Raw genomic sequence first — 55,690 nt, forward strand, 5'->3', positions numbered from 1 at the left:
CTTTCCCCGCGCCATCGGCATCGTCACCTCCCCTACCGGCGCCGTCATCCAGGATATACGCCATGTGCTGGAACGCCGCGCCCCGTGGGTGAAAGCCTACCTGCTGCCCGTGCGCGTCCAGGGGGCGGGAGCGGAGCATGAAATAGCCGCTGCCGTGCGCGCCTGGTCCGCAGCCCCTCTCAACGGCCTGCCGCCCGTGGACGTGCTCATTGTGGGCCGCGGGGGCGGCTCCATAGAAGACCTGTGGAACTTCAATGAGGAAACGGTAGCGCGCGCGATTTACGAATGCACCGTTCCCGTGATTTCCGCAGTAGGCCACGATACGGACTTCACCATTGCGGACTTTGTGGCGGACCTGCGCGCCCCCACCCCGACCGCGGCCGCGGAGCTGGCTACGCCGGACGGTCCGGAATGGCTCCGCAAGCTGGCTAGAATGGAACAGGCCCTGCACGCCTCCGCACGGCATTCCCTGTTGCGTTCCAAGCTGAGACTGGATGTTTACCTGCGGGGAAAACTGCTGGATGCGGATTCCCTGCTCTCCCCTTACGCCCAGCGCCTGGACGACATGGAAGAAACCCTGCTGAACGCCGCGGCCACGCGCATTTTTCAAAACACGCTCCATATCAACAAACTGGAACATCAGTTACAAATGCGCCATCCCACCCACCGCAACAGGGAGCGCGCGCAGCTTCTGGCCTCCCTCCAGGCCGGACTGGCCCATGCGGCCGCCGTGCGCATGGCGGATTTCTCTTCACAACTGGCTCTTATTCAAGCCCGGCTGGAAGCTCACAGCCCGGAGCAAACGCTGCGCCGCGGATACGCCCTGGTGGAAAACCAGAATAAGCAGCTCATACGGCAAACGAACCAGGTACATGCAGGAGAAAAATTGAAAGTCCGTGTCTCCGACGGCTGTTTTTATGTCAGGGATGACACACCGCAATAGGCTGTCCACAAGAGCCTAGCATTGCATTTTTTGCACTCAATCTAACAAATTGTGTTTTTTCTGGATTTTACAGGAAGTGGAACCTATCCTAATAGAAGCCTGTCACTGCTCCTATTACCCGGTCCCATAACTTCTGTACATATGCCTTGTAAAAACATCACCCGCTACACTTACGAAACGACAGCCTTTCAAGGCTATCGGTTGGCGATCTGTAAGAACAAGCGCTTATTCACTCGTTATTTCTCCGATTCTCAATACGGGGGCGCTGATGCGGCGCTTCAGGAAGCGATGAGAGTGAGAGATAACATTTTCACACTTTTTGAACAGGGGAACCTTACGGTTAGCCAAATTTTCGCAAAATATACCGTGCGTTCCCGCCGTCAGTCCGCCGCTGACCGCCGTGAAAAAATGATCCACGGAAAAAGGGCTCTCGGCCACGTGCGGCAGAAAGCCAAAGTCCGCAGCTGAGGAATCTGCGGAAGCTGTTTTTTCAGCTTCCCCGGAGCCTTGAATCATACCGGAAACGTTGCATCCGGTACAGGTGGCGTATACTCCTATCACATCAAAAAGCCGTTCTCCGTCCGGAAAGCGGGAATACCGCAGCATGCGCGGCGGAGAAAGCGGCAATCTGTACCAAAACGCCCCCTTTCCGCCATCCGCGCCCGGGAAAGCCAAGAGCGGCCCGGCAAAGCAATTCCGGCACTAATGCGGCTGTGCCGGATAAGCCGATCAAAGGCCTGCGGCACGCTGCCAAGGCATTCTTCCGCCGTCTGTCGCCCGCGGCGCTTCCCGCGGAGGGGCGCGCGGGTCAGCCTGCTGAAAAGGGCTTCAATTATCTGCGGCGGCGGCGCGAAGCAGGCTTTTCCGGTTCTTCCGCCGGGGCTTCCCCTATCTTCGCCAGCACCCGCCGGGCCTCTGTGGTCCGGTTCTGCTTGAGACACACGTCAGCCCAGCTCCGGTGAATTTTGTTGTAAAGGTCTCCGGACTGGATGGAGGCCAGATTATTCTGGAGCTTCGCCTTGTCTTCCGGACTCAGCGCATCCCATTCTTCAACCAGCTTTCCATACTGGGCTTCCGACAGGGGCCACTGTTCTCTGCCCGCGCTTATCTCAGCCTGAAGATTCAGAATGACCGGCTGGAGGGCCTGGACAAACGTGGTGTTCTCACGGGCCACCTTCATCGCCTGGTCCAGATATTTCATCGCCTGGTCATAATCCCGCGCTTTCAGGAAGGCGGCGGCGATGTTCACGTCCTCATAAGCCCGTTTCACCAGAGCCTCCGCCTGGCCGTACTTCTCAAGCTGGGAACGCAGAGCCTCAATGTCCTGGCTCAGGCTGGAACCGCTCAGAATGCGCGGGGCATCCACGCCCAGGGTCATCGCTGTCCCTTCCGCACGGGACAGCAGGCGGGAAGCCTCCTTCAAATCCCCCATCTGCATCCTTACCCGCGCCAGGGCAAGCATCGTTTCCGGCGTGCAGTCCATCTCCGTTTCCGCGGCGCGAAAGCAGATCAGGGCGGCTTCCAACTGGTCAGCCATGGCTTTCAGCTCCGCCTGGGAATACTTACGGCGCGCATTGAGCGGCATATTCAGCTCGTTCAGGATGATTCGGCCCATATCCGGACTGGCGGTCAGGCGGAATTTGGTGAGCAGTTCCCGGGCAATGGCGCTTCCTGTGCCGCCGGGCTGCCCCGTAGTCTTGTCCGGCAGAGTATCCTGAAGCAGCAGAATCTTCACCATGCTCTTCACGTCCTCCGGCTTTTTCAGCATGCTCCTCATGACAGGGGAGGCGGCCTGCTTGCACAACGCGGAAAAACGCTCAAACCTGGCCTGGTCATACGCATAGTGGGCCAGCGGTTCCAGGCATGCCAGACGGATGGATACCTGCTCCTCCGGCGTATTTTTCAAAATCACTTCATAAAGCTTCTCCGCCGTGGCGTCATGCTTGCGGCCTGCAAACTCCCGCGCCCAGTTCAGGCTGACGCCCAGCAGGCGGTTCCTGTCCTCCGCCGGCATGGAGGCGGAATCGGCCAGCTTCTTTTCCAGCAGGGCCGCCAGCATCGGTTCGGATTCCTTCAGCATGCCGCGCCTGTCCATTTCCACCGCCAGCAGCCACGCAAAGGAATCCCGCGCTTCCGGGGAATTCATCCATTCCACCTGCTTGTCCACGGAGGAAGCCATCTGCGCCAGCTCCGCGTCGGAACCGTTCCAGGAGGCCAGCATGCCCTGCAAATGGCCCATGGCCTGCGTCTGGCTGTGCACCTCGTGAATGGTCGGCTTGAACCACCCTTCAATCGTGGGCCAGTACTGAATGTAGCCGAACCAGAGCCCCCCCAGCAGCACCAGAAAGAGAACCGGCTTCCAATAAGACTTCTTCTTGCGTGAGGGGCGGTAGGGTTTGTTGGAAAAATGGCGCTCGGAACTCATGCAGGCATTGAGCCAAAAAGGCGGCACAAATCAAGCAAAATAAACACCTCGCAACGTCTTACGAGGACCGCCCGAAGCCTACCGCCGGGAGGATCTGGCGTTCCCGGACGGCCTGCGCCCGGGAGAGGCCATGCGCACGCGGGGAAAACCGGATTCCTTCCAGCAGGCATCCGCCTTTTCCTTCATTCCCAGTTCATCGTAACAGCGGCCAAGCTGTTTGTAATTCTCCGACCGCTGTTCCCCCTCCAGCATGGGGAGCACCGCTTCAAAAGTTTCCACGGCCTCCTTCCACTGCTCTCCGTCGCACAGGGCGTATGCCTTGCACAAATAGGACTGCACCAGCAGACTTCTGCGCTCCGGCCCCTCCCCGCATTTCAGCAGGGAATCCACTGCTCCGGCATAGGCGTGCAGGGCGCTTTCCCGGTCCCCCGCCATATCGCTGGCGAGCCCCAGGGAATAATAAACCCGGCCCAGGGACAGGACGTCCGAGGCAAAGTGGGATTCCCGCAGTTGAAGGGCTTTTTGCAGGTTTTCCCTGGCCTTGTCCCCCTCCCCGGCATCCAGCCACGCTTTGCCCAGCCCTTCCAGGGACTGGGCGGAAATGACGGGGGAAGCCGCGCTGTTGGCAATCGCCTTCAGGAAATCCGCGCGGGCTTCCGGAGCGGCCTTGCGCATGATGTTCACCCACCCCCTCTGATCGTACAGCCCGGCCCAGAATGCATGGTCCGCCGGCAGCACGCCGCGGGCGGCGCCCTCCGCCTGGTAAAGATAAGCCAGGGCTTCCTCATAATTCCCCTGCTCCGTGGAAATGCGCGCCAGCCCGCGCAGGGCGTTAAGGCAGTCATTCAACAAGTAGGAGGCGTTCTCCGAACCGGTAAGGCCCTTTAAAAACAATTCCCGCGCCTCATCCTTCCTGCCGGCCTCCAGCATGGCTTCTCCCATGCTGATGCTCGCCAGGGCCAGGTCACCGGTCGTCTTGTCCGGCTGGGGGCACAGGGCCAGGGCCTTCTTGAAATAGGCGCGCGATTCCGGAATGCGCCCCGTGGCGCGCGCCAGCCGGCCCTGGGCGGCCATAAGCCTGGACCTGACCGGGAGGGCGTCCGTCCCCAGATGGGCGGCGGCGTCCACCGCGCGCTGGAGCAGCACGTTCGCCTCCTCATTCCTGTTCAGCATCTGGTCAATGGAACTCATGGTCTGGAGGGCCCGCACCAGCGGCTCGGCCATTCCCTCCTTCTCATACCCCTCCACGGCGGTTTTCAAATAACCGTAGGCCGGGGAATACTGGTGCTCCGCCAGAAGGGCCTTGGCCACGGCGTCCGCGCGGGGGGCCCACACCCGGTAGCGCCCGGAGGCATATCCGGCGTCAATCAATTCCCTGGCCGCAGGAAGGGCGCGGTCCACGCCGTCCCGGCTGATCAGCTCACGGGTGAGGCCCCAGGCCGTCTCCGTCCGCAACTCCGGATCCCTGATCCATGCCAGGCGTTCCTCCCGGTTGTCCAGAATGCCGGCCAAGCTCTCGCGTGAAGCGAAAACATCCGCCATGAAGCGGGATAAATTCTGCATGGCCTTTTCATCGCTCTTCTGCACCACCACCGGCGGTGTGGTCAGCATCCCTTCATCATAACCGATGCGGTACGCCATATGGTACGTCAGGAACTCCAGCAGCATCACGAGCGCGCACAAGCACAGGGCAATCAGCCACTTGGTGCGCGGAGACAGGGGTTTCAAAGGAGAAGGGGCCTGCATAACAAGTGCATAACGTTACCCGGCGCTCCCTGAATTTCAAGCTTTTTGCATGGGGAGGAAATCTCCGCTGCACCTGAAGGCGAACAAACCAGCCGACGACAACCGTTTCCCCGCCAGTCCCCGGGACCGGCCCGGGAAAGCTTTTTCCTGCCTTTTTCCCACTTTCCGGCCCTTCTCTCCGCCTTCCGCCGGGCGCTTTTCTCCGGGCCATGCGCGGCAATTTACGTCAGCCGTTCCTGCGCTTCCGTTCGGACGCCCGGTACAACTGCCAGGCATTCCATAAATTATGCCACAGCACGTAAAACGTAGGCCCCAGCGCGGCGATGGGGCTGGCATACGTCAGCGCCAGGTAAATGGACAGCGTGGTATTCTTCTGCCCCAGGGCCTGGCTGCACTCCGCGGCACGGGTACGCCCCCCCAGCAAATGCCCCAGTCCAAAATTGATCCCGCACACCAGCAGGGAAACTGCGCCGATCTGTTCCAGCACGCGCTCCGAAATGCCGTCACGGGAGGAAATATCATAAGAGGCGTTCGCCGCGATCAAAACCAGAATCACCACCCAGATGCCGAAGGTGACGTCCTTCAGCTTCCGCGGCCACGCAATGGCCCGCGGATAAAAACGCCGCGCCGCCAGGGCCAGAACCAGCGGCAGCAGCATCACCAGGGAAATATTCTGGGCCACGTTCAGGTAAATCTCAAAGCCGCCCTGCCCCACGACCGCCGGCAGAATGAAAGGCAGCAGGGCGCAAATAATGCCGTTAAGCAGCAGGAGGGCCGTCAGCATGAACTCCACGCTGCCGCCCAGCAGCCCCATCACCACGGGAGCCGCCGTGGCCGTGGGCATGATGCCCACGAAGAAAGCGGCCTCCGCCAGGTACCCGTCTCCGAAAACGAGGCGGCACGCGCCCCACGCGGCCAGGGCGATCAGCAGGTTGGCCCCTACCAGGAGCCAGTGCGCGCGCTCCGGCTTCATCCGTTTGAAGCGGATGCCCAGGAACGTCACAAACAGCATCACGATCAGCATCCACTTGAACGTCCAGCTATACACATGCAGGCCGGGCATCATGTACCCCGCAATAAAGGCCGCCACAATGGCAAACGTGCGGATGAGGGACTTGAACATGTGGAATGCGGACGGCAGTGAAAAGGTTATGCTGGTTTTTCACACAAATGGATCAGGCCGTCCACCTGGCGGACAATCAGCTCAAACAAATCCTGCACGCTGCCCTTGGGAACCCGGTTGTTCTCCATCAGCTCCATAATCATCCGCAAACGGGTCAGCAGGCCGATCATGATGCTTTCAATAGCCAGCACCGTCCAGAAAACCTGGTACGTGGAAGCGCCCGGAAACATGGTGCGGATGCAGTCATGCAGCCGCCGGCGTATGGGGGAATACACCTCCTTGATATACTCCACCGCTATCTCCGGCGTCTGCACGTGGCAAATGGCCAGCAGGCGCAGGTAATGGGGGAAATTGCCCAGTTCTTCCAGCTTCACATGCAGGAGGCCGTGGAAGGAAGGGTAAACATAGGCGTGGGCCAGCGCCCGCACCGTGCCTTTCTCCATGGCCTCATTCATCATGGAAATCCGGAAATCCCGCGCCTGCGGCGCATACTTCATCATGACCGCCTTCCAAAGCCCTTCCTTGCCGCCAAAATAATAATTGGCGGAGGCGATGTTGACGGATGCCTGCTGGGAAATCATGCGCATGGAAGTGCCTGTATAGCCGTGCTCGGCAAACAGGCACTCCGCCGCGTCCAGCAATCGTTCCTTGGTTCCTTGCTGTCGTTTCATGGGGGGTGGGGGAAGTTTGGAATTATCGGTCAACGCGGGCGGCGCGGACCTGGATGGAATGGTTGTGGGCGTCCAGCCCCTCCACTCTGGCGAACTCCGCCACGTACGGAGCGGACTTGAGCACGGCCTCCCGGTTCATCCGCACCACGCTGGTGCGCCGCTGGAACTGGTCCGCCCGCAGGCCGGAAAACGACTTGCCGGCCCCGCCGGTCGGCAGGGTGTGGCTGGGGCCTGCCAGGAAATCCCCGCAGGCCACCGTGGAAAAAGCGCCGGCATAAATGGCGCCCGCCGTCCGGATGCCGTCCAGCACGGCGTCTTCATCCCGCGTGACGAGCACCAGATGCTCCGGAGCGAAGGCGTTCACCAGGTCCACCCCCTCCTGGATGGAGGAAACCAGAAAACCGTAAGCGTGCTTGTCCAGCACCTCCCGGATGATGGAACCGCGGCTCAGCAGGGCGGCCTGGCGTTCCACCTCCGCTTCCACTTGTTCCAATAACGCCTCCGACGTGGTAACGAACACCACCACGCTGTCCGGACCGTGTTCCCCCTGCGCCAGCAGGTCGGCGGCCAGGAACTCCGCGTCTGCGGTCTCATCCGCCAGCACCATCACCTCACTGGGTCCGGGGAGCAGGTCGATGGCGACGGCTCCCACCAGCTGGCGCTTGGCCTCCACCACAAAACGGTTGCCGGGGCCGAAAATCTTCTCAACCGGCTTCACGCTCTCCGTTCCCACCGCAAGGGCGGCAATCGCCTGCGCTCCGCCTATCTTGACAATCTCCGTAGCGCCGGAAGCCTTCAATGCATATAAAAGAGCGGGATTCACCCGCCCGTCCGGCCCGCAGGGCGTAGCGGCCACAATCTCCCGCACGCCGGCGGCCTGGGCAAAACCGCCCGTCATGATGGACGTGGACACCAGGGGAGCCTTCCCGCCTGGAATATAAATGCCCACGCGGTCATACGGAAGGAAGCGTTCCGCCACCTCCACACCCTGGGCGTTCACGCCGGACCAGTCCTGCCTGCGGCTGCGGTCTGAAAAATAATGGATGTTGGCCAGGGAGGCGGCAATGGCCTCTTTCACGGAATCCTCCACGGCGGCTTCCGCCCCCGCCAGCTCCGCCTCCGTCACGAACAGGGAGGAAGGATCCAGATGCACCCTGTCAAACCTGGCGGCATAATCAAAAAGGGCCTCGTCCCCGCGCGCGGAAACGTCCTGGATAATAGCGTTAACGGTATCCCTTACGGAATCCTCCGGGAGAGCGCGGCGGTTCATCCGGCTCTTCATTTCGTCAAAGCAGGTGTCGGAAGGACGGTAAATTTTCATAAAAGATATAATACGGAAAAATGAGAAGGAAGTTTCACAATCTTTAAGCATGCAGTCAAGCCTTCTGTCCTCTTTGATTTCCAAAGGCACTCCATGAATCTCCCGGACAAAAAATCAAAAGACCAAACCATTCTCCCTTGACCGGCACAAAAAACAGGCATAGCCTTTCTTTCGCAAACATTTGGCCGAACGGCCCACTGTCATGAACATTCACGAATATCAAGCAAAACAACTCTTTGAGCGCTTTGGCGTGGCTACCCCCAGGGGCATTGCCGCCGCCACTGCTCAGGAAGCAGCACAAATAGCCCGGAACATGGGCGTTTCCCAATACGTAGTTAAGGCACAGGTACACGCTGGCGGCCGTGGCAAAGGCACCTTCAAAAACGGCTTCAAGGGCGGCGTGCACGTCGTTGACTCCGTGGAGGAAGTGGAAGACGTAGCCGGCAAGATGCTCAACCAGGTTCTGGTCACCAAGCAAACCGGGGAAACCGGCAAGCTGGTCAGCAAGATCATGGTGGCGGAAGCCGTGGACCTGAAGAAGGAATGCTACTTCGCCATTCTCCAGGACCGCGCCCGTGAATGCCCCGTCATCGTAGCCAGCACGGAAGGCGGCATGGACATTGAAGAAGTGGCCGCCACCCGTCCGGAAGCCATCATCCGCGAACACATTGATCCGGCCCTGGGCATCCTGCCCTTCCAGGCCCTCAAGATCGCCGTGGCCCTGGGCCTGACCGGCCCCCTGCTCCGCCAGGCCACCAAGCTCATCACCAACGTTTACAAGCTCTTCACCGCCCTGGACTGCTCCCTGGTGGAAATCAACCCCCTCGTGGTCACCACGGACGACCGCGTGTGCGCCCTGGACGCCAAATTCAACTTTGACGACAACGCCCTGTACCGCCACCCGGAAATCATGGAAATGCGGGATGAAACGGAAGAAGACCCCCGTGAAGTGGAAGCCGGCAAATATGACCTGAACTACATCGGCCTGGACGGCAACATCGGCTGCATGGTAAACGGCGCCGGGCTGGCCATGGCCACGATGGACATCATCAAATACTACGGCGGCGAACCCGCCAACTTCCTGGACGTGGGCGGCTCCGCCACAGAGGAAATGGTAACCAACGCGTTCCGCATCCTCACCAGCGACAAGAATGTGAAGGCACTTCTGGTCAACATCTTCGGCGGCATCATGCGCTGCGACGTCATCGCCCAGGGCATTGTGGCCGCGGCGAAAAACATTGACATGAAAATCCCGCTCGTCGTCCGCCTGGAAGGCACCAACGTGGAAATCGGCAAGAAAATCCTCGCAGACAGCGGCATCGCCATCATCCCTGCCGACAACCTGGACGAAGCCGCCCAGAAGGCGGTTGCAGCAGTCAAATAACCCTCACTATTTATTACGACAATGACATCTCTCATTGACAAAAACACCCGTCTGGTTGTGCAAGGCATCACCGGCAGCGCCGGCGCGTTCCACGCCAAAAACTGCATGGACTTCGGCACCAACGTGGTCGCCGGCGTGACCCCCGGCAAGGGCGGCCAGCTCTTTGAAGGCAAGGTCCCCGTCTTCGACACCGTGGCGGAAGCCAAAAAAGCCACGGACTGCAACGCCTCCATGATCTTTGTGCCGCCGCCCTTCGCCGCGGACGCCATCATGGAAGCCGCAGACGCGGGCGTGAAGCTCATCGTCTGCATCACGGAAGGCATCCCGGTGCAGGACATGCAGAAGGTGAAAGCCTTCCTGAAGGACAAGGACGTGACCCTCATCGGCCCGAACTGCCCCGGCATCGTCAACCCCGCCGCCAACTGCAAGATCGGCATCATGCCGGCCTACATCTTCAAGCCCGGCAGAATCGGTATCGTCTCCCGTTCCGGCACGCTCACCTATGAAGCCGTCTGGCAGGTCACCAACATGGGCCTGGGCCAGAGCATGTGCATCGGTATCGGCGGCGACCCCGTCCACGGCATGACCCAGCAGCAGGCCGTTCAATTCTTCACGGAAGACCCCAATACGGACGCCTTCATCATGATCGGTGAAATCGGCGGTTCGGAAGAGGAAGAAGCCGCTGAATGGATCAGGAACAACTGCAAGAAGCCCGTCGCCGCCTTCATCGCAGGAGCCACGGCTCCCAAGGGCCGCCGCATGGGCCACGCAGGCGCCATCGTGGCCGGAGGCAAAGGCACCGCCGCCGCCAAGCAGGAAGCCCTGAAGGAAGCCGGCATCGTGGTCGCCAAGACGCCCGCCCAGATGGGCGCCGCTCTGGCGGAAGCCATGAAAAACAAGGGAATGTAAGCCCCCTTCTTCATCAATTCACTTTCAGGCGCCTTCCCCCACCGGAAGGCGCTTTTTTATGGAACCATTCCGCGTTGATACCGAAACGCCGGTTTGACTTGGCCTCCGTCCGGAGCTACTCTTCCCGCCAAGGCCTATACTATTCAAAGGAGCAGTCATTCAAGCAGCCGTTATGAACATATCCGTTATCGTGGGACATCCCTACAAGCACAGTTTTAATGCGGCGATTGCCGCAGCAGCGGCAGAAGCCTTAAACGAACGGGGGCATCACGTCCTGTTTCACGACCTTTACCGCGAACAATTCAATCCCGTTCTGTCAGACACGGAACTGGTCAGCGACGTTCCGGAAGATACGCTGACAGCCCTCCACCAGCAGGAAATCAGGGAAGCGGACGGAATCGTCATCATCCACCCCAACTGGTGGGGCCAGCCTCCGGCCATCATGAAAGGCTGGATTGACCGCGTACTCCGGGAGGAAGTGGCCTATACCTTCCCCAAAGGCGACAATGGAGGGGGCGTTCCCATCGGCCTGTTAAAAGCAAAGGCGGCACTTGTTTTCAATACCTCCAATACTCCGGGGGAAAGAGAGAGGGACATCTTCGGTGATCCGCTGGAGCACATCTGGAAAGACTGCGTCTTCGGTTTTTGCGGCGTCCACGTCTTTGAAAGAAAAATGTTCCGCATCATTGCCGACAGCACTCCGGAACTGCGCCGCAAATGGCTGGAAGAAGTAAAGGAAACCGTGGCGGAATATTTCCCTGCACCATAAAGAAACTCCCAGCATTTGCCAGGGGAACTTGGAAAAAGCCGGAGAACCATTCCCTTCTTTTCCATGGACGAAAACCTGCCGTGCTGAAAGAAACAAGGAAAAGGAAAACAATTACGCCCGAGCCTCCAGACATTGCCGGTACGAGAAGAATCCCAAGGAGATGGACACTTCTTTACCGGGCCATCCAGACACTATAGCCTTTTCCTAATTCCCCGGACCGGCTACACAAACCTGTGGAAACCATACGCCAGAGAGGGCAAAACAAAGAGTGTCTTGTTACCGTGATTCCCTCGTAAGGAATTCCGTCCTCACTATAGCCATCAACAAATCCAACGGTCACTCTCGCCGTCTCTCCAATGCCCGGGCCTGTCGAGCGTATGAGCGTATTGGACGGCTCCTCCTTCCAATGCCTCTCCCTCGGGAGACAAAACTGGTACATCCAGTATTCGCCTAACTCATCGGAATCAGATAAGGAGTCATAAACTCACGGCGCACAGTGTACGACTGGAAGCCATATTTGGGGTAATACTCCTTATGCCCCAGAACAAAAACCTCCAGAGAGCCCATGGCCTTCAACCGTTTCACCCCTCTCTGGATCAACACACCCCATACCCTGGAGCTAGTATTCCCGCACCACGGCAAGAGGAGCCAGAATGTGTAATCATGCCCGGTTCATCCCTGCCCCTGAAACTGGCGCAACCCACAAGCTTGCCGGAATGAAGCGCAAACAGGAAAACATGGGGTTCTGCCGTTGGACCTTCTAGAAGTTATTCAGTTAACCTAGCTTCCTTATTGTGGCCAAAAGCGTCGCAATGAATTTGCCGGATGGGTTCAATATCCGCAGAAGTGGTTTCAGCAAGATGGAAATCGGCAAGGTTCATACTCAAAGAAGCTTCCTGGCTACAATAACTAGGCCTGCCAACCGACCTCAAATTTCCCGGAACCCATTCCCGCAGGTGAACAAATATTCCAGTCGCTTTTCCAATACGTAGTAGTACCAGCTTCCCGTGAAAAAACGGCACTGACCTTCTGACGAATAGGACATGCTCGCAGGCAAGTACAGAACTCCGTAGAGTAATCTTTTCAAAAAACCGCATCACTCCCATATTGCAAGAAATGAAAAAAGCTTGACTAAATCAGGCTTTCCAACAGTTAGCATGATAAAAATGCTGGCGGAGCAGATTGCATTTCAATAATTAATAATCAAAAAAATCATAATTTTGTGCATTAACTTATACCCTTGTTTTATCCAATGAGTTCCTGAGAGATGCAGATTATAAAATTGGCTTTAGGTTGTAAAAATTGAAACGATATTTATGAAATCACACGAGGAAGAATTACATTCCTAGCTTTTCTCTTTCTTTCTGAACCAATTTTTCTTTCTGATCTAAAGAATATTTCCAAGTGAGACACTTTCTATTATAATTATCCGCTTGAGCATTTAATTCGATGCTAATATCGTAAATTAACCTTTTATAAAGGTTATTGGCATTAATTCCCCATAGAATCATCATGGCACGATTTTTTCTAATTAATTCCTTAAGGTACTGAAGTAGCATAGGTAACTCCGTGTGGAATTTTTTCATTCCTCAAAAAAGGAATATCCAAAATATTGTATAGCGATTGTATGGGATTTTCATTGATTTCCTCATCAGAAGGTACTTGACTGTTAATTTCATCAAGTTCCAAATCAATACATTGAATAATTTTATTATATTTTATTTTTGATGAAAATCTGGAATTCTTTAGAATCAAAAGCTGCTGTTTATAATTATGTAAATCATCTTTTAGTGACATTACCAATTTTTGCGCGATAACAATAATTTCAGACTTAGAATAATCAAAATATGGAGCATCTGGTAATTCTGCTATAAATTGTTTTTGTTTGACAATAGATACAGAACGTAATTTTTCAACAGATTTTATAGAGAATTTTTTGGCATCCAACAACATTTGATTGAAATCAGAACGATAATTACTAATAGCAAGATTCAATTCTCGACATTTTATATTGTTCGTAATTTTACGTCCTCCCATGGCTCCAGCGATTCCTCCAATAATTCCTCCAATTGAAGCTCCAATTACATTACCAAAACCCGGAAAAAAACTACCTAAAGTTCCCCCAAAAACGGCTCCAGCTTTAGCTCCACCCAGTGCCCCTAACCCGGTACCACCTACATCCAATAGAACATTTTTTAGGGAATTTTTCCATTGAAGTTTTATTATTACTGATTAAGCGTATTTCACGAGAACCTGATACAAAGAGAGTTATAAATGGAAAATGTCCAGTGGGATCAATATCAAGATCGAAATCGAAGTTTTCTATGTCCGAAAACGTCTCCGAAGTATGATGAATCCAGGAATGGGTTATTTCAGAAATATGCTGATCATAATTCATCATTGGCAGCAGGAAATCATGCATGGTTGTATGTTGCAGGAAAGCTCCTATAGCCTTCCAGCCATTTTCATGAGCTGTATTCATCAATGTTTGCAGGTGAAAAACATGGTTGTCACCATATAAATAATAACTTCCAAAGTTTTTTAGGCATTCGATAATTTTATCCGAATCATGGAAATTAGTAATTCCTTCTGCCAAGCTTGCTTTTAGAGAAGCTATGTTCTCCATGACGGCTTGAGAGGAGTGGTCAGTTATGGATTCCAAAGCGTAAAATGTAAAGTTTCCTATCTGTTCAGAAGGAAAAATGGATAATATAAACTGTTCTGTTCCCACAAATGCAAGAGGATTTTTATCCATCAAAGAAATTAGTTTGCTAATAATATCTTCTCCTGTTTCGTTGTTGTTAGGAGGTAATGGAATTGGAAAGGGAAGATTTTTAGCTTTTTCTTCAACTTTTCTTATCGTATCATTTGTAGATTCATAGTTTTCTATTTCAACAATAAATTCATTTTTCAGATTATTGTCGCATCTAATAAAATCTGGTCTGGATGACATGAGTAAATTTTCATATTTTAACTCGTCAGGACGTATATAGATTCTATAATAGACAATTCTTCCGATAATTATACAAATAAAAAGTGAAACCGCCAATAGTAATATTATTTCTGAAGTAGTCATTTAATTGATAATAAATTAAATAATCTTATGTAAATAAAAATATTTGATTCCAAATATTTATTAATAATTTACAATATTTTCTATTTTATTTTTCCTTTCTGGCCAATATATCACATTCATGTTTCAATTATTTTTGTCTTGAGATTACTATATCTGGAAATTTTTTAATAATCAACTAAATTATACATAAAATAAATAGAAAATATGTATAGATGAGGAGAAAGTGTAAGCATAGCCTGTTGGATCAAATAGAATGAGCTGTAGGACAAGAAAATTATGGGACCTATATGAAGAAGTATCCCATACAAACCCACCACGCCGCCTTAAGCCGTTAGATGGAAACCTCGAAAAGAGAGACTTCAACTGGAAGTGTAACACCTACTGCCGCTCCTTCACTTCCTATGCCAATACCCGCAACAAATCGCTTCTTAGCTGGACAACTCCGCCATTGTCATAGCGGATATTATTGCAAGATAAAAAACTAATGAATGATTCTTCGTCACTTCCACCGGTATTGGTGCCATATCTTGTTCCATTTACGGTCAAACGAGCTCACAGGCAATCAATCCGACATCATACAATATCCCGCAAAATTCAACTAAAAGCTTACTGCTATAAACTTTTCAAATCATTTCAGACGGTAACAACAGCACATTACCCCTTTTTTGAAACAGCTCCCATATATTAACCATCTTTTGGTCCACTTTCTTGGTACATTTAGAAATCTGTTTCCATTCAGCAGGATTCTGCATATTGAAACGAGCATACCAATAAGGAGACCTCTTTTACGTAAAAATTCTATATTCTGATGACATAAAAAAACTATTCACATTCCATCCTGTCATGTACAATTCTAGGCAACATTTAATTCTCTGATTTATAAAGAAAAAAGAGTCTGCATCGTTGAAATGCAGACTCTTAAAAAATGAAAGGTTTTGGCGGAGCGGGAGGGATTATATTTATTGATTATAAATATACTTATGAATATAATGTTCAGCTTTTTGTACAGTTCCTTTCCTACCCTCAGGGTCATGTTGTTGATATCAACAAGATGATCAATTTTCTTTCTGGTGAAAACGGCAGCGGAATAAGGCATCCATGACGCGGGCCCGGTTTGCTTTTGGAATATGGGGAGGACGGGGGCTTCCCACGGTTACAACGTCAAACCCAACATATTTTTCCGGGGCGACCGAAATGCTGAACCAGTTCCATGCCGACCAGCGGCCAGCCCTGTTTTGGGGCGTCCAGGGGGGGATAATTCTCCCCTTGCCGACCCCAAAAAGTTCAATGACCGTGTGCCCGATGGTAAGATCCTCCGGAGCGTTGTCCGGCAGATCTGCTTGCATCAGCACTTCCGCGGCTCGTTTGGCGGCCAGTCCGGTCATGGCATAACACAGACCGTAGAATTGCCGGCTATCTGCTCCCGAGGCGCACCAGTGAGCCCCCGTTTCAGACATGTCCCTGATCCATGCTCCGTTGAGCAGCGCCGTATCCGAGTCGATTTTGACGACGATGTCATCGTCCGCCGCTTCGCCGGCCAGCATGGAGATAATGCCCCGGACGCATTCCGGACCGCGCAGGTTGCCGTAGCGCGGGAAGCTGGTTTGACGATACCGCGCTCCGGCTGCCAGAAGCGCCTTTCTGGTGCGTTCCGGTACGGGGTCGGCCTCATCGTCCGCCACGGTAATGACGGCTTCAGGGAGGGCTGCCAAGGCGCACCGGACGCAGGCTTGCGCCTCATCCGCGTCTCCGGCATAGGTGAATAGATAGATTCTGATCATCGTATTGTCTGGTTAAGCTGGTCCGTAGGGGTAGAAGGTGCCTCCGAAGACCGGGATCTGGATCATGCCCAGGGCGTATTGCGTGACCTGGTCTTCGTTGATGTCGGCAACCTGAAAAGCATAGTCAAAGTTGACGCCGGGTTTTTCCCGGGCGAGCATGATCGGGTACACCGTTCCCGGTATGCCTGACATTTCCGCGCTGGTTAACTTGGCGTCCTGGTCGAAGTGGACATTTATCCAGACCTCCCCGCTGGTCATCGGGAGTTTCACCCAGGAGGAGCCGGAGCCGCCGTCTCCGGTCGGGTAGAATCCCAAGAGAGAGCCGTTGAGGTAGAGAGCGCCGGGTTTGATGCGAGCATCGGTGATGTTTCCTTCTGTGTCCTTGGTCAGGCGCACCTGGAAGCCGTATTCCGGCGCAGGAGCTTCAGACCCGGTGGCGGTCGTAATCTGTTGTCCAATGGTCGGAGATTCCGGCTTGGGGTCGTAGGTCAGGTCAATTGGTTCCGGCGCTCCCTGCATGTTTTCCAACGCGGAAGAGGCATCTGAAATAACATTCACTTCATTAAGCTCAAGTAAATCTTCGATTCCAAGTTGAGACGGAGAGCCGTAGGAAAGTTCAATAACGTTGGTCTGCAAGTCACGGCTTACGGTCTGCACCATGGTATTGATAGTTTCCCATTCCGGATTGCCGCCAAGCAAGGAAACACGGCGCCCCATGTATTGCCAGTATTGAGCCCCCCCGCGAGCCGCAAAGGAGATAGACCCGTCATAGGGAAGTTCCTGCATGGATTCCCACACCGTTCTTGCTATGTCGGCATAAGGTATTCCGTCATTGGGTCCGGTAGAGGGTCCGTCTTCATCGTTTGACGGCTGTTCGCCGTTATAAATGCCGTCAATCGGATAGGTAGCATTGGGGCGGTCGAGTGTCACCAGGTCCACGGAAAAATTCCTGCCAGAAACAAGGCGTGTCTCCTCCTCCAATTACTCCGATGTTCTTAAATTTTTCTCTCCACTTGGCCGGGGCATTTTCCGGAATGGCTAGACGCTGCTTGATGGTGGTATTGCACCATTTAGGGCGCAGGGATTTTGTGTGAATCTGCCCGTCTGTAAGTTCGTATGCGGTTGCCGTGGTGTCGTACCCCTTGGGTTTTTCCTCTTCCGTGCCTTCCCATGCCTTGGGAGTGACGACCCGGTCGGAATAGGTCACAAGCTGCCCTGCCGGGATGTCTTTCATCCACGGGAAATGGTGTGCCCAAAAGCTGTTGATCATGTCCGCAGCGTCAATGCGGCGCCCTTTGACAATCATCTTCTGATAAGCCAAGCTGCCGGATCTGGAAGTCTTTACGGGCTGGGGTTCGGAAGCGGAACCGCCTGACTCATTGTAATTGGAGAAATAAAAGTCAGAGGAGACGCGATAGACGATCGAATGCGGCAGCGTAGGGTCGCCGTCCGACGGGTACTTGGAAAGGTAGGAGACGCGATAGCCTGAACTGCCGGTAGATTCTGCCACAATCGCAACACAGGGGGGAACAAGGTCGCCTCGCGGTGACAGTGATACGTCTATGCTTTTGACTGTGGCGGAGGGTTGCAGCGGCAGGGAAATAGGGTCGAGAGAATCGTAGTCCGTAATGATGAGTTTCGGTTTCTCTCCCGTATAGTCATAATAACTGACCATACGCGGAGACCAGCGCCGGATGGACTGCAGCAGACTTTGAAGAGTGTCGCAGGATGCATTCCACGGTATCAGCTGCTTGTCGTCTCTGATGCGCAGCTCATAGCTGGCTGGGTGGTGCTTTGCCATGTCAAGCACGCTGGACAAAGCGCCGCTCAGGTTGACCTTGGGAATAATACCCTCTACGCCTTTACGGGGGAAAAGCCCGAACGTCGGCTGCCATCCATTTTCCAAGGCATAGCAATTAGCGAGGTAATACCAGGGGTCGGAAAAAACAATCCTCCAGGACCGCTGGCTGCCGCTGTATACTTTTTCAATATTGGACACCAGCCCCACTAGGATGACTTGTCCGTTTTGGGAGATGGTGACGGTATCGAATTGCTTGTACGGCAAAGTTTCCCCAAGCGTCCTGACGGGGTAAACTGCCGTAATGGTGGACGTGGAGAAGCTCTGTTGATCGTGCGTGAGGCTTGATGGCTTGAGAGCCAGCAAGTCATCTATGGTAATGTTATGGTTCCTGCTGCTTGAGAATTTGGTTGGTTGTTGACAATATTCTTCTGTCTGTGTTTCAGGCTACTGTTTTTTTGCTTGTCTTTGACAATCTCTTTTCCCGGCTTTATTTATTTTTTGGCAAGTAAAATATACAGCGTGTACCAAAGTACAGCCACTACGGCACCTCCCAGAATATAACCCATTCCAATACCAATTAACCCTGCTTCAAAACTTACAATCCCCATAATGAAGCCCCCTCCTATCGATAGGGTTGCGAGAAATATAAGGACTGTGGAAAGAAAAGAATTACTTTCTTTGCGATTTGGAAGTTTCTTAGTAGAATAAGTTGTTTTATTGCTTTCCCTTAGTAATTCATCAGCCTTGAACCATTTATTTGTTCCTTCTGCGCAAATTAATGTTTCAGGTCCTATGACATGATTTTTAATTAAAATTTGTAGTTGCCTGAATGATATGGGGCCTTTGACAACATTCCCGCAGAAGTAGAAATATTTCATGGCAACATCATACATCATGATAATTTTTCTTCAATGTTTTCTGCGCCGTAATCCTCCAATATTATTTTGAGCTTGTTTTAGCTCTCGAGTTAACTGATCGATTCGTGCCTGCTGAACTCTTAATTCTGCCGCTTGTTGATTAACAAGGGAAAGAGCTTGTTTCATATTTGTGGTAAGTCCATTCAGAATTGAGGTGTTTTGAATTCCTTGCTGCCTCAAAGCATCTCTAAAGGCAACTCCTATTTGTGTATATTCTGCTGAGTCAATTATTCCATCTGCCGAGGCGTTTTTAACCTGATTCCGAATAGCCTCCGAAGCGGCTCTAACCATCGCTTTCTGTTGCTCACTGGCAGACTCCCCTGCAGCAACAACTAAACGCTCCAGTTCAGCAGAAAAATTATCCTTATTCTTCTTCAGAGCATCTTTTTTGGTTTCTATTTCTTTTTTTCTGCCTTCGATTTCATTCTCGGTATCCTCTTTTTCTGTTTCTTCACGGATTTGCCTTCTCTCCTGAGCTTGAGACGTCCTACCGCGTTGTATATCAACAGCGGCTTCCGAGGCGTTTTTTCTCTTTACATCAGATAGCTTTCGCGTTGCTATTTCTTCATCATTCTTTGCTGATATTAAAGACTTTTCCGATTCTTCATATTCTTTTTCAAGAGTTTCTACGGTTTCAGCATAAGATTTATAGGCATTCAAATAACCTCCATCTCCAAAAGTCATATCACCCAAATTAAAACCTTTATCCTGAAGAGAAATGTCACTTCTCTCTATGTTTCCTTGAATATCAAATATTTTTGCTCTTCTAGATTCTGCGTCGCTAGGTCGGTATTTATCGAGCAATGCATACACCAATTTATTTGAAATTTCTTCTCCATTTACAAACTCATTAGCTGTATCATAAATAGATTTATCACTTACATTCCTATATCGTAAGGCTCCGGAATCTCTTTCTTTATCTCTATACGATTTTAAAGCTCCATATAAATCATTTATTAAAGATTTTCTCATTTCACTTAAAGAAACTTCTGACGCCCTTCTTTCTTCAAGAGACATGATATCGTAAGAATTAGATTTTGCATTTTGGAGTGACTCTTGAGCTTCTCTTGCGGTACGAGCTGCATCAATTCTCTTATTGACTGCGTCGGACACATCTAATTTTGCTGATTCTTCTCTTTCATTTCTCCTTCTTGCGCGGCTATCTAATTCGATGCCTTCTAACAAGCGAGCTCTTCGACGCTCAGCCTCGGCGCCTTCACCTAATTTCCCATTAGCAAAATCTTCCTCTACTTTTAGGCGGGCGATCTCTGCTTCATCGTCATTAATTCCAGATTCTAAAGCAATCAACTCTTTACGATAATCCAAAGAATATTTTAATGCGTTAGCTTCTTCTTTACGATAATCAGCTATTTTTTTTGCACTATCTATTGCCGCCCGTAATATTTGTTCATTGTTGTTTTGCCGAGAAATTTCACCAACTTCTTCTTTTAACTTTTTGAAAGCCTCTCTTTCTTCTTCAAGTTTTTTAGTCAAATCAACTGACTTCTCTTCCGTCGAGGAAAGCCACTCGTAGAGCTTCGCGCCTGCAAGCGTGGCGAGGGAGAGAGCGCCGGCTAGGCCCGCCCCGCCGCCGAAGCCTATTACAAGGCCCGGAATATTGTTCAGGATGCCCTTGATGCCGTATTGCAGGTCATCGAAGAAGTAGGCCGCCTGTAAGGTGCTCTGCCCCATGTTCTTGATGCTCTTGGTCGCCTTTTGACTGCCTTTGTCGAGCTGGTCTGTGGATTTATTCAGGGAGTCAATCTTCTGCTTTGCTTCTTCTACGCCTTTTCCGTCCAGCGTGGACTTGAGCTTGATTTCGATTTCTTTCTTGGTAGCCATGGTGGAATTGATAAGGGGTTATCGTTGAGTGTTGACTTCTTCGATGGCGAAAGCAGGAAGTTTCCCGTCCGCGAGGCTGGCGCGGGCGTCGTCCACGCGTTTTTGGAAGTATTCAAGCATCATCATATCCCGGAAGATGATGCCGAAGGCTTCGGAGGGGTTGACGCCGGCTTGTCCGGCAGCGGCAAAGACGCTTTCCCGCAAGGCTCGCGTCGCCTGGTCCAGGGAGGGGTTCTTGAGGCAGGCTTCGGCAAATTCTCCGAAAAGCCGTTCCATGCCGTTTTCAGGTTGAGTGGATTGGTCAGTCATGATTGGTGGTATGTTGAAAAGGTGTTGTTATCCGATGTATTCGACGTCCAGCGACATGGCCGGCATCACGGCAGGCGTGGTGATTGCGGCCGGATAAGGCCGATAGGCAATGCCGCCCCAATCGTAGGCCGCGATATTCTCAATTTTGGTGTATACGACGGCGCCGGGCTGGAAGATGAGCTGCATCCCGGCTTCCACTTTGGGCGGCGTCGGAAAGGTGAATGTCGCCTGCTGGCTGGCGGCGTCATTAACCGCGGCGTTGCTGGTAGCCAGCAGCGTTGTGGTGGACCCATCCTCATTGAGGACGTACAGCGAAAGGGCAGTGCTGATGTTGTTGGCGCTCCCGCGGGCCACGGTGACGGATTTGATGGAGGCTGCCGGCGGCGGATCACCGTCTACCTGTTCTCCCCACTTCATCCGGTATTGCCGCCAGTTAAACGTTCCCAAGGCGGCAATCTTGGCAGGATCCCCTTCCAGGAAGACGGGAGAGCCCACCGTTTTCTCCTGGGGCGTGGATGCCGCCTGGGTGATCTCAATGAGAGGAGCGATTCCGGTTCCGTCCTGGGAAACTGTCAGATAAATGCTTTTTTCTTCCGTAGTTTCGTTGGGAGGCACTGTAACCCGGAAGGAGCCATTGTTGCCGTTGATGATGTTGGAGATGGAGATGCCGTCGTTCTCAAAGGCTTTCCAGCCCTGCCCGATTTCGCCCGGGTTGAAGTAGGAGACGACGGAGAACGCATATTGTCCGCCGGCAGCCGGGACGGAAACCGAGGAAGGAGTCACGGAGAACACCCAGGCTGAATTGTCGGGAACCCGGTCCGTGAGCGTCATGTTGATGGATACCAGCAGACACAAATAACCGTCTTCCGGCGACGGAGGAGGAATGAAGTTCTCCGTTTCAAATTGGTAGCCGGCAAGGACGGACGTGAATCTCCATTGAGGCTGGTCGGCAAACTGCATGTACAGAGTGCCGTTCTGGTTGGTTGCCATCCAGACAGCCAGGTTTTCCTGATACCTGGCCATTTCTTCGTAGTCCTTAAACCAGCGGTAAAAGGCAAAGGTGCGGTGTTCTACGGCAGACCCCAATCCTTCCGCAAAAGCCCTCGTGCCGTCCACCAGGGACGTTTCAAAGACTTCTATGTCTCCGCCGAACCGGGGAGGCTCCGGCGTGGCATCCCAGAGGTTGAGGAGTTGGAGCGTGTTTCCGGCTCCGGAAACGTACCATGCGGAGTATGGGGCCTCGTAGATCATGATCGTCTACAGCTTGGAATAGGCCTTCACTCCTTCCGCAATGGCTTCCGCAATGGCTTCGGGATGGTCCTTCATAAGGGCGGCATTTTCAGGATTGGTGATAAAGCCGCATTCGCACAGCACCCACGGGCAGCGCGTCCTTTTCAGGACGGCCAGCCCCGGACGGGACTGCACGGTGTTGGCCCGTCCTGGGAGCAGCCGGGCAAGAGGTTCCGCGATGCACATGGCAAGCCGGCTTCCCTTAACGCTCCCGGGATAGAAGCACACATGGGCGCCGTGAGCTTGCACATTATCCGATGAGTCACAATGCAGGGAAATCCCGAAGTCGTAGCCGCCTTCGTTGGCGGCCTTGATGGTGGCGTTCAGGTCGTCCGTGTTGCTCTGGGCCGGAAAGTCAATTACGTCCACCTGGGCGCCCAGCTTTCTGAGCATAGGCGCGAGGCGTTCCGTAATCGTCGCTGCTACGGCGTGTTCTTCAAGCCTGTTTCCACGGGCTCCGGTGTTGTTGGCATGGCCTATATCAATGGCTATTTTCCTGGGTATTCTCCTTTAATTGATTGGTTATTAATATGTATGAACTTGTAAGAAAAACTTTACAGTTGACTATTTTTCAAGCTTCCGCTCGATATTCTCTATTCTGACGGCAAGAAGCTGAATAGCCTTTGCCGTCTCTACCTGGGCCTGCGTCTGCATCGTCATCAGATCGCAAAGTCGGTCGTTGTGATGTCCCATGACATCTCCGATGTACCAGCACGCCCCGCCGCAAATGACCAACGACAGCATGACGCAGGCAAGCATGGGTGAAGCCTTGGCAAAATCCAGGAAACGCGCCGGTACTTCGGAGAGTTTGCACATGGTTATTTTTTGCTGGGGATTACCTGCACCACGGGCTCAACTTCCGTCTTGGGCTGGGCCTGGGAATAGGAGATATGCCCCTGCTCAATGACGAGGCAGGAACCGTCCTTGCAGACCTCGGTGCGTCCTGGCGTCACGTCTACGGAGTGCCCGCAGCCCTGGAAGAGAGATAAGCCGAGCATCCCCACAGCGGCGGAAGCCAAAGCCAGGAGAGCTTTTTTCCACCAGGTGGAAGCCCCGGAAGCCTTGATGCCGAGATAGTCTTTGATGTCCTCAACGGCGTGCTTGCCGATGATGGTGAGGGCCTGGTCTGCGACGTGATACCACGCTTGCCTGACATAGGCCGGTTCATCTTCCCAGCCCGTTTCTTTCGGGGCGTGGGATATGGCGGATTGGTACATGTTGTACATTTCCTTGGCTATCGCCTCGGCATGATTGCATTGATTATTAGTAGTCATATGATTATGTTGTTATTGGTGAAGTATTTGAAAAATGCCACGGCGGCGGGGTCCGTGATGATGAATTCCGGGTAGTCCGCAGACGTGAATGTCCGGCGCCCACCATCCGCATTGACGGCCTCAACCGTAAGGATCACCGCCTCTGTGGACTGGTAATTGTCTGCATCTCCAGTCGGCGCCTGGAATACCCAGTTGCACCGCACCCAAACCTGCACCGCTTGCCAGTCCTCGTCCATGCCGGCGATCGCGGCCACCGCTGCTTTCAAGGCCGGGGCTTGGTCGGCGGGTATATCCGCTTGTGTATAGCAGAGGGAGAGTACAAAGCCGTTATTGTCTGGAAATCTGGCGGTCATAACAAATTCGTTCCACTGTCCGGGCTTAGGGAACTGTAAATGTATCTCTTGCATGGTGTTATTGCGCTAATTGGTTGATTTCTACAACGGCGGCCTCGGCGTAATGGTGGCCAACAAACGCCCACACCTGCCGCGGTTGTCCAGTCGTGTTGGCCGCCAGCGTCAGGACAACCTGGCCGCCGCCGGACCCTATTTCTTCAGAGGATTGCGTGCACCACACAGCGGCGGGGTCATGTCCGCACATGGTATCGTTCAGCACATAGATAGCTTCGGAGAGGGTGGAAGACACCGTCAATGTCACCTCGCCGCCAGAGGCCGGAACTTCCTGCGCAGAAGCCGTTACTTCTGGAACTGGTTTAGGCGTCACACCCTCCATTACCGTGTCCTTCATGAGGACCCAGGAGTTGGTTATGCCCAGTGAGGGTGCATTGTCTATCCTTATCCCTCCCATACGGAGGCCCGCCTGATAAGTCCCGCTGACTTCGTGCGCCTTGAATTTGGTTGTAAGGCATGCTGTGTTGCCGGCACCCCAAAAGGAGGAAGCCATATCCATTACATATTGCTTGTCCACAAACAAAGCCCAGCGATTGTAAATCCCCTGGTCATCGGGGTTGGGTGGCGTCATGGCCGCGGAGACGTAGGTAAAAGCCGGAGCCAATGCCCAAACATAATGGGAATCTACCTTGAGGGGTCCGTAAAACGTTCCCCTTATCAAGGCCGACTTATTGCTCCCCAGATACCCCATAGGGTAGGTAGTGATCTGATACGCCGGCACATTGTCGCCCCCTCTCGCTCCATTGACTGTATTGTTTTGCGGATACCTGTAATTTGCATTATCCCAGGCATAATCCACCCAGTGCACAGGATGTGAATAGCAGGACGCCAGCGGATCGGTAGTCGTAGCGTACCCCTGGGCAGTGCTGCCCAAGAGAACCGACACCTTGTCGGAGCCAAGTATCCGCCAGACGCAAGCGGCAGCATATTCGTTATTTCTATTGTTGCCCATGTAATTGGCAAATTTCCATGATCCCGTGGATTTGCCGATAACAGAAACACCCCCTGCCGCCGTCATGGTTAATACCATATCGCACAAGTCGTTATTAAATACTCCCTTTTTTAGAGAGGCGTTAGCGGTAGCAATTGCGTAGCTTGTGCTCAACGACTGGGCTTCCACCAAGGCAGTCACCCATGACGGAATGACGGATTCCAGAAAATAGTTGGTGCGGCTCCATTGGCCGGCAGCCGTCAGGGTTATCATTCCCTCATAGGAAATGGCATTTTGCCCTGTGGCGGGCAGCGGCACACGGACTCCTTCGATTGCGGTGATCGTGGCGTCGTAGGTCTGCGGCTGCGTCCAGTTATAAGAACCGTCCGGATTAACATCCCCGGTATCTCCTTTCTCTCCACGGGGCCCTTGGGGACCCTCCGGCCCCTCGGGTCCTTGCGGGCCGGCAGGACCCTGCGGTCCGGTTTCTCCAATGTCGCCTTTTGGTCCCTGCTCTCCGGTAGTTCCCTGAGGGCCTTGAGGCCCTGCGTCACCCCTGGGACCCTGAGAGCCTTGAGGCCCTGCGTCACCCCTGGGACCCTGAGGGCCTTCGGGGCCGGCGTCTCCTTTGGGGATGGTAAACGACAACAGATAAGAACCCGCTTCCGTGCCTTTCACGGCTTCCGCTGCGGCAGGAGTGCCAGGTTCGCCGGTAGTGACCCGGTCCACCGAAAGATTGAAATTCTCGGCGTACTTCTTGGCCTGCTCCGCGTACCAGGCGGCGCTTGACGCATTATCAAGCACCACCTGCACGCATCCGCTTCCTTCCGGCAGCTGCACGACGACCGCACCCGCTACCGCCTGCTGCTCGTCCGGCAAGTCCGGCGTCACCCGGCCCGAAGAAACAAAGCATCCGTAGAGAAGCGGGCTTTCCTCGTTTCCGTCATCCATGAAGACATCGTAGGACCACATGCCCGCGGGCACCGAGGCCCACGAAATCACGCCGTTGCCCTCGTCGTCACGGGAAAAGCCGAACTCGGCGATACCCGTCTTGAGGCGAACGGCTCCGCGCAGGGTGACGCCGCCCATATCGACGGGATCCCCCTGGAAATCCACCACGCGCACGACCAGTGACTGGTTGAGCCCCGTGACTGTCCGGATGTCATATTTTCCTGCCTGTTGCCTGAAAAAAAAGGAGGATGCGGGGGCGCGCGGCGCCCCCTTGTGAAACACGTCAGGAGCCCGGGGCCGGCGTCACGTCCTGCACATTGGAGGGCGTGAACTTGTACTGGCCGCGGTAATCCATTTCAAATTCGAACTGGGGTGAAGCAATCGCCGTGGTGTGCTCGGGGTCCTGCAGCAGGCGCAAAGCGCCATGCGCGGTTCCAACAAGATAGATGGTTCCTACATCGTTCTGGTACCAGAAATGAAGATATCCTTCGATCTTGTTGTCGCCTCCGTGTCCGACGGTGGTCGATTCCTCGCCGTTGGCGGGAGCAGTTCCCAGCGCGAACGCCAGCTGGAAATATTCGGGTGACATGTCCGGTGTGGTGAACGTCAACCGCTTGCCGGTCGTGGTGTTCTTGCGCTGCTGACGGTAGCCGAGATTGCCGCCGTAAAAGCGCGTTACTTCCCCTTCGACCTGTGTGGCGACGGATTGGAAAGCCCCCAAAAGCCCGAAACTCACCCAGGGCTGTTCAGGCCCGGCTGTCGGATCGGCGGGCGGAGCCGTGGGAGGCGTCGGAAACTGGTCCGGCCCGGTGACGTAGGAAACTCCCCCGTCTTCGGTCACCTTGATGCCGTCGGGGAGGAAAATCGCCAGAACGCCGGTAATCTGCGGCGTGACGTTGCGGTTAGAAAAGGTGGGATTGTATGTAGTAGCCCTGATGCTGGAAATGATTAGTAAATGATGGATGCCTTGCCGTCGGCTTCCAGTTTATCGGCGAGTTCTTTTGTAGCACGGATGCGCGCCCCTTTCAAGAAGGTTGAGCGCCCTATCCTCACTTCTTTGGCGAGGATGAGGATATTCGTGTCGATGACGGCGGCCTGCTCCGTCTTCTTCTCCGGTTCGGTGTTGGATGTAGTTGCTTTGCTCATTTGATGTCAACAAGGTTGAGGGTTGCCAGAGCTTCCGCGACGGGCGCGGGAAGTTCCGGGGTGTCGGTTTTCATGGAGAGGCTGAGAATCAGCCCTCCGTCCAGTTCGGCGCGGGTGCGAATGACCCGCACGGCCTTCTTGTCAGTGGTTTTCTTCTTTTCGTTCGGCGTTGCCGACGTTTTGTCGGCGGTTTCGCGGGGATCGACCGGCTTAGGGACGCTCTTCCGCACGGCCTTCTTGTCAGTTGTGGGTGTGTTCATCGAATTTCGGATGGTTTCTTATGTTGATGTTGACCGGGACACGGTAATCCACGGTCAAAACGTTCATTTGGCGTTCCTCTCCGTCAATGCGGGCGGAGGAAGCGAAGCGGCCCTTGACCTTTCCTTTCATGGAGGCGGAAGCGGCAAAGGGAAAAGGGTTCCAGTCCCAAAGGGTTTCCTCAATCAGGTCGCCCAGGGCGCGCAGATAGTAATCCGGCGTCAGGCATTCTTTCGGGAACAGGGATGCGTTGTGATAAATGGCGGCGATGATGAAATACTGCCGCCACATGGTCGGGACGGCGGTCTGGCCGTGCCCGTCCTGGTATTCGGCAGCTTCTCCGGGACACACCAGAACAACGCCGTTGTTTCCCATGGCCGACATGATGATGTCATTGGCGGCGTACTGGGGGTCGAAGGGCCGTTCAAAGATGTGGCAGTTCAGCGCTCCCAGGCTCTTGAGGCGTTCAATGATGCGCCGGCACATGGTTTGGTCGATGGATGGGATCATGATGCATTTCCGATGTTGGCGAGGTAAGTTTCCGCGGCGCGCTGCGCCATCCGGTCCATCGTCGGGAGAATGCCCGGCGTTGGCGGGATCGTGACTTCACGGCACAGCACGTAGAGCACGTCGCCGGTTCTGGCTCCCTGCCGGAAAAGCTTGCGGGCCGCTTTCTTCCCGGTGGAGGACTGGGCCGTCTTGAGAATCAGGACACCGGTTACATTTCCATTCCGTCCTCCATTTTTGGAGGGGATGAATTGCAAGTCCTCTTTACGGAAGCCTGCGCTGTAAATGCTTCGGGTCCCTCCATGCCCTCGTGGCGCGTTGATGGTGGGGATGGCGAGGTTCTGAATCGGCTTGCCGGTGACTTCCGAAGTGCGTCCGGTGGGCCGCAGCGGGCCGCCCAGGTAGCCCTGCGTGCCTATCCAGTGCAGGCCGATGCCGCGCCAGGCAATGGAGACGCTGACGCCTTCGGCGGTTTCTTCCATGCTGGTGGCGTCCGCCGCGGCGTCGTAGTAGTCCTTGCCCTGCTGGCGCAAGGTCTGCTGAATCATCAGACTGAGGGCAACGCCCGCCTTGCGGATGGCGGTCTTGTGCAGGGCGGCGGACGGCGCCATGTCGGCAAACGCGCGGTTAATCGCGGATTGGTCGATGTGGACGGTTACAGCCATTTGACGGGTAAAACGTAAGGGGTTGACAGTTCCACATTGAGGGCTCCGGCGACGTCTTCCACTTTCCTGACGTGCCCGGAGGTAATGGGATAGGTGAATTCCCCCTCTTCCTTTGGGGAAACGGGGATATACTGGCGGGAGGACGCGGCGGCCACGTCTGCGGGCCGGGCGTACCAATCACCTTCCGGCTCGGAAGCCAGACGGTCCAGCAGGCGGTCGAGGTAAAGTGATGCCAGCGTTCCGGCCACGGCTCCCCCGGCTGCCGCCAGACGGAACGCCTGGGCCTGACGCAGGGGGATCTCTTCTGGGAAATCCCCGGACAGGACTTCCGCCAGTTCCGCGTCCGTGTAAGGGCGCGTCCCGTTCGGGTCGGTGTAGGCAAAGGTGGTATTGCGGTCGTTCTCGGTTTTGACACGCACGGCGTCTTTTAGGATGCGGCGGATCCTGTTCCTGTTGGATTCCGTCACGCCTTTGGCGTTGCTTTCCAATGTGGCGTTGAAGCTGGCAGGAGCAGGACGGACGCGCGACACGTCTAGCCCGGCCGCGCGGGCTTCTTCGGCGCCCACGGGGGCGATGTTCATGCCGGACAGGTAGTCAAAGGGCGGGTAAGGCGTGCCGAACCGCGAGAGACGCACCCAAATATCGGAGGACGCCAGCGCATAGCCGACGATCTCGCCGCGGATGAAGCCGGATGATACCGCTTCCGTGGCTTCTTCTTCCAATCCGGCTCTGGCCCGGTTCCAGCGTTCGGCCCAGTAGCGGGGATCCTCCCGGCCCTGGGAGCGGTAAAATTTGAAGGCGGCCGTGCTGTCGTCCTGTGTCCAGTTGTACCAGTTCCGATACCCGTGGGCCATGGCCGCGTTGGTTTCCATGACGACCTGGATGCGGAGCCAGGAGGACAAATCCTGAATGCCGCCCTGCCCTGTCTCCGGAGGACGATAGCCTTGCTGGCGCAGGGTTTCACGGATGGCCTGCTGCGCTTCTTCGTAGCTCAAGGCGCCGGCAGCGACCTTGTCGGCCTTGTCCTCAAAGTCGGACAGGATAACGCCGGGCTCCACGCCGGACACGAAAAAGGCGCGTTCGGCGTAGTCGTTGGCGATCATCTCCATCTGGGCGGCGGTCATCATCGGTAGGTGCTTCGCATGGGGTTGAACCAGGGGCGGCGCGTGTAGCGCGGCATCATGTAGGCGGGGTCCGCGGGTGCGGAGCCGTCCACGCTTTCCGGCAGCATTTCCCCGCGTGCATAGCGGGCCAGCATCTCATCAGCCGATTCGGCTGCCTTCTGGCGCGTTTCGGTCAGGTTGATCTGGTAGCGCAGGTAGAGCTGCCGGATGATCAGCGGCCACGCCAGGGAGCGCATGCTCTGCGGGATGTCGTACATCCCGCTGTTCTGCAGCGATTGCCGCAGGGCGAGGTTGTTGGCCAGCGCCCCGCGGATGGTCATGCAGACATCGTTGACCGCCTCCATCATGACGTCCCGGTAGTCCAGGCTGCGCAACTCCCCGGCTTTCACCAGGGCGTCGCGCTCCGCAGTGTTGAGGCCGAGGAGTCGGTCGGCTTCATCCGTAGTGATGGTGGACCAGGCGGGAAAGGCGGACATGATGGAGGCGGGTTGGCGTGGGTTAAGCCGTGGCCGTCGCGTCGATGCGGACGATGGCGGACGGGTTGGTCAGCTTGGTCAGCGAGTAGACACGGTTGGTTACCAGCGTCAGAGCGGGAGTCGGCTTGTATTCCGTGATGACTTCGCGGCGGAGCTTGCCGGACAAGCCAAACGTCTTGATGGCAGAGGCGTCGAACTGCGTCGGGGATTCTTCTTTGTACAGGACATAGACTTCGTTCTCCATGATGGTCTTGGCGTCGCCGGAAGCGTCGCGGTAGGGCATGGCTGCGATGTAAATATCCCTGATGGGCCGAATCAGCGCATTGCGGAGCAGGTCTTCATTGAAGAGGCCGACGCTGTTGAATGACACCACCTGTCTGGCAATGGGGTTGGCTCGCAGGAGCTGCCAGGCGTTGATGCCAAAGACGATGGTATTCGGCATGCGTCCGGTAGCCGCATTGATGGACAGGATTGCCTTGTCGAGGTCCGCCAGCGGGTTCTTCTGTTCGTTGGCCCAGTCCCCGTACCCGGCTGCGGCAGGCAGCTGGCTGGTGATGAGCTTGGCGCGTTCATACTCATACGAGGTCACAAACTGTGATTCGATAAGCTTGTATTCCGCCAGGGTGATAGCCTGCGCCTTTTCACGGTTGACGCCCAGCAAGGCATCCGGAATCGGCAAGGTCAAGCCGTAACCCTGAAGGGTGTCGGTTTCGTTCCTGCCGCGCAGGACGGTCTGGCGGGGAGGCTCGCCCGGTCCCACCTGGATTGGCTGGACCGTGAATGCCGAATCCGTGTCCCATACCTTGTACTGGAAGTTAAGGTCGTAGACCGGGACGATCGGCGCGATGCGGCTGATAATGGAGTTCTCTTCGGTATTCCCGGAGCCGGCTGAGTAGGCGGTCAGGATATCGGTGAACTGGACGGCTGAGCAAAATGGAGTAGCCCTTGTTTTTTGGTCTTTCTATTGGTTGGGGTTGATGTTACGCAGCCGCGACCTGGTAGGAGGGGACGAAGCCGATTTCCACCATGCCCTGTTCCCACTGGGCGTGAATCACGCGGGCATAGACGGTTTCACCGCTGGCGGCGGCCTTCCATGCTCCGTTGGCCGTGATGGTGAGGGGCGTTCCGGCGTTGATCGTGCCTGGCGTGTCGGAAAGAGCCGCCTTGATCAGGCCGGCATACATGCCGACGAGGGCGGCGACGCAGGTTCCCTGGTTGGGCTGCCCTTGCAGGACTACGCCGAGCAGTTGCGTCTGCGTAGGGATGGCGGACAACGGCGTCCCGATAAACTCGGGGATGTCCGGGTTGGCGGTCAGCGCTACGACGGTTCCTTCCTGTCCGCACAGGTCAACACCCTCCGGGGTGTTGAAATAGACGATGGCGCTTTTCTGGGTTACATTGAGTGATGGCATTGGTTTGTATCAGGTTGGGGTTATCGTTCGGAGGTTGCAATGTAGCCTTCTTCGGTGGCTTTCTGGAAGGCATCGTACCGCTTCATGCCGCCCTTCATCAATTCGTCCACGCGGTTCCGTAATTCGTCGATGGATTCCTTTTTGCGGAACGGATTGGGCGGCGCCTGGGTGGCGCGGCGGTTCAAGGACGTTCTCCCAGTTGGATTTCGGAGGCTTTCGTCAACAACGTCATGGGGCGGCTTTGACTTCGCGGACCGATTGAGAGCCTTGACAAAGGCGCCCAGTGCGGCCGGACTTTCCCGGAGAGAGTTTTTCAGCTCTTCCCGGCGTTCTTCCGTGAATTCCTTGCGTTCTTCCTCGTCCAGCTCGTTTTCATACGTGCTGACGGCGGCGTCCACTTCGGCGTTCACGTGGTCTTTCTCCCGCTTTTCCAGCGAGAGCAGTTCATCGAGGCGTCCGAGGATGTCCCTGCTCATGTCGTCGGTGCCGTCAAATTCGACATCCAGCTTGTCAAGCATGGAATCGAACAGGGCCCGCTGGGCCTTGTCCATTTCCTTGGACGGATATTCTCTATCGTCGTTTTCCATATTGGTTTCTGGGTTGTTTTCCCCCTGTTCGGGGCTTTGTTGTTCGCCCCCGGCCTCTGTGGAGGCGGGGGAAGTCTGTCGGTTGACCAGAGGACGCTTGCCCTTGATGCGGGGCCGGTTGGTCAGGGCGAAGCCGGCCAGCCGTGACGGGTGGTAAATGCCGTCGTTAAAGGTCATGCCCTCTCCATACTCAGTGGAGGATTGCGTATATTCTTTGTCGGCCAACATTTGTTGCCCGCGCGGCGTCCATTCAATGAAGCCGTACAGCTCCAACGCGCCGGAAGGATCGCGGTAGGTGTCTAGCCGCTTGAGCCATCCGAGAGCACGAGTGTCGCGTGAAAGGTCATGGCTCAAGTGGTCGCCGTCAATGAGCATGCCGGGCCCGTCAAAGGTGCGGGAGTTGAATTCGTCCACCATGGACTTGATTGCCTGCTCGTCTATGCGGAGCACCGCAGGCCCCTCGCCGTAGTCGACCTCATGATCTCCGCTTTTCTCGACGTGGAACCAGCCGTTGGCGGGATTGGACAGGTCATTGATTTGTTTGGTACTGATCATCGCTAAATCCTTTCATGAGCCCGGTATAAATGAGCTGCTGCAGCTGTTCGTAGGCGTCGGGCGGGATGCGCGCGCCTTCCGGTTCCCGGTTGACGGCAGCCGCTGCGGGAGCGGTTTTCCTTGTGTCTCCGATGGACATGCCGATCTTTTTCTCGATTTCGTTTTTCTCGGGACGGACGCCTCCATCCATAAGAGCGGCAATTTCCTCGGCCTTCTGCAGCGGCGTCTGAACGGTGTCAAAGGTGATTTGGAGGCGGGCCAGCGGTTCGCCGTCTCCCAGCACCAGCGGGCTGATGGAGGCGTTAAAAGCTTCCGCCACCTTGGAGCACACGGCGGAGACCACCGAGTTCCAGCTGTCCGTATGGGCAGACCCGGCCAGCGTGCCGGAACCCGATTCATTCAGAACAGTCAAGGTTCCTGCCATCACAAACCGCACCTGATCCTTGTCGGCCATGTTGATGCGAGAGAGGAAGTAGTTTTCGTTGATGGAGGACGCTTTGAGGGGTTCCGCCCTTGATCCGGGAGGTGTAACAATTGACGCTCCCGATTTAAGCTCTTCGCACGCACGTTGCAGGGCATCCATAACGGCGGCGCTTGCTTCCCTAGGAGCTTCAATGATGGCCGGGGCGGAGCCGTAGCGGTCCATGTGGTTGTCCCAGACCATCTTGGCGTGGTTGCGCTCAAAGGATGCGCGGGAAGCAGGGAACAGGATGGGGTAACGGTGCTCCATCACGACGAGTGTTTCGTCTTCTACGCTTTCGCCTGTGTCAACGCCAATGTAGCACTGGGGGTTGAACTGCCATTCGTTCAGTTCTCCGGGCCGCACCCAGTAACGCTGGGGAATGAATTCAAACCTCCGGCCCCAGGCGTCCTCAATATATTGGAGGTGGGCGTAGCCGTAGAACAGAGCGGAGGCCAGATGCCCGAAGGACTGCTGAAGTCCGTTGACGGAGTTGTAGAATTCTTCCAGGGCGTTTTTCTGCTGCTGGGCTTCCGGGCTGTCGTCCGCGGCGTCAATCTTCCAGCCCTGCATGGAAACGCTTTCGATTAACCGGGAGTAGAGCATGCCCAGAAGTCCGTCCGAGTAGATAACCTCGTCCCAGATGAGCATTTGCCGCGCAAAGGCGCCGCGTCTGGCTTCGTTGCGTGCATCGATAAGTGTTTGCAAGCCGGCGCCCTGAAGAGGGTCCCAGTATTCAAACCATTGAGGGCGGCCAGGAGTGCGGCTCCGGTCCGTCAAGGCTTGCCGGGCGAGGTCTGTTTCCAGTTCCTTGATTCTGGTCTCCTGTTGGGCGACCAGCTTCGGGGCGTTGAGGATATTTCGGACGGCGTTAAACCTGCGGCGGGAGGAAAGGAAAAGGTTGGTTGCAGGGGGAGGAGTTGGACCTCCGACATGAGGACAGGAACCTCATATGATACCGTTTCACCACCCTGCGATTGAATATATATCAACACATATAGATATGTTGATGTATTGTCAACCCTAATATCTGCCGATAGCGCGTTTTTGTGCCGGATGTCTGGCATACCACGCTCCAAGCTCCCGGACAAGCCCGCTGTGCCGGCGCGCGTGCCAGGCCATGACGAGCGCGTCGGCACGGTCGGGAGAGCGGACGCCGCGCTTCGCCATGTCCTCCTTACTCTCGATTTTGACGCGGCCAATCGCGTCCGTCTGGACGCGCGGCGCGACAAGCTGCTCAATGGTGTCCTCATCAATGTCGAGGATGAGCTCTTTTTCCTCGATCGCACGTGCCAATGCTCTCCATGCCTGGGCGCGGAGGTTGACAAAGGCCTGCGTATCGTCGGAAGGAAATCCGCCCCGGTAGGAGTGCACCGGGAATCCTTCGGCTCGGAAGTCGTCAATGATGGGAAGCCCTAACCCGTCGCCATCCGCGAAGATGCGGTCGGCTGGAATACCGAGCTCGACGGCCTTTCGGCGGAACCGTCCCCGCGCTCCGACGGTGTCCGGGTCTGCCCAGTGATCAGCAATGAAGAATCGGTTGCCGTGCCCGGCAGCAAAGACGTTTTCGTCTCCGCCGGCGGCGAAGTCAAAGCCGCCGCAGGTCTCCCCGGTGTCCAAAAAGGGAGGCGGGTTATTGAACAGCTCCATAAGGGAGCGGCGGGAAATGACGGACTGTCCGTCTAGGTCCGTGAATTCTCCGAGGATGGCGGAGCGGTAGAAAGAGGATTGCTCTCCGTACTCTTTTTTGATGCGTTCTGCCTTGCCTGGGTCGTTGATCTCAATATGGGGGCAGTCCTCGTACTTGACGCGGATTTTGTAATAGAGGGATGAATTTTTGTGGAAGCAATCGTAGAAGGTACCGGAATCTGCACCCGGCGACGAGGTGATGAATGCGTGGAAGAGTGTGCATCGGGAAACCGCGGTGAAGATGGGGTCCGGGATGGTCTTGGCTTCGTCGAGGACGTAAAAAACCGGGTCCACGTCGGGCGAGATTTTCGGGTGCCATCCTTCCGCGCGTCCGGCATTGTCGGTGGAGAACCCCACGGCAAAGCCGCCTTCGGGCGTGCGGATTTCCGTCTTGTTGAAGGTCCAGCCCGCAAAAAAGGGATTGTCCATATAGCGGCGCAGCGCCGGAAAAAGCTGCTTTTCCACCTGTATCCAGGACGAGGATGTGACGGGGACCTGTCCCCGCGGAAAACAGGTGAGAAAGTACAGGATAGCCGGCGCAATGCAGTTGCTGGTCTTACCCGATCCGTTGGGAGCCACTAGAGCCACGCTTTTCCCGCCCAGGGCAATCTTGCCGAGGGATAGCGCCTTGATGGCCTCCACCTGCCAGGGATAGGGATCCAGGCGGAGGATGTGGCGAAGGAAGAAGCTGACGGGGAGATATGGCCTGATGTACTACGGATTGAGTTTGCCGGCGATGGTTTCCAGCGCGGTTTTCTCGTCTTCCTGGAGCTGGGCCAGCTGCTCGGGGTCCAGGGTGATCTTGCGTTCCAAGGGCGCCCCAGGAACGCCCGCTACATCCTGCCGGACTCGGTCGCCGAATTTCTCCGGGGCGAAGCGGGCGGCCACTTTCAGCCGCGTTTCAATGGCGAGCTTCTTGGCAGCGACGGAGGCGGATCCGCATTCGGGGTCGAGGGCAACCTGGGCAGCGGCATCTGACAAAGACTGACACTCGTCGAGCATGGCTTCTGACTGCGCTTCCCGCGCGCGTTGAATGAGTTTACAAAACTCTTCCCGTTCGTGCCTCCATCTCCAGACAGTTAAAACCTCCGGCATGTGATCGTCCGAGCAAATGGACTTCATCGTTTCCCCGTTGGCTAAACGGGAGGCTATCTCGTCGGCTAATGCCTCCGTATAGAGGCTGGGCCGTCCTATTTTCTTGTTGGCGGTAGGTGATTGCTTCTTTTTCCTGCGGGTCTACTCTAGAGGACAAGTAGCTAGCAAATCAAGCACTCTGTTTGTTCATTCCTTTCTGGGCCCATTGACAAATCTGACCCTCTCACATATACAGATTTTGTGAAAAAGTGTCCTATATGCGGCAAGGATGTTCCGCCGCGCTACGGAGCGCGGGAAAGCGTATACTGCTCCCGCGCTTGCCTCAAGGCACACTATGACGCCGCCTGGGAAACTATCACCTGCCCCGTGTGCGGAAAGGAATTCCGCGCTAAAAAACTCTTTCGGCGGAAACATTGCTCTTATCCTTGCGCGAATGCAGCCCAGAAGGGGCGGAAAATCACGTCAGAAGCCTTTCAGGAGGCTTGCAAGCATCGGGGAGTTCCCGGCCCCAGGAAGCACCCCAGAACAGGGAAATTTGAGACAAATTGCCATGCAAAGATATGGCTGCTGGAATCCCCGGATGGAGAGAAAGTCACGGCTCGGAATCTCAAACTCTACATGATAGACCGGTACGGCGAAGAAAAGGGGAAAAAGGTCTATAAGCTCCTGGTTTGTGCTGCACAACGCTTCCGCAAAAGTGGACATGGCAGCGGCGCCGGATGGCGGGTACTTGCCGCCCCTGCCGTCCCGAAGGAATAAAAAAGGGCAGCCCCGAAGAACCGCCCTTTTTAAGGGAATGAGCGTTTCCGCTCGTGCTGATCTTGTGATCGTTTTAATCCACAGCCCCGGAGGGCTGACGTGTTCCTAGAAAGAACGAATCCCTTCTCTCATATTCTGCGCCAGGCCGCAAGCAAAAACGGAATGATAACTTTTTTCATTTTTTCTCTTGCGTTACTATAAATTTTATAGTAACTTAATTTTGTTGACGGGAGGTAAGGGACCGAACGAAGACATAATCCAAACAACAAAACTAGAAAGAACAAGACAATGAACGATAACAAAATCATCACCACGGAAGACGGAGAAGAAATCAACCTGACTGCTCTTGAACGTGAATTCGGCAGCTACGAGTTTGAAGGCAAGACTTACTATGCAACGCGCCAAATGGAATACACCAACAGGGTTTTCCCTGGCTCCTACGCGGACAAATACGAGGACGGCAGCTACATGGAAGAATGGTCTGCTCCCGGCTATGATGCAGAAGGGAACAAGGTTAAAATCTTCATGACCTTTGAACAAATGACGGGCGAAGAAATTGATGGAGAAAACCTCAACTGGACGCAGGACGCTTCCCGCGTTGAAGCTCGCTAAATAACCTCTAGGGGCGGCGAAAGTCGTCCCTTCCCCGCTATGACTACGAAAGAATTTGTGGAGTGGATTAAAACCACCTACAGGGAAAAAACCTTAAAAGAGTCCACGATTGTAAGATGGATCCGGAAAAACTTTCTGCCAGAAATATCAATCGTGGTGAAACGTATTGAAAACCCCATGATCAATAAAAGCTCCAATGAGGATAAAAAAACTGCCGATGTAAATGCACAGAAATTTATCGCCTGGGTACAGGCTCGGTATCAGCTCGCCAACAAAACATCCGCCGTCAAAAAGGCATCCCAGATACTTCGTGTCTCAGAGACCATCGTTTGGAAGTGGCTCAGTGGAAAAACGGAAAGCCCCGCTTCTACTGTTTTGCTTATGGAGATGATTATGCGACATGGACTTCCCGATGAATAGCCCTATACGAGATTCCAGGGGCTATACGAGATTCCAGGGGCTATTTCCTGGGATGGTAGTTGATCTCTCTGTACGATTGCCAATCACACGTGATGATGGTGCCGCATAGATGGATGCGGGAAACAATGGCCGGGCCTAAATGAGCTTCCAGTGCGGCGGGGCTGTAGTTGGCAATGATGATTGTCGGCTTGCCGTTCTTTTTGGGGTCTACCAGGAGCGTCAGCCGGAGCTTGTAGGAGCCGGGCTTTCCGCGCCGCGTCGGCTTGTTCTTTCGCAGGGATGGTTTGGGGGGTCTCATTTGTTGTTGGTGGTAGATTCTTCTTCGTATTTCGTCAACTCGGCCGTCCACTTGAACGGGATATGCCCCATACGCCCAAAGCGATTTTTGCCAATAATCCACTGCGCTTCTGTGGGCGCGTGCTTGTCCGGGTTATACATCCCGGGCCGGTGGATCATGATGATCTGGTCCGCGTCCTGTTCAATGGATCCGGAGTCGCGCAGGTCGGAAACAACCGGCTTTCCCTGGGACTTGCCTTGACGCTTTTCCACGTCGCGGTTGAGCTGGGCCAGCACCAGGACGGGAATATTCAGCTCTTTTGCCATAGCCTTCAGGCCAGCCGAGATTTCAGAGACTTCCCGTTCCCGGCTCCCGCGGGCCTGCTGGGACGTGGAGCGCACAAGCTGCAAGTAGTCTACCCCGATGCACTTGACACCGTGTTCCCTTACCATCCGGCGCCCGCGGGCCTTGATTTTTTCGATGGTCAGGGCGCTTTCATCGTCGATGTGCAGCGGGGCATCCGTGATTTTCCGCACGGCAGCCGTGAAATGCTGTTGCTGTCCGACCGTCATCGGCTTGCCGCGGCGAATGTCGTCGGAATTGATGCCGGCCATGCCGTAAAGAATGCGCTCCAAAAGCTGGGCTTTCGGCATTTCCAGGCTGAACATTCCCACAGGGGTTCCTTCCAGGCAGATGTTGGTCAGGATGTTGACCAGGGCAGCGGTTTTCCCGACGCCGGGCCGGGCGGCGATCACAATCATGGCGCCGGGCTGCAACCCGTCCAGGGTCAGATTCAGACGGCGGAACCCGGAGGACAGCCCCTTGATGGCGCCGGGGTTCTTCATGCGCCATTGCAGGTTTTCGATGATGGAGCCCACCGCTCCGCGGATGGTTTCGGTTTGCTTGACGCCGCATTTGTCCCGCAGGGAGGACATGCCGCGTTCGATTTCGTCCAGAACCTCTTCCGCGCTTTTGAATTGGTCAACTGCGTATTCTCCTACCTGGCCCGCAAAAGCAAGCAGAGAACGCTTTTTTGCGGCTTCCGTGACCATTTCCAGCGCGGCGTCTGTTTTGTAGCGGGCAAGGGCTCCATAGGTGGCAATCTCTACCACCCCGGCGTGCCCTCCTACGGCGTCAAGCTGGCCTTGGGCCTCCAAGTGAGCAATGACGGTCAGGGCATCCACGGTTCCTCCTGTCTTGGCAATGGTTTCCAGGGCAGCCCAAATCTGTTGATGTGCCGGGAGGCTGAATGTCTGCCGGGAAATGCCTTTGTCCCGGAAGTCCGTAAATGCCTGGGTGCCGTCCATAGCCTGGGAAAGCACCAGTTTTTCAGCGTCAATGAGTGTTTGAGAGTCGATCATGTTTTGAAATAGGTTGATTGTTAAAGTTCTTCAAGGTTTGAGTATGGGTCTTTATCTGTTCCTGGCTGTGCTGGATGGTTGGCGGAATAACTGACGGCAAAATTGATGGAGTCAGATTTCCATTTGGCCGCGGTGATGGGAATTTCTCCGCGTTTCCAATCCGTCAAATCCCGTTTGGAGATGTATGCTGTTGCACAATCCGGAATCTGGTCAGGAGCTAACCGAACCCTGCCCGCAAAAGCCGCGGCCCGCAAATGGGCTTCGACTTCCTCCACGGTACACGGAGGGGGTAAGGGGGTATTATTCGTCTCCGTCTCCGACTCCGTCTTAGTGCGCATATGCTGTGCATCTGCTAAGCATGTGCTGTGCATATGTGCATCAGGTGCAGGGTATTTGCTTTTCTTGCTCCGTACCTGCTGCCGGAAGTTGGTCACTTCCAGATATTCCTTTCCATCGACGGAGTACAGGACGACGAGCCGGGCCGCCTCACAGGATTTGAGGCAACGTTGAACGGAATCCTCCCTCATGGAGTCGAGCTTCAGGGGGTACAGGGCAGAGCGCAGGACAGACGGACGGGCATCGAAACGCCCGAAGTCGTCCACAACGGAGAGCAAGCGGCGATAAAATATTTCGGCTTCCCAGCTTAGGGAATTGACCGCTTCACTGGTGATAATTCCTTCTCTGATTATTCTATTTGGCATATACTATATCCCCTCCTTCTCTTTTGCTTCTGCCCCAAATGCAGGTGAGAGCTGTATTTTCCTGCCTTGGACAGTATTGATTTTTAGCGGCTTCTGGATGTACAGGCATGCGGTCAAAAGGCTCCTTTCAGCGGCGTAGTTTGCCTCACGGAAATATCTGCTGTACCGAACTATCCGAACCCGTCCGCCAGGGAGGACATACAGTAATCCCCACCGTTCCGGCAGGTCATCTTCTGTGATGATCCCCGGCTCACAGATGTAGTATCGGCAATACCCCATACCCTTTTGAGGATAGATGCGGAACGGCTTTTTGAGGTCTGCCAAAAAATCCGCCCGGCTGGTTTTAGCCTCAACGAGGATGCTATACGATCCATTGAAACCTATAGCGTCGGGCTGCTCGTTTGTGACGATGCAGTTCGGTTCCGCGATCGCCACCCGGCAACGGGCAGAGCCCATGAGCCAGCGTTCAGCAATTTCGCACAGTTCCCGGTGCGTCCGCGGTATTAAAGATGTTGGTTTACGTGCCATAATCAAAAAAGCGTCAGTTGGGGGTTGTAGTTCATCTCATATCCTCGTCGCCGTATTTCATGTAGTGGCTTACACTCAATTCTTTGGCTATGGATATTGCTTTTTCTCTAACTCCGGCTATCTGGGATAAATTCAAACTATCTTCACAAGTAATGAAAACTGGGGCTTCGTTATCAGGCGTCATGATAAAAAAGTCTATGGATTTTGATCCATCGGAGTTTATCGTTTCATCCTCAACAACTTCATAGGGATGGATAGCTCCTGTAATTCCCATTAAGTCGCGCTCTCTTTTATTGTAAACAGCCAATGCTTTTCTTCTAGTGAGTTTCATAACCATTTGATAGTTGTTTGTTTATTGTAACCTTTAATCCAATGGAACCATGCGTATGCAATGGCCCCGCCTTCAGCCTTGGAGAAATCCCCATTTTTCGCACAGGTCCGCCGCTCGCTGAATACCCACACGTCCGCGGGTGGGGCCATGTCATATAGACGGCGCCGGGCCTTGCCCTCTAAAAACTGGAGGCGCAGAAGCATCCAGACATTGGCTCCATCCTTGACGCAGGCAAGCGCACGCTCGACAAATTCAAGGGCGGTTGCATAGGGCGGATTGGTGATAATATCCACGTCTCCTATCTCGCCATCGTCGAACTCCCATAAGAAATCCTGCACGCAGGAATCAGGACATCCACGGTCAACAATGTCGGTTGCACAGACTTCATGCCCCCGCTCCCGCAGGACATTGACGATATGACCAGCCCCGCAGGCCGGTTCCCATACCCGCTGACGGAGGGGTGCGCCTGCGTTGAGCAGATCCCGAACCATGTCAGGGTGTGTGGCGTAATAGTCTTCCCTCGGCCTTTCCCCGGTGGCGAGATAGGATGCGCCCAACGTGGCACCAAGAGTCCAGTTGTTACCTGTCCAGTCTTTCATTCCCCCTCCTTTCAAACACGATTTCCACCTGTCCACCCCGGCCCAGATCGTGAACTCGGTCAATCCCGGCACAATCCAGCGTCCGGTCGTCAATCCCCATGGCCTTACAGGCTCCGTCCAGGTACGCCTTGCAGCGGGCAAGGCAGTTGTCTGCGTCCGGCTTGTTGCCCTTGTAGTACCAGATCACCCGGTAATGCGTCGGTTGCATCCTCCGGCCATTCAGGGCTTCGTAGGTTCGGCCCCAGGCTATGTTCCGGGCGCGGCGCTTGGCTGCCGTCTTCTTGTAGCCGGCCACAATGGCCCCCCCTCTGCGTGAGAGGGGCCTTGGCGTTGGGCGAGAGTTCCCGCGGCGTGTGGGGCAAGGTAATGGTCAGCGTGGTCATTATGCCGCACCTCCTTCCCATCCCTTCTTGAGCTCCCACCGCGGGATGCGGTAATACCGCGGCAGAGCCACGGCCCCCGGATAAATCCCCGTCGCCACGCACTCGGCGTACTGGCGCAGGGCGGCCATATACTGCCCCCGGTAATGCTCCAAGGCCTCCTGATCCATCCGCACCTCGGAAATGCAGTAAGGGGCTACGGACTCCACGAAAACGAACATGAAATTCCGGCGTGTGCCGAAGATCGCCTCATACAAATCGCAGTACAAGGCAGCCTGCCAGCCGTACCCGTAGCGGGCCATGTCCCTGTCAATCAGGCCGGAATCTTCCACGGGCGTGGAGGTCGTCTTCATGTCGATGATCGGCAAATCGGTATCGTGGGGCAGAATGTCAATCATGCCCGTGATCGTGATAGGAACCGGCGGCTTGTCCGGTGCGTACTCAATGAGCAGCGTCTTGTACATCGCCACCTGGGATTCAAACGATTCCCCCAGCACCAAACCGTGTTCCGTCTTCAAATAGCCGTTGAAAATCCCCATGGCTTGCTGTGCTTCGGCGTATTCCTCCGGAGTCAGGACGGCTCCCCCACGGTCGGCAAACGCCGCCCAGCGAGCTGCTTGCTCGTCGTCCTGCTTTGTCTTGGACACGGAGCCGTTCTTGTTCACACCCGGCAGCCACTCTTCCACGAGATACTGATTCTGGAACTGCTCCGGAGTCAGGGCCAGACAATCCACCAGGGAACCGAAGCGGAACCCCAGGGAAACCTTCTCAATCCCTTCATCCTGCCGGTACTTCCACTTGAATGGATTTTTTGCGAAATCCATCAGCATGGACTTGGAAACGCAATGGGGAATGCCCTTCTTGGAATCGTGGTACGCCTGGGGGTTATCCACCCGTCCATAGGCCACGCCGGAAGCCGCAAAACTCGATAAATCTAAAACATTCATGGTTAAATGCCCTTTCTATCTTGTGCTCTTACTTCCCGGAGGCTCCCACCCAGGCAACCACCTGGTTGAAATTCGCTACCAGCCATTCCAGCGTCTTGGGCGGGAACGTCTCTTCCCGGCTGGCTCCCTGCACGTAGTAAATCTGCCGGCTCTGACAGAACTTCACCACCTGGGGCATGCTCACTCCATGGTCTTGCAGCAGCTTTTCCAGGTCTGCCAAGCTCACGGCAGATTCCGGTTCCAACTTCAAATCATCGGTGGCAGGAGGGGGAGAGGAAACCACTTCCGGCTCAAGAGGCTTTTCTTCCTGCTTGGGAGCCGCCGCCACTGGCGGAGGTACAGCAGCACCCGCAAGAGGATTACCGACCTTCGGCTTCTGCGTTCCGGGTTCCGGAGTGGCATTACGCATTTCTCGTCCGTCTTCCACCTCACCATCGGAAATAATCGTGTCGGTCAGGTGGGAATAAAGCCAAGCCTTGGCCTTGCGTTCCGCCTTGCCGATGATGGCATCCTGGGTCATTCCGTTATTCACGCGGATACAGAACTCAAGAGTCTCGGAATCCGGAACTCCTTTGAACTCCCAGCTCATATCTACTCTCACCAATCCTTCCCGCTCAATCTTCTGGTACTCTTTACCCTGCTTGCTGATGCCGGAAGTGGAAGACTCTTTGATTTCGGCGGGATGATAGACCATTTTCAAGTTGGTCAGGCCATCCAGATTTTTCAGTAGGTAGGTCATGCCTTCCTTGGTCACATACGTGCGACCGGCAAGGATGTTCCACTGATTGCCTACTGGAGAAAGCCCCATGCAGGTGGCTACAATCAGGCATTCCCTGACCGCATCAACGTTATAGGAAATGCCCTCCTTGTACTGTGTCGGCTGGCATTCATCGGTGCGGAAGCCGAGCTGGGAGCCTTTCAGCTTCATGATGGATTCCATGATGGGGGGAGTCAGGGCGTCGCGCAGCCGGTTCATGGCAATGCCCATGTTGATGGCCTTTTCAAAGCTGCCTTTGCAGCTCAATGCCTGCTGGGCTTCCAGGGCCAGATTGTCCAGGCTGACGGCCAGCTCGGTGGACTTGGAGGGAGCCATTACTTTCTCTTGCCGCGTGGCTTCACTTGGTGTATTCATAACTCGTTACTAATTGTAATTTTGTAGGTTGCATTCGTAACAGGCCGGGGACCAGTTGGCGCTGACCCCGGCCAACTGCTTTTTAGGCATTCAGGGATTCGCGGTGCTTGCGGTTCAGTTCGTCGCAAAGCTCCAAGGCTTTCTCTAGGGCCTCTTCTCGTGTCACTTCGCGCCCGTCTCCGAAAGACACGCAGTGCATTCTCAAGACAATTTCAGAGTCTTTTTTAAACCAAACACCAAATGACTCGTCCTCTTCCTCAACGTAATAAGGCTGTTCCGCTTCAATTTCTTCAATCGGCTTGACAAGTTTGATACAAGCAACTGAAAGGTAATTGTTTCGGTTTAGTAAAACGCCATCAGGAAGGCTAACATCCCCTCCCGGAATCTCGTCTTCATGAAGTGCAATTTGGGTTCCAATTGCGTTATTTTCGGACAACTCCCGATTACCTCCACACCCGAAAAGTCTCCCGTGAAATCCGGTGATTCGCACCAAATCCCCCTTGCGGTATTTCCGCGCCGGGTCGTATTTCGCCTGGGCGGGCTCAAGAGCAGAAGGGTCAAAAAAGCCATCTTCCGTTTTGCCGTCATCACGGCGGATAGTGATTTTGATAGAGTTAAAATCCGTTCCGTCATCTTCACTGATCGTTCCCCGGATGATGACTTCTGTTCCGGGCTTGCATTCGTTTCTTTGCATGGTGTTTTTGTTCTATTGGGTTCAGTTAAAAAGTGTTTTGAGCAGGAGGAAAATTAAGAATAAAAATCCTCCTCCAGCGGCAATTACTCCACACCACAAAATCAGGTAAGCGAGGATTTTGGAGAGGAGGTCTTTTGATTGTGCGGCCTGGGTGTAGTTCCAACAGCGCTCCGCTTCGTCAGGGATGCCGTTGAGACGCTCCCGGGCGCACAGGCGACACAGATAGCGGGCGCAGAAGACGCCGTCCTGATGGTCCCCTACCAGGGACACCCACGAAGACGAGGCGTTCAGCGGTTCGGCGCACATGTAGCAGCGCGCCGTTTTGGCGGGGTGCGGGTTGTTGGTGAGTGTTTCCACCATGCCCTTGTAGGGCCCCCGGTCGATGATGTGTTGATGTGTGGTCATTGTTTTGATTGGTTGGAGAGAAAATCTCTGACTTCGCGCATGTTGAAGCGTGCTTCGCCCTTCCTGCCCCGTTGATTGTTCATAGGCGTCATCTTGGTAATTTTCCCAAGCCTCACCCCTTCCGACAAATAAGGAGTAATACCACTGACGGAGTAGTGGAACCGTTCGGCGCAGTCTTTTGCGCTTCCGAATTCATCTACCGGAACAAAATTATTCATTCCGACGCTTGACGCTTCAGCCGAGGAAGGAACCGGAGTGTCCGCCAATTCCCTCAGCACTCCGGACAGCACTTCCAAGGCATCCGCAAGGCTGGCTATCGTTTTTTCGTTCCCGTTCATGGCTTTGGTCAAAAGTCGTCGTTGTGTCCGTCAGGGTTGTCCGTCGTGGCATGGTCCCGTTCGTACCGCACCAGGGCGTTTTCGAGGGCCGCGGCTGCGGTTTCGTGTTCGTTCATCAGCCGTTCGGCATCTGCGTGACTCACAGCTACATCATCCACACGGATGCAGCGGTCTTCTTCGTCGTATTCGATGCTCATTTTCGCCCTCCTTTCTTCAAAAATTCTTGAGATCTTTTCTCAAGCCACGCCGTTACTTCGTCAAGTTTGTAACGCGGGTGTGTTCCTTTTCCTCCCAGCCCGCCGGAAAAATAAACACGGGGACAACCTTCCTTATTAAGTCGAACTAGAGAACCCTTGCTAATGTTCAGGGTCTTGCGTAGTTCCTCGCTGGTGATGTATGGTGTATTCATATGTTTTTTCTTGTTTGTCTTTGATGTAAACGCTATTGCCTCTACTTCCGTTTAAGCCTATTCTCTGTATCCATGATTTTTCCCCAATACTTGGCAGAATTGCTTAAATTCGCTTGCAATTATGCAGGCATAATCTTTTCCGCAGCAGGAGTTTATCTTTTCGCTCCTCAAAGCCTCCTTGAGGCCCTGCATATCAGCTATTCGACCCATGATTACCGCGATATTGCGTGGTTCGTGTTCCTTATTTCCGGCTGCGCCCTGCTGGAAAAGGTTTGGAACACTATCAAAACCTCTCGCTCCAAGGCAAAATCCCGTAAAAAGGTGATCAAGCGTCTCCATGCTCTCACTCAAAAAGAGAAAGACATTCTGCTTGGATATATCTTCTTCGATACTCGAACACAGAGATTTGATGATAGGGACGGCGTCGTAAATGGTCTGATAGAAGCCGGCGTTCTTATTCGACATTCCTTGTACGGAAGCATTGTGTCCGGGTTTGACGTCAACATCACAGATGTTGCCTGGGAGTATCTCAAAAAGAATCCCGACTTGCTGAGATAAGTAATCCATGATTATCGCTTGGCGGGTTCGGTTTTCTTTATAGGTGGTTCACCACCTATAGGTAAAAAAACTCCCTTCTTTTTGATTCTCTTTTTTATAGGTGGTTCACCACCCGCGAGTAAAAAAACTACTTGCCCGGAAACTGATCTTTGTTCTTTCCGCGCAATCAATTTTATTTGCTCAAATAAGTCAATAGGGAGGTTAATTGTTATTTGCTTTTTCTCGTATTTCTCGGGCGATGTTTTCATAATCTTCGGGTGTAAGGATTACGTTTTGAGTTTGTTGAACTAAATAAGCGGTAATGATTTCAGTCATCGTCATATTCAGTTCTTTTGCTCTCTTTTGAAATTTTCGGAAGAGGACGATGGGGATCCATACTGAAATCTGTTTTTTGTCTATCTTCCGTTGACTTGGCATGCGCTCAACATAATCGGTGGTTAACCACCAGTCAACACTATTTTTCATCTTTTTTACATTTTTTTCATCCAGCATCATCCCGGATCTCCTTCCTAATTTTTTTTCATCATTAGAATTAAGCGCGTAATGTAGATAAGTAGACACATCTACATTGATATGCACACCTAAGGAATCTTTGATCGCCGAACGAGGAAACGAGGAGATTGACGAGTTCATTTCTTCTTCTCATCCTTTTGAGTGATGTTTCGCAAGATCCTCTTTGTGGTTCGCCGGTAACCCTCCACAATGCCAAGGCCGAAACAAACGAACCCGAACATCACGGCCAGCAAGAAAAACACAAGCATCACGTTACCCGACATTGACGTAACCCTTTCTTGCTGATATTTTTTCTCCTAACACGCTAGCATTTAAAGCGTTATAATGCGGGGGGGGGGGGGGGTAGGAAATTCCTGTTTTTTCATGAGATTTGATGTCTTGTGACTCCGGTAAGACGTTGTGTCATCAATTATCCGTTCACGTGATGACAAATTCCTCCCGAGAGGATTACAAAACAATCTTGCTGGATATTTCCTCTATTGCATGCACGACATCCTGCGAGTCGGGCCGGAAATATACCCGTTCAATCTCTTCAGAGTCATGCCCTACAATAAAACGGCACAAGTCCGCCGGCACCCCTGCCAACCGCAAAATCGTCACCGCGGTCGCCCTCAGGCTGTGAAAGCTTTTTTCAGACAGCACGCGCTTGTCTCCCTTCCCTTTCCTTTCCCCGGCAGAAATGATGCCGTGTTTTTTCAGAAGTCCGGTAAACTCAAGAGAGAGCTTGCTGGACTTCCCGCCGCCTTGTGCGTGTTTCATGGCGGCCAAAGGGAACACAAATTCATTGATGGAATATCTCTCCCTCTCTTCCAAAATCTCTTTCAGCGGTCGGATGATGGGCTTGTTCATGCGCCGCTTGGTTTTTTGTGAGGTCATGGCAATCAGTCCACCGTCAAGGTTGACCTGCTCCCATCTGAGGGTGGCAATATCGCCCAAACGCTGGCCGCCCGTATAAAGGCATACCCGTATCATGTCCGGCCATTCACCCGGTAAAATTTCTACCAGCCTCTTGACTTCTTCCACGGTGAACGCGTTGCGCTCCTGTTTGTCGTCCTGCTTTTTTTCTTGTCCAGCCTGGCTCCCCTGAAAGGATTGGAGATGATCAATTCTTTTTCGACAGCCTGATTGAACGCGCAGGAAAGAGATTCGAGATACCTTGATACTGTACCGGATGACACGCGCTCCATTTCTGTCTCCGCAAACCGTCTCACGGTGTCTTTGTTGATGGAGGCTATGGCTTGCCCTCCATCATTCCCCAGGAACAAAATAAACTGCTTGATGGCCTTCCCGTCTCTTTCGTGTGCCTGAATCTTGCCGGATCGTGATTGCAGCCATTCATGGAGATACGCTCCAACGCTCACGGCCTTTCTGCCAAGGCTGGCCGCCTGAACATCTCCGCCAGCGATAGCTTTGAGCCGCTGCGAGTCAACAAAGCCGGTCTTGTGTCCATGCTCAAGCTCTTCGGCAATAAGGCGAGCCCTGGCCTCGTTTTGCGCTATGACCGCTCTTTTGTTTGCCCCGGGAGGAATAACCTTTGGAACCACGTCGATACGAGTGGTTTTCCTGACCTCTTTGCCGTCCAGCGTCTTGAAGACGGCCACCCATTTATTGCTTCTTTTGATAATTCCTGCCATATGAACTGTACAATTTTTAAAACTTGTACAGCCACTTGTACAGCAACCTTTCCGTTTTCTGTGGTAATGTAGCGTAATAAAAAAGCACGGAAACCTTGTAAAATCAGGCTTTCCGTGCTCTAGCGTAATAAAAAAGTGGCGGAGCGGGAGGGATTCGAACCCTCGGTACCGGTTTTGCCAGTACGTTCCTTTAGCAAAGGAGTGCTTTCAGCCTCTCAGCCACCGCTCCGTCTTGGGTAATGTGTGGAGAAGAAATTACACACTTCCCAAAATGAAGTCAATACATAAATAGTACAGGCAGGAATTACTCCAGGCAGGCATATTGGCAGGTCAGTTCCTTTTCTTCACCGGGTTTCAGCGCCACCTCCCACTGGAATTTCCCGTCCGGATTCAAGAGACGGACAAACGTCCTCCCAATATAAAATCAACCGGAAGCCGTTTTTCACCTGCAAATGTAACCCCGCAGGAACATTCAGCGGCCGGACCATGGGAAAACAAGGTCCATCAGTTCCCCCACGGCGGCGCGGACATGGTGCAAGCGGTCCGGAAAACCTTTTTAAACCTCGCAATGCTCTGCGATCACTTCCAGAAAATCATCCAGATACTTCGCGGCCTTCTGCTCCCCGATGCCGTGGACGTTCATGGCTCCCCGGCGGGTGGTGGGCTTCAGCCGCGCCAGCCCTTCCAGGGTGGAATTGTGGAATACGGCATAAGCCGGAATTCCGGCTTCACGGGCCAGCTCATTCCTGAGCTCCTTCAATTTCAAAAACAAATCTTCGTCAAACTCGCCCAGGGCGGCCAAATCCCCCGTGGCCCGCACCCTGGCCTGGCCCGTGGGAGCGGAAGCCTTTTCCCGGCGGGCAAAGGGCCAGAGCATGGACGCCTCCCTGCGCCCCATCATCACTTCATTCCCCTTCGGGCTCAGGGTAATCAGGGGGCGGTTCGCCTCTCCGCTCATTCTGGTCAACCCCGCCATTTGCATGGCGCGGAACAACTGGCGGATATCGTCCTCGCTCCAGCGGGAAAGAATGCCATACGTACTCAGACGGGCCAGGGAAGTTTTTAAAATCTCCTGGTTTTTCGCCCCCTTGAGCATCTGGATGATTTTCGTCCTGCCCCACCTTCCCTGCCAGGAACCGTCCGCCATGCGCACGGACGCGCGCGCAATCCCGCTCAGCGCCTGCCGGACAACCCTGGTTTCCTCCTCGCCCAACGATTGGCCTTCCTCCACCCCCAGCGTCAGGCACTGGTCGCAGCGGCCGCACGGGGCGCCATCCTCCTCCCCGAAGTAATTCAAAATCCACTGCTGGCGGCAGCCGGTGGAATAAGCGAACTCCGTTACCGCCTTCAGTTTTTCCCGGTCCCTTACCTCTTTTTCCCGCAGGGCCTGTGCGTCCAGAGGAATCTTCAAGCCGCTTACGGCGGGGTCCGTCACTCTGGTAAGCTTCACGCGCTGCCCCGGAACGTCATGGCGGCTGATCGCGCCATTGCGCATGAGAACGGACAGGGCGGCCCCTACCTGCATGGCATTCCGGCATTTGAGGCGTTCCCCCATCTCCTCCATGGACCACGCCACATCGTGGGTTTCCGCACTGCAATGCTTCCTTAACAACTCGTACAGTTCCACAATCAGCGGAACGCCCGGATTCACCCCCTCAATAAAAAACTCCTGGGTCCGCAAATCCGCGTGGTTGAACAAAAGCTCGCAATAGGCTTCATCCCCGTCGCGGCCGGCACGGCCAGCTTCCTGGTAATAGGCCTCCACACTGCCGGGAACCTCAAAATGGGCCACAAACCTGACGTCGGCACGGTCAATGCCCATGCCAAACGCATTCGTGGCAATGACGATGTCCGCATGGCGGTTCATGAAGGCGTTCTGAGCCTCTTCCCGCTGCTCATCCGTCATGCCCGCGTGGTAAGCCGTCACGTTCAGGCCAAGTTCGGAAAGAGCCTCATAGACCTGCTCCACCTTTTTGCGGGTGGAACAATAGATAATACCCGTCTTATGGCGCTTCACCAGCTCGTACAGCCTCTTGTACTTGTCCTTGTGCGTATCGCAAGCCGTAATGCGGAAATGCAGGTTTTCCCGCGCAAACCCCCGTACAATCGTCACCGGGTCGTCCAGCCTCAAATGTTCCAGAATATCCTCCCGCACGCGGGGAGTGGCCGTGGCGGTCAGAGCCGCTACCTGCGGGCGCCCCATCGCTTCAATAGCCCTGCCCAGCTTCAAATAATCCGGACGGAAATCATGCCCCCACTGGCTCAGGCAGTGAGCCTCATCCACGGCAACCATATTCACGTCCACCTCCGCCAGAGCACGCATGAACCCCTCATGGCCGAAACGCTCCGGAGCCACATACACCAGCTTGAACGCCCCGTCCTTCATGCCGGCCAGGCGTTCCCTTTGTTCAGGAAAGCTCAGGGAGCTGTTGATCATGGTGGCGGGAATCCCTCTGGCGGCAAGGGCGTCCACCTGGTCTTTCATCAGGGCGATCAACGGGCTGACCACCAGGCAGACCCCGTCCCGGCACAAGGCGGGAAGCTGGTAGCACAGGGATTTCCCTCCCCCGGTGGGCATCACCACCAGCACGTTGCGGCCTTCCATGATGGAAGCCACCACGCGGTCCTGCCCCTCCCTCAAACTGGAAAAGCCGAAGTACTCCTTCAATGCCTCCATCGGCGACCTGATCACCTTGAACTCGCTCATTTTCTCCGCTCAGTGTGCCACAGCCCATTCCGTGACGCAACGCCTTTCCCCTCTTTCTGCGCTCCGGAATCAACGGCCTGTCTTTGAAGGACTCCTCTCCCGGGAAGAGAAAAAATGAGATTTTTTTCTCAAATCATCTTACAAACATCTTGACTTTCCCGAAGAAAAACCTATATTTCTCTCACCGCTTACGCGGTACACGACGCAAGTCAAAGCGCCCGTAGCTCAATTGGATAGAGCGTCTGACTACGGATCAGAAGGTTTGGGGTTCGAATCCCTACGGGCGTGCCACTTGCATCACCACTGGTAAATAAAATAATTCCTGCCTGAACGCCATGGCGGGATTTTTTGTCTCTACCGGTAAATACATATGGGGGCGCCATGGTTTCGACTGGAAGTCTGAGGTGCTGGCTGCATGTGAAGGTTAATCGGCTGGCCTTCTAAAAAGCCGATTAAAAAAATAAATGCAGAGTCTAACGACCTTGCTCTGGCTGCCTAATTAGTTCAGCCGCGTCAGAACCTCAACGCCTGCTAGAGGGGACGACGAATATTCAGCAGGCTGGTGCAATGCGGGGTTGCCGCGCAACGCACGAGACTTCCACAGGCAACTAGCGAGCCTGCCTAGTTGGCGCATGACGAAGCGGCCGCGAAAGCAGCAATATGCGTCTGAACATGGAGATGCCGGCATCAACGGCCTTCAGGACACGGGTTCGACTCCCGTCGCCTCCACCATTTATTTTAATCGCAAGTGCTTGAAATACAGTACTTGCGATTTTTATTTATCCAAAACTTCAGTACAAACAGTAGTACATTATGACGGCTTTCAGAAACAATGTACTGCGGGTATAAAGAAGCCCTCTCCTGCGGTGGGCGGGAGAGGGCTTCGGTGAGAATGTTGTCCTGGGCGTAACGGTTAGTGTGAGTGTAGCCGTCCGCGTCCCGGTATACGGCTGTCATCGTGAACTTGTCCCACTCTCCGAGACATGGGAACTGTAGCTGTAACTATCTATCTGCAATCATGGTATCAGGCTTGGTCTTGAGTATCCGGATCAATAAAATCCTCTATCGTCTCGGACTTGATCGCGTTATACTCGATGGCCGAAAATCCATAATACGCAGGGTTATAACCGTCCATGTATCGCTGCATAATGCGCGGAGCGCCTATGTCCACAGTTGTGGCGTTTGTACTGTTGTAGATGTCCAGGTGGCATGCGTTAAATCCTACCGAGTTGTAGGTATGTATGCCCCGCACATTGGCGATGCGTATGCAGCAGCGATTATCGTAGCCGCCTGTCATTAGCCACAACGTCCCATAATTGTCAGTATCCCAGCCACCGTCACGGTACTGGTGATACACCAGCCCGCTGATGGATGCGGGCACGGCTGTGTTGCTGTCAAGGGGTAATAATGCCCTCGTAGTCTTGACAAACTTCCTCCCCGCTGAACGGGAGTAATAAATCTCTCTGACTCTGACCCAGTACCCTCTGGACTCAGAATCTCTTGTGTCAGATATAGTCACATCCAGCACCTCGCCAAAGTGCTCAGCGCTAGTGTGCACCCTAGTGTAATCGTCAACGTCTCTATCCGTCCTCACCGACACCTGTCCGTCACCCATGCCTAGCGTTATCTTGATAGTGGCTTTATAGGCTGACATCCGGACTGGCAGGGTAAATCCGCCAAATTTGCTGTAATTGGCGCGGCCTATAAGAGAGTGATCCAGGCCCATATTGACAGATGACGACTGTCTGGCCGGCACGGTAACCCTCATGAGCTGCCCCGACACCCGCTCCGTCACGGCAGCATTATTGGTGGTGGTAGTAATCGCGGCATCAAGGTAAATCTGCAGGTTGTATGTCTCGGCCACGGCGGCAAGCCCGGCAGCATGTATCCGGTTGACGGCCGCAGTATTAGTCGCGGCCCCCGCGGCAAGCGGGATGTTGATGCCTCCGTTAGCATTAACCGCATCGGAAAATGTTCCGCCCTGAGCCGTTAGTCCGCCGTCCAGCGTCATATTGCCCGCTTCATCTGTCAGTTTGTCCTGCTTGCCGTTCCACGTTTCACGTTCTTTCGCTGTTATGTGGACTACGGCATCATCCTTGTGCACATTGAAGGAAGACGCGTCGGCTTTTGCAGAAAGAGCGGCAGCATCCGCCTTGGCGTTCCACGCGGCGCGTTCGTCTTCCGTCACATGGATAGCCTTGTTCCCGGTATGCTCGTCAAGGTCTTCCTGGGTGGCAATTAGAATCCCCTTGGCCTTGACCGTGGTTTGATTATTCCATGCAGTACGCTCTTCCTCTGTAACATGGGCAGTTCCATTCTCCACATGTTCATTCAGTTCATTCAGAGAAGCTATGAGGGTTCCGTTGATAGAAGTAATTTTATTCATGATTATTTCTTATTGTTTGTTGCGAAGTGGCTGAACAACGCCACTGCCATCCCGTCCACCATCGTGAACTCCGAAAATTCTGGCTGGTGAAAAACCCGCGCCCTTCCTGGGCGGTGGCTGCTTCCACGGTCAGAGCAACCGCATCCCTGGATTCCAGAGATATTTCCCTTTCCTCCAAAGGCGAGCTGATGATCTGATCCAGCCGCACCCGGACGTGAAGCTCCTTCCATTCATCGGATAAAACGGCAACGTGTGCTACCACTTCGTTGAAAGTTTCTACCTGTTCCTGGAAAATATCATCCTGTGAAAAGCGTCGAGACTGAACGAAGCCGTTCCTGTCCGGGAATACGGCCGTCAGGATAATCTTCCTATAGAAATTGAAGTGTCCCTTCCCCTACCTTCAACGCGCCACGATTGCAGAGCCGGCGGATATGTTAGCCGTTAATGCAAGCATGGTAAGCGGAAAAACATTTGGGGCGCTTCCTTTTTACATGGGCCGCCTGGTTGCTTCATGGAGAAACCTAGCATCCTTCTTCCTGTTGAAGCACACCGGAGCAAGAACCAAATTTCCATTTGCCTGGTTTCCCTTTCCCTCTTTTTCCTCGTAGAAAGGCCCTTATAGGCCATGTTAAAGCAAATCCAACTCGGCAACAGCCGCTTTACGTGCTCCGTCGGCACCCTTTTTAGCGCTGAATTTGACGAATCTAGCTTCAACGGGAACAAAATTGACCTCCTGTTCCACCGGGTTGTTGACGATATTGCCGAAACGGCCGGAAGCCACCGGCTTTCCCCATGTTTTGCCATCCCTGCTGAGACGGATATCATACATTTCAATATGGCCCGGGCCGCCTTCCATCACAGGCGTATAAATCAACCCGGCAATTTTCTGCACTTTTCCCGTATCAATAATAATGTCGCATCCCTGGGGGGGCAGGCCAATTTCCACATAAGTATCCGTTTTTCCGTCTTTCAGCCGCTCCAACTGGGCTGTGGGAAGGTTTTTCCCGGCAACGGTTATTTTCCATGTCTTCCTGTCCAGTTTCCGGACGGCCTCCAGGTTGTCCTCCGTTGAGAAAGGAGCCAGGTAATACAACGAGAAATTGCTGAATGAAATGGATTTGCGGGAATCCAGAAAGCGTATCCTCAATTGATCAGCCTTCACCGCCTTCGGCAGCCTGATCATTTTACAAAATCCGATGGTGGTACTTTCAGCCAAGGGTTTCCATTGGCCGTCCAGCCACGCATCCACGGCAAAGCGCTCCACACGCTGGCCGTAGTCACGGACATTTTCCTGAAGCTTGATGACGTTGAATTCTTTCTTTCCGGGCAACTGGATTTCAACCTCCGCCCGGGTTGTGCCATCGGCAGTGGCCCAGCCTGTAAAAGGGTTGTTGTCAAACAAGAGTCCGGAGTCCGGATTTCCGGACCACCCGGAAAGGGCTTTCGCCCGCGCGCCTTTGGCCAAGTCGTTTTTTTTCATCTTTTCAATCACCCGTCCGAATTGAATCATCCTCCTGGCGTCCGCTTCCGGAATGATTCCTTCCTTATTGGGAGAGAGGTTGGGAAGAACATTGGAGTTTTGCCCGACCGTTGAAAAATAACAGTCCACCAGGTAATCAAGGGACTTGATGGATTTGTCGTCGCGCTCATGGTAAAACCAGCCTTTGCGGATGGGAAGGCCTGCCCGTGAAGGGTACCAGACGAGCTGCTTTTTCCCCGCCAGGCTGTCAATGGAACCCAGATTCCTGTCTTTAGCCCGAATCCCCACATTATTTCCGCCAAACAGGCGTGACGAAGCCGTAACCCCCTGGACGCACCATTCCGTTTCCCGCCCGCGCCCCATCTCGTTCCCGCCCCACCGAACATCGGGAGCCGCCCCGGAAAGAAGAACTTCCGGCTGCAATTCCCTGGCCTTTTTAAAGATCCTCTCCCAGTCGAAGGGAGTCTGTTTCCCATTGACTTTGCTCTCCACCCCGGCGCCGTCAAACCATAAAAGATAAACCGGGCCGTAATTGGTCAGCAGCTCTTCCAGTTGCTTGACGTAGAAATCATTGTACTTTTCCGTCCCAAAGCTTTTTTCATGCATGTCCCACGGGGAAAGGTAGATGCAGAATTTCATGCCCAGTTCCCGGCAGGCCGCGGAGACTTCCCGGAC

At 54.2% G+C, this 55,690-nt stretch carries 62 protein-coding genes, 3 tRNA genes and 1 other RNA gene (2 of these 66 running past the window's edge); 10 read left to right on the forward strand and 56 right to left on the reverse strand.

All coding sequences use genetic code 11. The features are described from left to right. A protein-coding gene (xseA, locus tag P8A25_RS07630; RefSeq protein WP_215443054.1) for an exodeoxyribonuclease VII large subunit crosses the window boundary here: on the forward strand, nt 1-943 show its 3' portion. Its footprint begins 422 nt before the window's first position; 943 of the gene's 1,365 nt are visible here — the last part of the coding sequence; its start codon lies beyond the left edge, outside the window; its stop codon occupies nt 941-943. A gap of 225 nt (nt 944-1,168) precedes the next feature. Here the strand turns inward: xseA and P8A25_RS07635 are convergent, their stop codons facing one another. The 6 genes from P8A25_RS07635 to hisD form a co-directional block, all read right to left on the reverse strand. After that, on the reverse strand, nt 1,169-1,459 hold the full coding sequence (locus tag P8A25_RS07635; protein WP_146018110.1) for a hypothetical protein: 291 nt from the start codon (nt 1,457-1,459) through the stop codon (nt 1,169-1,171). A gap of 316 nt (nt 1,460-1,775) precedes the next feature. Beyond that, nucleotides 1,776-3,368 (reverse strand): hypothetical protein, encoded by a 1,593-nt coding sequence (locus P8A25_RS07640; RefSeq protein ID WP_022395993.1) that lies wholly within the window; start codon nt 3,366-3,368, stop codon nt 1,776-1,778. 78 nt (nt 3,369-3,446) lie between these two features. Continuing rightward, a complete protein-coding gene (locus tag P8A25_RS07645) occupies nt 3,447-5,114 on the reverse strand; it encodes a tetratricopeptide repeat protein (protein WP_022395992.1) in 1,668 nt (555 codons plus the stop codon). Nucleotides 5,115-5,340: 226 nt separating this feature from the next. Further along, on the reverse strand, nt 5,341-6,237 hold the full coding sequence (locus P8A25_RS07650; protein WP_102727485.1) for a bile acid:sodium symporter family protein: 897 nt from the start codon (nt 6,235-6,237) through the stop codon (nt 5,341-5,343). A 26-nt stretch (nt 6,238-6,263) separates the two neighbouring features. Then, on the reverse strand, nt 6,264-6,908 hold the full coding sequence (locus P8A25_RS07655; RefSeq protein ID WP_102721766.1) for a TetR/AcrR family transcriptional regulator: 645 nt from the start codon (nt 6,906-6,908) through the stop codon (nt 6,264-6,266). A 22-nt stretch (nt 6,909-6,930) separates the two neighbouring features. Continuing rightward, nucleotides 6,931-8,229 carry a histidinol dehydrogenase gene (gene hisD / locus P8A25_RS07660; protein ID WP_102721767.1) on the reverse strand — a complete coding sequence of 433 codons (1,299 nt, stop codon included), beginning with the start codon at nt 8,227-8,229 and terminating at the stop codon, nt 6,931-6,933. A gap of 202 nt (nt 8,230-8,431) precedes the next feature. On the opposite strand from hisD, the gene sucC reads away from it, so the two are divergent. From sucC to P8A25_RS07675, 3 genes are all read left to right on the forward strand, one after another. After that, nucleotides 8,432-9,613, forward strand: a complete 1,182-nt coding sequence (gene sucC / locus P8A25_RS07665) for an ADP-forming succinate--CoA ligase subunit beta (RefSeq protein ID WP_022397861.1) — start codon at nt 8,432-8,434, stop codon at nt 9,611-9,613. Between the two features lie 21 nt (nt 9,614-9,634). Next, nucleotides 9,635-10,522 carry a succinate--CoA ligase subunit alpha gene (sucD, locus tag P8A25_RS07670; RefSeq protein WP_102721768.1) on the forward strand — a complete coding sequence of 296 codons (888 nt, stop codon included), beginning with the start codon at nt 9,635-9,637 and terminating at the stop codon, nt 10,520-10,522. 172 nt (nt 10,523-10,694) lie between these two features. Further along, nucleotides 10,695-11,291 (forward strand): NAD(P)H-dependent oxidoreductase, encoded by a 597-nt coding sequence (locus tag P8A25_RS07675; RefSeq protein ID WP_215443060.1) that lies wholly within the window; start codon nt 10,695-10,697, stop codon nt 11,289-11,291. Between the two features lie 1,337 nt (nt 11,292-12,628). On the opposite strand, the gene P8A25_RS07680 is transcribed toward P8A25_RS07675, so the two are convergent. From P8A25_RS07680 to P8A25_RS07820, 29 genes are all read right to left on the reverse strand, one after another. Next, complete coding sequence (locus tag P8A25_RS07680) at nt 12,629-12,805, reverse strand: hypothetical protein (RefSeq protein ID WP_404838625.1); 177 nt, start codon at nt 12,803-12,805, stop codon at nt 12,629-12,631. A 25-nt stretch (nt 12,806-12,830) separates the two neighbouring features. Beyond that, nucleotides 12,831-13,475, reverse strand: a complete 645-nt coding sequence (locus P8A25_RS07685) for a hypothetical protein (RefSeq protein WP_404838626.1) — start codon at nt 13,473-13,475, stop codon at nt 12,831-12,833. Then, nucleotides 13,432-14,367, reverse strand: a complete 936-nt coding sequence (locus P8A25_RS07690) for a hypothetical protein (protein ID WP_404838627.1) — start codon at nt 14,365-14,367, stop codon at nt 13,432-13,434. The genes P8A25_RS07685 and P8A25_RS07690 overlap by 44 nt, the downstream gene beginning before the upstream one ends. A 1,055-nt stretch (nt 14,368-15,422) precedes the next feature. Further along, nucleotides 15,423-16,148 carry a hypothetical protein gene (locus P8A25_RS07695; protein WP_404838628.1) on the reverse strand — a complete coding sequence of 242 codons (726 nt, stop codon included), beginning with the start codon at nt 16,146-16,148 and terminating at the stop codon, nt 15,423-15,425. A 12-nt stretch (nt 16,149-16,160) separates the two neighbouring features. Beyond that, nucleotides 16,161-17,087 carry a hypothetical protein gene (locus P8A25_RS07700; protein WP_404838629.1) on the reverse strand — a complete coding sequence of 309 codons (927 nt, stop codon included), beginning with the start codon at nt 17,085-17,087 and terminating at the stop codon, nt 16,161-16,163. Continuing rightward, a complete protein-coding gene (locus P8A25_RS07705; RefSeq protein ID WP_404838630.1) occupies nt 17,041-18,312 on the reverse strand; it encodes a hypothetical protein in 1,272 nt (423 codons plus the stop codon). The genes P8A25_RS07700 and P8A25_RS07705 overlap by 47 nt, the downstream gene beginning before the upstream one ends. 128 nt (nt 18,313-18,440) lie before the next feature. Continuing rightward, nucleotides 18,441-18,827, reverse strand: coding sequence for a DUF4339 domain-containing protein (locus P8A25_RS07710; protein ID WP_244060246.1), 387 nt, complete (start codon nt 18,825-18,827; stop codon nt 18,441-18,443). A gap of 30 nt (nt 18,828-18,857) precedes the next feature. Further along, entirely contained in the window at nt 18,858-20,708 is a 1,851-nt protein-coding gene (locus P8A25_RS07715) for a hypothetical protein (RefSeq protein WP_404838631.1), read from the reverse strand. Nucleotides 20,709-20,726: 18 nt separating this feature from the next. Then, nucleotides 20,727-21,017 carry a hypothetical protein gene (locus tag P8A25_RS07720; protein ID WP_191230155.1) on the reverse strand — a complete coding sequence of 97 codons (291 nt, stop codon included), beginning with the start codon at nt 21,015-21,017 and terminating at the stop codon, nt 20,727-20,729. A 27-nt stretch (nt 21,018-21,044) separates the two neighbouring features. Further along, nucleotides 21,045-22,268 carry a hypothetical protein gene (locus P8A25_RS07725; protein ID WP_404838632.1) on the reverse strand — a complete coding sequence of 408 codons (1,224 nt, stop codon included), beginning with the start codon at nt 22,266-22,268 and terminating at the stop codon, nt 21,045-21,047. 6 nt (nt 22,269-22,274) lie between these two features. After that, entirely contained in the window at nt 22,275-22,811 is a 537-nt protein-coding gene (locus P8A25_RS07730; protein WP_404838803.1) for an N-acetylmuramoyl-L-alanine amidase, read from the reverse strand. Nucleotides 22,812-22,871: 60 nt separating this feature from the next. Next, nucleotides 22,872-23,123, reverse strand: a complete 252-nt coding sequence (locus P8A25_RS07735; RefSeq protein ID WP_215832777.1) for a hypothetical protein — start codon at nt 23,121-23,123, stop codon at nt 22,872-22,874. Between the two features lie 2 nt (nt 23,124-23,125). Beyond that, nucleotides 23,126-23,581, reverse strand: coding sequence for a hypothetical protein (locus P8A25_RS07740; RefSeq protein ID WP_244060255.1), 456 nt, complete (start codon nt 23,579-23,581; stop codon nt 23,126-23,128). After that, nucleotides 23,578-23,988, reverse strand: a complete 411-nt coding sequence (locus P8A25_RS07745) for a hypothetical protein (protein WP_244060256.1) — start codon at nt 23,986-23,988, stop codon at nt 23,578-23,580. Before P8A25_RS07745 ends, P8A25_RS07740 begins: the two co-directional genes overlap by 4 nt. 4 nt (nt 23,989-23,992) lie before the next feature. Continuing rightward, a complete protein-coding gene (locus P8A25_RS07750) occupies nt 23,993-26,152 on the reverse strand; it encodes a hypothetical protein (protein WP_404838633.1) in 2,160 nt (719 codons plus the stop codon). A gap of 1 nt (nt 26,153) precedes the next feature. Then, a complete protein-coding gene (locus tag P8A25_RS07755) occupies nt 26,154-26,711 on the reverse strand; it encodes a hypothetical protein (RefSeq protein WP_191230151.1) in 558 nt (185 codons plus the stop codon). Between the two features lie 107 nt (nt 26,712-26,818). Then, a complete protein-coding gene (locus tag P8A25_RS07760; RefSeq protein ID WP_191230150.1) occupies nt 26,819-27,016 on the reverse strand; it encodes a hypothetical protein in 198 nt (65 codons plus the stop codon). Next, complete coding sequence (locus P8A25_RS07765; protein WP_191230149.1) at nt 27,013-27,276, reverse strand: hypothetical protein; 264 nt, start codon at nt 27,274-27,276, stop codon at nt 27,013-27,015. The genes P8A25_RS07760 and P8A25_RS07765 overlap by 4 nt, the downstream gene beginning before the upstream one ends. Continuing rightward, entirely contained in the window at nt 27,257-27,784 is a 528-nt protein-coding gene (locus P8A25_RS07770) for a hypothetical protein (protein WP_191230148.1), read from the reverse strand. The genes P8A25_RS07765 and P8A25_RS07770 overlap by 20 nt, the downstream gene beginning before the upstream one ends. Then, nucleotides 27,781-28,446: a hypothetical protein gene (locus P8A25_RS07775; protein ID WP_191230147.1), complete on the reverse strand. Its 666-nt coding sequence runs from the start codon at nt 28,444-28,446 to the stop codon at nt 27,781-27,783. The genes P8A25_RS07770 and P8A25_RS07775 overlap by 4 nt, the downstream gene beginning before the upstream one ends. Beyond that, nucleotides 28,437-29,573, reverse strand: a complete 1,137-nt coding sequence (locus tag P8A25_RS07780) for a hypothetical protein (protein WP_404838634.1) — start codon at nt 29,571-29,573, stop codon at nt 28,437-28,439. The genes P8A25_RS07775 and P8A25_RS07780 overlap by 10 nt, the downstream gene beginning before the upstream one ends. Continuing rightward, nucleotides 29,570-30,046 carry a hypothetical protein gene (locus P8A25_RS07785; RefSeq protein ID WP_191230145.1) on the reverse strand — a complete coding sequence of 159 codons (477 nt, stop codon included), beginning with the start codon at nt 30,044-30,046 and terminating at the stop codon, nt 29,570-29,572. The genes P8A25_RS07780 and P8A25_RS07785 overlap by 4 nt, the downstream gene beginning before the upstream one ends. A 22-nt stretch (nt 30,047-30,068) precedes the next feature. Continuing rightward, the gene (locus tag P8A25_RS07790) at nt 30,069-30,806 is read right to left on the reverse strand and encodes a hypothetical protein (RefSeq protein ID WP_404838635.1); all 738 of its coding nucleotides are present in this window, start codon (nt 30,804-30,806) and stop codon (nt 30,069-30,071) included. Nucleotides 30,807-31,026: 220 nt separating this feature from the next. Next, a complete protein-coding gene (locus tag P8A25_RS07795) occupies nt 31,027-31,458 on the reverse strand; it encodes a hypothetical protein (RefSeq protein ID WP_191230143.1) in 432 nt (143 codons plus the stop codon). A gap of 20 nt (nt 31,459-31,478) precedes the next feature. Further along, nucleotides 31,479-32,600: a phage protease gene (locus tag P8A25_RS07800; RefSeq protein ID WP_191230142.1), complete on the reverse strand. Its 1,122-nt coding sequence runs from the start codon at nt 32,598-32,600 to the stop codon at nt 31,479-31,481. Continuing rightward, the gene (locus P8A25_RS07805; RefSeq protein ID WP_404838636.1) at nt 32,575-33,768 is read right to left on the reverse strand and encodes a hypothetical protein; all 1,194 of its coding nucleotides are present in this window, start codon (nt 33,766-33,768) and stop codon (nt 32,575-32,577) included. The genes P8A25_RS07800 and P8A25_RS07805 overlap by 26 nt, the downstream gene beginning before the upstream one ends. A gap of 194 nt (nt 33,769-33,962) precedes the next feature. Further along, a tRNA-Arg gene (locus P8A25_RS07810) sits at nt 33,963-34,036 on the reverse strand. A 47-nt stretch (nt 34,037-34,083) separates the two neighbouring features. Then, on the reverse strand, nt 34,084-35,391 hold the full coding sequence (locus P8A25_RS07815; protein ID WP_191230140.1) for a hypothetical protein: 1,308 nt from the start codon (nt 35,389-35,391) through the stop codon (nt 34,084-34,086). Nucleotides 35,392-35,463: 72 nt separating this feature from the next. Next, nucleotides 35,464-35,943 carry a hypothetical protein gene (locus P8A25_RS07820; RefSeq protein WP_404838804.1) on the reverse strand — a complete coding sequence of 160 codons (480 nt, stop codon included), beginning with the start codon at nt 35,941-35,943 and terminating at the stop codon, nt 35,464-35,466. A gap of 948 nt (nt 35,944-36,891) precedes the next feature. Here P8A25_RS07820 and P8A25_RS07825 point away from each other — a divergent pair. Together P8A25_RS07825 and P8A25_RS07830 are read left to right on the forward strand one after the other, a co-directional pair. Further along, on the forward strand, nt 36,892-37,215 hold the full coding sequence (locus P8A25_RS07825) for a hypothetical protein (RefSeq protein WP_191230138.1): 324 nt from the start codon (nt 36,892-36,894) through the stop codon (nt 37,213-37,215). Nucleotides 37,216-37,254: 39 nt separating this feature from the next. Then, nucleotides 37,255-37,635 (forward strand): hypothetical protein, encoded by a 381-nt coding sequence (locus P8A25_RS07830; protein WP_404838637.1) that lies wholly within the window; start codon nt 37,255-37,257, stop codon nt 37,633-37,635. 40 nt (nt 37,636-37,675) lie between these two features. Here P8A25_RS07830 and P8A25_RS07835 read toward each other — a convergent pair whose 3' ends face one another. The 13 genes from P8A25_RS07835 to P8A25_RS07895 all read right to left on the reverse strand — a co-directional run bounded on the left by P8A25_RS07835 (nt 37,676) and on the right by P8A25_RS07895 (nt 45,737). Next, the gene (locus P8A25_RS07835; protein WP_404838638.1) at nt 37,676-37,933 is read right to left on the reverse strand and encodes a hypothetical protein; all 258 of its coding nucleotides are present in this window, start codon (nt 37,931-37,933) and stop codon (nt 37,676-37,678) included. Continuing rightward, entirely contained in the window at nt 37,930-39,273 is a 1,344-nt protein-coding gene (locus tag P8A25_RS07840; RefSeq protein WP_404838639.1) for a replicative DNA helicase, read from the reverse strand. The genes P8A25_RS07835 and P8A25_RS07840 overlap by 4 nt, the downstream gene beginning before the upstream one ends. Before the next feature lie 20 nt (nt 39,274-39,293). Beyond that, nucleotides 39,294-39,974 carry a hypothetical protein gene (locus P8A25_RS07845; protein WP_404838640.1) on the reverse strand — a complete coding sequence of 227 codons (681 nt, stop codon included), beginning with the start codon at nt 39,972-39,974 and terminating at the stop codon, nt 39,294-39,296. A gap of 3 nt (nt 39,975-39,977) precedes the next feature. Further along, complete coding sequence (locus P8A25_RS07850; RefSeq protein ID WP_404838641.1) at nt 39,978-40,502, reverse strand: hypothetical protein; 525 nt, start codon at nt 40,500-40,502, stop codon at nt 39,978-39,980. A gap of 31 nt (nt 40,503-40,533) precedes the next feature. After that, complete coding sequence (locus P8A25_RS07855; RefSeq protein WP_102752954.1) at nt 40,534-40,833, reverse strand: hypothetical protein; 300 nt, start codon at nt 40,831-40,833, stop codon at nt 40,534-40,536. Continuing rightward, nucleotides 40,830-41,432 (reverse strand): NAD(P)-dependent oxidoreductase, encoded by a 603-nt coding sequence (locus tag P8A25_RS07860; protein ID WP_404838642.1) that lies wholly within the window; start codon nt 41,430-41,432, stop codon nt 40,830-40,832. Before P8A25_RS07860 ends, P8A25_RS07855 begins: the two co-directional genes overlap by 4 nt. After that, nucleotides 41,413-41,727: a hypothetical protein gene (locus tag P8A25_RS07865; RefSeq protein ID WP_404838643.1), complete on the reverse strand. Its 315-nt coding sequence runs from the start codon at nt 41,725-41,727 to the stop codon at nt 41,413-41,415. The genes P8A25_RS07860 and P8A25_RS07865 overlap by 20 nt, the downstream gene beginning before the upstream one ends. Before the next feature lie 87 nt (nt 41,728-41,814). Beyond that, nucleotides 41,815-42,759: a PD-(D/E)XK nuclease-like domain-containing protein gene (locus P8A25_RS07870; protein WP_404838644.1), complete on the reverse strand. Its 945-nt coding sequence runs from the start codon at nt 42,757-42,759 to the stop codon at nt 41,815-41,817. Nucleotides 42,760-42,787: 28 nt separating this feature from the next. Next, complete coding sequence (locus P8A25_RS07875; RefSeq protein ID WP_404838645.1) at nt 42,788-43,891, reverse strand: hypothetical protein; 1,104 nt, start codon at nt 43,889-43,891, stop codon at nt 42,788-42,790. Nucleotides 43,892-43,973: 82 nt separating this feature from the next. Then, complete coding sequence (locus tag P8A25_RS07880; RefSeq protein ID WP_404838646.1) at nt 43,974-44,585, reverse strand: hypothetical protein; 612 nt, start codon at nt 44,583-44,585, stop codon at nt 43,974-43,976. A 21-nt stretch (nt 44,586-44,606) separates the two neighbouring features. Further along, nucleotides 44,607-44,990 (reverse strand): hypothetical protein, encoded by a 384-nt coding sequence (locus P8A25_RS07885; protein ID WP_191230126.1) that lies wholly within the window; start codon nt 44,988-44,990, stop codon nt 44,607-44,609. After that, nucleotides 44,987-45,328: a hypothetical protein gene (locus P8A25_RS07890; protein ID WP_215832749.1), complete on the reverse strand. Its 342-nt coding sequence runs from the start codon at nt 45,326-45,328 to the stop codon at nt 44,987-44,989. Before P8A25_RS07890 ends, P8A25_RS07885 begins: the two co-directional genes overlap by 4 nt. Before the next feature lie 193 nt (nt 45,329-45,521). After that, entirely contained in the window at nt 45,522-45,737 is a 216-nt protein-coding gene (locus tag P8A25_RS07895) for a hypothetical protein (protein WP_244060238.1), read from the reverse strand. Between the two features lie 72 nt (nt 45,738-45,809). On the opposite strand from P8A25_RS07895, the gene P8A25_RS07900 reads away from it, so the two are divergent. Then, a complete protein-coding gene (locus P8A25_RS07900; protein WP_404838647.1) occupies nt 45,810-46,295 on the forward strand; it encodes a super-infection exclusion protein B in 486 nt (161 codons plus the stop codon). Nucleotides 46,296-46,306: 11 nt separating this feature from the next. Here P8A25_RS07900 and P8A25_RS07905 read toward each other — a convergent pair whose 3' ends face one another. The 6 genes from P8A25_RS07905 to P8A25_RS07930 form a co-directional block, all read right to left on the reverse strand. Next, nucleotides 46,307-46,543 carry a ribbon-helix-helix domain-containing protein gene (locus P8A25_RS07905; RefSeq protein ID WP_404838648.1) on the reverse strand — a complete coding sequence of 79 codons (237 nt, stop codon included), beginning with the start codon at nt 46,541-46,543 and terminating at the stop codon, nt 46,307-46,309. Continuing rightward, nucleotides 46,497-46,928 (reverse strand): hypothetical protein, encoded by a 432-nt coding sequence (locus tag P8A25_RS07910; RefSeq protein ID WP_146020903.1) that lies wholly within the window; start codon nt 46,926-46,928, stop codon nt 46,497-46,499. Before P8A25_RS07910 ends, P8A25_RS07905 begins: the two co-directional genes overlap by 47 nt. A gap of 327 nt (nt 46,929-47,255) precedes the next feature. Beyond that, nucleotides 47,256-47,831: a tyrosine-type recombinase/integrase gene (locus P8A25_RS07915; RefSeq protein ID WP_404838649.1), complete on the reverse strand. Its 576-nt coding sequence runs from the start codon at nt 47,829-47,831 to the stop codon at nt 47,256-47,258. Continuing rightward, nucleotides 47,807-48,442 carry a phage integrase SAM-like domain-containing protein gene (locus P8A25_RS07920; RefSeq protein ID WP_404838650.1) on the reverse strand — a complete coding sequence of 212 codons (636 nt, stop codon included), beginning with the start codon at nt 48,440-48,442 and terminating at the stop codon, nt 47,807-47,809. The genes P8A25_RS07915 and P8A25_RS07920 overlap by 25 nt, the downstream gene beginning before the upstream one ends. Nucleotides 48,443-48,578: 136 nt before the next feature. Next, a tRNA-Ser gene (locus P8A25_RS07925) sits at nt 48,579-48,671 on the reverse strand. A 327-nt stretch (nt 48,672-48,998) separates the two neighbouring features. Beyond that, nucleotides 48,999-51,149, reverse strand: a complete 2,151-nt coding sequence (locus P8A25_RS07930; RefSeq protein ID WP_215443064.1) for an ATP-dependent DNA helicase RecQ — start codon at nt 51,147-51,149, stop codon at nt 48,999-49,001. 214 nt (nt 51,150-51,363) lie between these two features. Here P8A25_RS07930 and P8A25_RS07935 point away from each other — a divergent pair. Together P8A25_RS07935 and ssrA are read left to right on the forward strand one after the other, a co-directional pair. Further along, nucleotides 51,364-51,440 (forward strand) — tRNA-Arg (locus tag P8A25_RS07935). 81 nt (nt 51,441-51,521) lie between these two features. Next, nucleotides 51,522-51,881: a transfer-messenger RNA gene (gene ssrA / locus P8A25_RS07940) on the forward strand. A 292-nt stretch (nt 51,882-52,173) separates the two neighbouring features. Here the strand turns inward: ssrA and P8A25_RS07945 are convergent. Then, on the reverse strand, nt 52,174-53,535 hold the full coding sequence (locus P8A25_RS07945) for a hypothetical protein (RefSeq protein ID WP_215443066.1): 1,362 nt from the start codon (nt 53,533-53,535) through the stop codon (nt 52,174-52,176). A 26-nt stretch (nt 53,536-53,561) separates the two neighbouring features. On the opposite strand from P8A25_RS07945, the gene P8A25_RS07950 reads away from it, so the two are divergent. Further along, nucleotides 53,562-53,732, forward strand: coding sequence for a hypothetical protein (locus P8A25_RS07950; RefSeq protein ID WP_215443068.1), 171 nt, complete (start codon nt 53,562-53,564; stop codon nt 53,730-53,732). A 431-nt stretch (nt 53,733-54,163) separates the two neighbouring features. Here the strand turns inward: P8A25_RS07950 and P8A25_RS07955 are convergent, their stop codons facing one another. Further along, on the reverse strand, nt 54,164-55,690 hold the 3' portion of the coding sequence (locus P8A25_RS07955) for an alpha-L-fucosidase (RefSeq protein ID WP_215443070.1). 438 nt of this gene lie beyond the right edge of the window; the window shows 1,527 of its 1,965 coding nt (coding positions 439-1,965); the start codon falls outside the window, past its right edge; its stop codon occupies nt 54,164-54,166.

Origin of the sequence: Akkermansia sp. BCRC 18949, from assembly GCF_045011645.1 — a bacterium.
Classification (GTDB): domain Bacteria; phylum Verrucomicrobiota; class Verrucomicrobiia; order Verrucomicrobiales; family Akkermansiaceae; genus Akkermansia; species Akkermansia massiliensis.

Excerpts from the sequence above, each read along its gene's own strand:
- P8A25_RS07635 (WP_146018110.1), bottom strand. The coding sequence starts at position 1,459 with ATGATTCAAGGCTCCGGGGAAGCTGAAAAAACAGCTTCCGCAGATTCC.
- P8A25_RS07640 (WP_022395993.1), bottom strand. The coding sequence starts at position 3,368 with ATGAGTTCCGAGCGCCATTTTTCCAACAAACCCTACCGCCCCTCACGC.
- P8A25_RS07645 (WP_022395992.1), bottom strand. The coding sequence starts at position 5,114 with ATGCAGGCCCCTTCTCCTTTGAAACCCCTGTCTCCGCGCACCAAGTGG.
- P8A25_RS07650 (WP_102727485.1), bottom strand. The coding sequence starts at position 6,237 with ATGTTCAAGTCCCTCATCCGCACGTTTGCCATTGTGGCGGCCTTTATT.
- P8A25_RS07655 (WP_102721766.1), bottom strand. The coding sequence starts at position 6,908 with ATGAAACGACAGCAAGGAACCAAGGAACGATTGCTGGACGCGGCGGAG.
- hisD (WP_102721767.1), bottom strand. The coding sequence starts at position 8,229 with ATGAAAATTTACCGTCCTTCCGACACCTGCTTTGACGAAATGAAGAGC.
- sucC (WP_022397861.1), top strand. The coding sequence starts at position 8,432 with ATGAACATTCACGAATATCAAGCAAAACAACTCTTTGAGCGCTTTGGC.
- sucD (WP_102721768.1), top strand. The coding sequence starts at position 9,635 with ATGACATCTCTCATTGACAAAAACACCCGTCTGGTTGTGCAAGGCATC.
- P8A25_RS07675 (WP_215443060.1), top strand. The coding sequence starts at position 10,695 with ATGAACATATCCGTTATCGTGGGACATCCCTACAAGCACAGTTTTAAT.
- P8A25_RS07680 (WP_404838625.1), bottom strand. The coding sequence starts at position 12,805 with ATGATGATTCTATGGGGAATTAATGCCAATAACCTTTATAAAAGGTTA.
- P8A25_RS07690 (WP_404838627.1), bottom strand. The coding sequence starts at position 14,367 with ATGACTACTTCAGAAATAATATTACTATTGGCGGTTTCACTTTTTATT.
- P8A25_RS07695 (WP_404838628.1), bottom strand. The coding sequence starts at position 16,148 with ATGATCAGAATCTATCTATTCACCTATGCCGGAGACGCGGATGAGGCG.
- P8A25_RS07710 (WP_244060246.1), bottom strand. The coding sequence starts at position 18,827 with ATGAAATATTTCTACTTCTGCGGGAATGTTGTCAAAGGCCCCATATCA.
- P8A25_RS07715 (WP_404838631.1), bottom strand. The coding sequence starts at position 20,708 with ATGGCTACCAAGAAAGAAATCGAAATCAAGCTCAAGTCCACGCTGGAC.
- P8A25_RS07720 (WP_191230155.1), bottom strand. The coding sequence starts at position 21,017 with ATGACTGACCAATCCACTCAACCTGAAAACGGCATGGAACGGCTTTTC.
- P8A25_RS07725 (WP_404838632.1), bottom strand. The coding sequence starts at position 22,268 with ATGATCTACGAGGCCCCATACTCCGCATGGTACGTTTCCGGAGCCGGA.
- P8A25_RS07735 (WP_215832777.1), bottom strand. The coding sequence starts at position 23,123 with ATGTGCAAACTCTCCGAAGTACCGGCGCGTTTCCTGGATTTTGCCAAG.
- P8A25_RS07740 (WP_244060255.1), bottom strand. The coding sequence starts at position 23,581 with ATGACTACTAATAATCAATGCAATCATGCCGAGGCGATAGCCAAGGAA.
- P8A25_RS07745 (WP_244060256.1), bottom strand. The coding sequence starts at position 23,988 with ATGCAAGAGATACATTTACAGTTCCCTAAGCCCGGACAGTGGAACGAA.
- P8A25_RS07760 (WP_191230150.1), bottom strand. The coding sequence starts at position 27,016 with ATGAGCAAAGCAACTACATCCAACACCGAACCGGAGAAGAAGACGGAG.
- P8A25_RS07765 (WP_191230149.1), bottom strand. The coding sequence starts at position 27,276 with ATGAACACACCCACAACTGACAAGAAGGCCGTGCGGAAGAGCGTCCCT.
- P8A25_RS07770 (WP_191230148.1), bottom strand. The coding sequence starts at position 27,784 with ATGATCCCATCCATCGACCAAACCATGTGCCGGCGCATCATTGAACGC.
- P8A25_RS07775 (WP_191230147.1), bottom strand. The coding sequence starts at position 28,446 with ATGGCTGTAACCGTCCACATCGACCAATCCGCGATTAACCGCGCGTTT.
- P8A25_RS07780 (WP_404838634.1), bottom strand. The coding sequence starts at position 29,573 with ATGATGACCGCCGCCCAGATGGAGATGATCGCCAACGACTACGCCGAA.
- P8A25_RS07785 (WP_191230145.1), bottom strand. The coding sequence starts at position 30,046 with ATGTCCGCCTTTCCCGCCTGGTCCACCATCACTACGGATGAAGCCGAC.
- P8A25_RS07795 (WP_191230143.1), bottom strand. The coding sequence starts at position 31,458 with ATGCCATCACTCAATGTAACCCAGAAAAGCGCCATCGTCTATTTCAAC.
- P8A25_RS07800 (WP_191230142.1), bottom strand. The coding sequence starts at position 32,600 with ATGATCAGTACCAAACAAATCAATGACCTGTCCAATCCCGCCAACGGC.
- P8A25_RS07825 (WP_191230138.1), top strand. The coding sequence starts at position 36,892 with ATGAACGATAACAAAATCATCACCACGGAAGACGGAGAAGAAATCAAC.
- P8A25_RS07830 (WP_404838637.1), top strand. The coding sequence starts at position 37,255 with ATGACTACGAAAGAATTTGTGGAGTGGATTAAAACCACCTACAGGGAA.
- P8A25_RS07835 (WP_404838638.1), bottom strand. The coding sequence starts at position 37,933 with ATGAGACCCCCCAAACCATCCCTGCGAAAGAACAAGCCGACGCGGCGC.
- P8A25_RS07840 (WP_404838639.1), bottom strand. The coding sequence starts at position 39,273 with ATGATCGACTCTCAAACACTCATTGACGCTGAAAAACTGGTGCTTTCC.
- P8A25_RS07845 (WP_404838640.1), bottom strand. The coding sequence starts at position 39,974 with ATGCCAAATAGAATAATCAGAGAAGGAATTATCACCAGTGAAGCGGTC.
- P8A25_RS07850 (WP_404838641.1), bottom strand. The coding sequence starts at position 40,502 with ATGGCACGTAAACCAACATCTTTAATACCGCGGACGCACCGGGAACTG.
- P8A25_RS07855 (WP_102752954.1), bottom strand. The coding sequence starts at position 40,833 with ATGAAACTCACTAGAAGAAAAGCATTGGCTGTTTACAATAAAAGAGAG.
- P8A25_RS07860 (WP_404838642.1), bottom strand. The coding sequence starts at position 41,432 with ATGAAAGACTGGACAGGTAACAACTGGACTCTTGGTGCCACGTTGGGC.
- P8A25_RS07870 (WP_404838644.1), bottom strand. The coding sequence starts at position 42,759 with ATGAATGTTTTAGATTTATCGAGTTTTGCGGCTTCCGGCGTGGCCTAT.
- P8A25_RS07875 (WP_404838645.1), bottom strand. The coding sequence starts at position 43,891 with ATGAATACACCAAGTGAAGCCACGCGGCAAGAGAAAGTAATGGCTCCC.
- P8A25_RS07880 (WP_404838646.1), bottom strand. The coding sequence starts at position 44,585 with ATGCAAAGAAACGAATGCAAGCCCGGAACAGAAGTCATCATCCGGGGA.
- P8A25_RS07885 (WP_191230126.1), bottom strand. The coding sequence starts at position 44,990 with ATGACCACACATCAACACATCATCGACCGGGGGCCCTACAAGGGCATG.
- P8A25_RS07890 (WP_215832749.1), bottom strand. The coding sequence starts at position 45,328 with ATGAACGGGAACGAAAAAACGATAGCCAGCCTTGCGGATGCCTTGGAA.
- P8A25_RS07895 (WP_244060238.1), bottom strand. The coding sequence starts at position 45,737 with ATGAATACACCATACATCACCAGCGAGGAACTACGCAAGACCCTGAAC.
- P8A25_RS07900 (WP_404838647.1), top strand. The coding sequence starts at position 45,810 with ATGATTTTTCCCCAATACTTGGCAGAATTGCTTAAATTCGCTTGCAAT.
- P8A25_RS07905 (WP_404838648.1), bottom strand. The coding sequence starts at position 46,543 with ATGAAAACATCGCCCGAGAAATACGAGAAAAAGCAAATAACAATTAAC.
- P8A25_RS07910 (WP_146020903.1), bottom strand. The coding sequence starts at position 46,928 with ATGAACTCGTCAATCTCCTCGTTTCCTCGTTCGGCGATCAAAGATTCC.
- P8A25_RS07920 (WP_404838650.1), bottom strand. The coding sequence starts at position 48,442 with ATGGCAGGAATTATCAAAAGAAGCAATAAATGGGTGGCCGTCTTCAAG.
- P8A25_RS07930 (WP_215443064.1), bottom strand. The coding sequence starts at position 51,149 with ATGAGCGAGTTCAAGGTGATCAGGTCGCCGATGGAGGCATTGAAGGAG.
- P8A25_RS07945 (WP_215443066.1), bottom strand. The coding sequence starts at position 53,535 with ATGAATAAAATTACTTCTATCAACGGAACCCTCATAGCTTCTCTGAAT.